The sequence below is a fragment of the Streptomyces piniterrae genome (assembly GCF_005048155.1).
Taxonomy (GTDB): domain Bacteria; phylum Actinomycetota; class Actinomycetes; order Streptomycetales; family Streptomycetaceae; genus Streptomyces; species Streptomyces piniterrae.
Genome location: NZ_SUMB01000004.1, coordinates 1 through 56,484 on the forward strand (window position 1 = coordinate 1; position 56,484 = coordinate 56,484).

General features: G+C 68.9%; 56 protein-coding genes and 2 pseudogenes (1 of these 58 only partly in view). 21 read left to right on the forward strand and 37 right to left on the reverse strand.

Annotated features, from left to right (window positions below):
* The 4 genes and pseudogenes from FCH28_RS12620 to FCH28_RS12635 form a co-directional block, all read left to right on the forward strand.
* On the forward strand, positions 1-242 hold a 242-nt coding region (locus tag FCH28_RS12620; RefSeq protein ID WP_136739979.1), incomplete at its 5' end, for a sensor histidine kinase.
* Between the two features lie 307 nt (positions 243-549).
* Entirely contained in the window at positions 550-1,050 is a 501-nt protein-coding gene (locus FCH28_RS12625; protein ID WP_136739980.1) for a GNAT family N-acetyltransferase, read from the forward strand.
* An 87-nt stretch (positions 1,051-1,137) separates the two neighbouring features.
* Positions 1,138-1,429: pseudogene (locus FCH28_RS12630) on the forward strand (transposase); the annotation flags it as partial.
* A gap of 154 nt (positions 1,430-1,583) precedes the next feature.
* A complete protein-coding gene (locus FCH28_RS12635; RefSeq protein WP_136739981.1) occupies positions 1,584-2,243 on the forward strand; it encodes a class I SAM-dependent methyltransferase in 660 nt (219 codons plus the stop codon).
* Between the two features lie 30 nt (positions 2,244-2,273).
* On the opposite strand, the gene efeU is transcribed toward FCH28_RS12635, so the two are convergent.
* The 3 genes from efeU to FCH28_RS12650 all read right to left on the reverse strand — a co-directional run bounded on the left by efeU (position 2,274) and on the right by FCH28_RS12650 (position 4,508).
* The gene (efeU, locus tag FCH28_RS12640; RefSeq protein ID WP_136739982.1) at positions 2,274-3,101 is read right to left on the reverse strand and encodes an iron uptake transporter permease EfeU; all 828 of its coding nucleotides are present in this window, start codon (positions 3,099-3,101) and stop codon (positions 2,274-2,276) included.
* A gap of 171 nt (positions 3,102-3,272) precedes the next feature.
* The gene (locus tag FCH28_RS12645) at positions 3,273-3,869 is read right to left on the reverse strand and encodes a hypothetical protein (RefSeq protein ID WP_136739983.1); all 597 of its coding nucleotides are present in this window, start codon (positions 3,867-3,869) and stop codon (positions 3,273-3,275) included.
* A 27-nt stretch (positions 3,870-3,896) separates the two neighbouring features.
* Positions 3,897-4,508, reverse strand: coding sequence for an iron transporter (locus tag FCH28_RS12650; protein WP_136739984.1), 612 nt, complete (start codon positions 4,506-4,508; stop codon positions 3,897-3,899).
* 281 nt (positions 4,509-4,789) lie between these two features.
* On the opposite strand from FCH28_RS12650, the gene FCH28_RS12655 reads away from it, so the two are divergent.
* Entirely contained in the window at positions 4,790-5,206 is a 417-nt protein-coding gene (locus FCH28_RS12655; RefSeq protein WP_136739985.1) for a cupredoxin domain-containing protein, read from the forward strand.
* A gap of 269 nt (positions 5,207-5,475) precedes the next feature.
* On the opposite strand, the gene FCH28_RS12660 is transcribed toward FCH28_RS12655, so the two are convergent.
* From FCH28_RS12660 to FCH28_RS38060, 9 genes are all read right to left on the reverse strand, one after another.
* Positions 5,476-7,005, reverse strand: coding sequence for a PepSY-associated TM helix domain-containing protein (locus tag FCH28_RS12660; protein ID WP_136739986.1), 1,530 nt, complete (start codon positions 7,003-7,005; stop codon positions 5,476-5,478).
* A 206-nt stretch (positions 7,006-7,211) separates the two neighbouring features.
* Entirely contained in the window at positions 7,212-7,880 is a 669-nt protein-coding gene (locus FCH28_RS12665) for a hypothetical protein (RefSeq protein ID WP_246102727.1), read from the reverse strand.
* Positions 7,881-7,998: 118 nt separating this feature from the next.
* Positions 7,999-9,615 carry a sodium/solute symporter gene (locus FCH28_RS12670; protein WP_136739987.1) on the reverse strand — a complete coding sequence of 539 codons (1,617 nt, stop codon included), beginning with the start codon at positions 9,613-9,615 and terminating at the stop codon, positions 7,999-8,001.
* Positions 9,612-10,109, reverse strand: a complete 498-nt coding sequence (locus tag FCH28_RS12675; RefSeq protein ID WP_136739988.1) for a DUF485 domain-containing protein — start codon at positions 10,107-10,109, stop codon at positions 9,612-9,614. Before FCH28_RS12675 ends, FCH28_RS12670 begins: the two co-directional genes overlap by 4 nt.
* Positions 10,110-10,230: 121 nt before the next feature.
* A complete protein-coding gene (locus FCH28_RS12680; protein ID WP_342781619.1) occupies positions 10,231-11,757 on the reverse strand; it encodes a long-chain-fatty-acid--CoA ligase in 1,527 nt (508 codons plus the stop codon).
* The gene (locus tag FCH28_RS12685; protein WP_136739989.1) at positions 11,750-12,028 is read right to left on the reverse strand and encodes a hypothetical protein; all 279 of its coding nucleotides are present in this window, start codon (positions 12,026-12,028) and stop codon (positions 11,750-11,752) included. Before FCH28_RS12685 ends, FCH28_RS12680 begins: the two co-directional genes overlap by 8 nt.
* Before the next feature lie 3 nt (positions 12,029-12,031).
* Complete coding sequence (locus tag FCH28_RS12690; RefSeq protein WP_136739990.1) at positions 12,032-12,688, reverse strand: HAD family hydrolase; 657 nt, start codon at positions 12,686-12,688, stop codon at positions 12,032-12,034.
* Positions 12,689-12,818: 130 nt separating this feature from the next.
* The gene (locus FCH28_RS12695; protein ID WP_222852412.1) at positions 12,819-13,571 is read right to left on the reverse strand and encodes an SDR family oxidoreductase; all 753 of its coding nucleotides are present in this window, start codon (positions 13,569-13,571) and stop codon (positions 12,819-12,821) included.
* Positions 13,572-13,639: 68 nt separating this feature from the next.
* Positions 13,640-13,789 (reverse strand): hypothetical protein, encoded by a 150-nt coding sequence (locus FCH28_RS38060; protein ID WP_169314133.1) that lies wholly within the window; start codon positions 13,787-13,789, stop codon positions 13,640-13,642.
* A 362-nt stretch (positions 13,790-14,151) separates the two neighbouring features.
* Between FCH28_RS38060 and FCH28_RS12700 the strand changes: the two genes are divergently transcribed.
* Both FCH28_RS12700 and FCH28_RS12705 read left to right on the forward strand, forming a co-directional pair.
* Entirely contained in the window at positions 14,152-15,183 is a 1,032-nt protein-coding gene (locus tag FCH28_RS12700; protein ID WP_136739992.1) for an NADP-dependent oxidoreductase, read from the forward strand.
* A gap of 106 nt (positions 15,184-15,289) precedes the next feature.
* Entirely contained in the window at positions 15,290-16,072 is a 783-nt protein-coding gene (locus tag FCH28_RS12705; protein ID WP_136739993.1) for an SDR family NAD(P)-dependent oxidoreductase, read from the forward strand.
* 198 nt (positions 16,073-16,270) lie between these two features.
* On the opposite strand, the gene FCH28_RS12710 is transcribed toward FCH28_RS12705, so the two are convergent.
* Complete coding sequence (locus tag FCH28_RS12710) at positions 16,271-16,723, reverse strand: iron chaperone (protein WP_136739994.1); 453 nt, start codon at positions 16,721-16,723, stop codon at positions 16,271-16,273.
* Between the two features lie 401 nt (positions 16,724-17,124).
* On the opposite strand from FCH28_RS12710, the gene FCH28_RS12715 reads away from it, so the two are divergent.
* Both FCH28_RS12715 and FCH28_RS12720 read left to right on the forward strand, forming a co-directional pair.
* Entirely contained in the window at positions 17,125-17,412 is a 288-nt protein-coding gene (locus tag FCH28_RS12715; protein WP_136739995.1) for a DUF3303 family protein, read from the forward strand.
* Positions 17,413-17,626: 214 nt separating this feature from the next.
* On the forward strand, positions 17,627-19,078 hold the full coding sequence (locus FCH28_RS12720) for a pentapeptide repeat-containing protein (protein WP_246102730.1): 1,452 nt from the start codon (positions 17,627-17,629) through the stop codon (positions 19,076-19,078).
* 192 nt (positions 19,079-19,270) lie between these two features.
* Here the strand turns inward: FCH28_RS12720 and FCH28_RS12725 are convergent, their stop codons facing one another.
* The 4 genes from FCH28_RS12725 to FCH28_RS12735 all read right to left on the reverse strand — a co-directional run bounded on the left by FCH28_RS12725 (position 19,271) and on the right by FCH28_RS12735 (position 23,695).
* Positions 19,271-21,679: a hypothetical protein gene (locus tag FCH28_RS12725; protein ID WP_136739997.1), complete on the reverse strand. Its 2,409-nt coding sequence runs from the start codon at positions 21,677-21,679 to the stop codon at positions 19,271-19,273.
* Positions 21,680-21,932: 253 nt separating this feature from the next.
* On the reverse strand, positions 21,933-22,598 hold the full coding sequence (locus tag FCH28_RS12730; protein ID WP_136739998.1) for a nitroreductase: 666 nt from the start codon (positions 22,596-22,598) through the stop codon (positions 21,933-21,935).
* Positions 22,599-22,744: 146 nt separating this feature from the next.
* Positions 22,745-22,879, reverse strand: coding sequence for a hypothetical protein (locus FCH28_RS39695; protein ID WP_281289699.1), 135 nt, complete (start codon positions 22,877-22,879; stop codon positions 22,745-22,747).
* Between the two features lie 99 nt (positions 22,880-22,978).
* The gene (locus tag FCH28_RS12735) at positions 22,979-23,695 is read right to left on the reverse strand and encodes a TetR/AcrR family transcriptional regulator (RefSeq protein WP_136739999.1); all 717 of its coding nucleotides are present in this window, start codon (positions 23,693-23,695) and stop codon (positions 22,979-22,981) included.
* Positions 23,696-23,812: 117 nt separating this feature from the next.
* Between FCH28_RS12735 and FCH28_RS12740 the strand changes: the two genes are divergently transcribed.
* The 4 genes from FCH28_RS12740 (at position 23,813) to FCH28_RS12755 (ending at position 29,540) form a co-directional block, all read left to right on the forward strand.
* Positions 23,813-25,024 carry an FAD-dependent monooxygenase gene (locus tag FCH28_RS12740; protein WP_136740000.1) on the forward strand — a complete coding sequence of 404 codons (1,212 nt, stop codon included), beginning with the start codon at positions 23,813-23,815 and terminating at the stop codon, positions 25,022-25,024.
* A 527-nt stretch (positions 25,025-25,551) separates the two neighbouring features.
* Entirely contained in the window at positions 25,552-25,956 is a 405-nt protein-coding gene (locus FCH28_RS12745) for a hypothetical protein (RefSeq protein WP_136740001.1), read from the forward strand.
* Positions 25,953-28,070 carry a bifunctional polysaccharide deacetylase/glycosyltransferase family 2 protein gene (locus FCH28_RS12750; protein ID WP_136740002.1) on the forward strand — a complete coding sequence of 706 codons (2,118 nt, stop codon included), beginning with the start codon at positions 25,953-25,955 and terminating at the stop codon, positions 28,068-28,070. Before FCH28_RS12745 ends, FCH28_RS12750 begins: the two co-directional genes overlap by 4 nt.
* Positions 28,071-28,148: 78 nt before the next feature.
* Positions 28,149-29,540: an LCP family protein gene (locus FCH28_RS12755; RefSeq protein ID WP_246102732.1), complete on the forward strand. Its 1,392-nt coding sequence runs from the start codon at positions 28,149-28,151 to the stop codon at positions 29,538-29,540.
* A 105-nt stretch (positions 29,541-29,645) separates the two neighbouring features.
* Here FCH28_RS12755 and FCH28_RS12760 read toward each other — a convergent pair whose 3' ends face one another.
* The 3 genes from FCH28_RS12760 to FCH28_RS12770 form a co-directional block, all read right to left on the reverse strand.
* The gene (locus FCH28_RS12760) at positions 29,646-30,833 is read right to left on the reverse strand and encodes a cytochrome P450 (RefSeq protein WP_136740003.1); all 1,188 of its coding nucleotides are present in this window, start codon (positions 30,831-30,833) and stop codon (positions 29,646-29,648) included.
* A complete protein-coding gene (locus tag FCH28_RS12765) occupies positions 30,830-31,543 on the reverse strand; it encodes a cyclodityrosine synthase (protein WP_136740004.1) in 714 nt (237 codons plus the stop codon). Before FCH28_RS12765 ends, FCH28_RS12760 begins: the two co-directional genes overlap by 4 nt.
* A 348-nt stretch (positions 31,544-31,891) precedes the next feature.
* Complete coding sequence (locus FCH28_RS12770; RefSeq protein ID WP_136740005.1) at positions 31,892-33,061, reverse strand: macrolide family glycosyltransferase; 1,170 nt, start codon at positions 33,059-33,061, stop codon at positions 31,892-31,894.
* Between the two features lie 37 nt (positions 33,062-33,098).
* On the opposite strand from FCH28_RS12770, the gene FCH28_RS12775 reads away from it, so the two are divergent.
* Entirely contained in the window at positions 33,099-33,554 is a 456-nt protein-coding gene (locus tag FCH28_RS12775; protein WP_246102734.1) for an arsenate reductase ArsC, read from the forward strand.
* 88 nt (positions 33,555-33,642) lie between these two features.
* On the opposite strand, the gene FCH28_RS12780 is transcribed toward FCH28_RS12775, so the two are convergent.
* Complete coding sequence (locus FCH28_RS12780) at positions 33,643-34,281, reverse strand: TetR/AcrR family transcriptional regulator (protein WP_136740006.1); 639 nt, start codon at positions 34,279-34,281, stop codon at positions 33,643-33,645.
* A 100-nt stretch (positions 34,282-34,381) separates the two neighbouring features.
* Here FCH28_RS12780 and FCH28_RS12785 point away from each other — a divergent pair, with 100 nt between their 5' ends.
* A complete protein-coding gene (locus tag FCH28_RS12785; RefSeq protein WP_187363826.1) occupies positions 34,382-35,101 on the forward strand; it encodes a hypothetical protein in 720 nt (239 codons plus the stop codon).
* A gap of 70 nt (positions 35,102-35,171) precedes the next feature.
* Here the strand turns inward: FCH28_RS12785 and FCH28_RS12790 are convergent, their stop codons facing one another.
* Positions 35,172-36,059, reverse strand: coding sequence for a LysR family transcriptional regulator (locus FCH28_RS12790; RefSeq protein WP_136740007.1), 888 nt, complete (start codon positions 36,057-36,059; stop codon positions 35,172-35,174).
* Between the two features lie 125 nt (positions 36,060-36,184).
* Between FCH28_RS12790 and FCH28_RS12795 the strand changes: the two genes are divergently transcribed.
* Together FCH28_RS12795 and FCH28_RS12800 are read left to right on the forward strand one after the other, a co-directional pair.
* On the forward strand, positions 36,185-36,586 hold the full coding sequence (locus tag FCH28_RS12795) for a carboxymuconolactone decarboxylase family protein (protein WP_136740008.1): 402 nt from the start codon (positions 36,185-36,187) through the stop codon (positions 36,584-36,586).
* Positions 36,587-37,065: 479 nt separating this feature from the next.
* Positions 37,066-37,953 (forward strand): GNAT family N-acetyltransferase, encoded by an 888-nt coding sequence (locus FCH28_RS12800; RefSeq protein WP_136740009.1) that lies wholly within the window; start codon positions 37,066-37,068, stop codon positions 37,951-37,953.
* A gap of 191 nt (positions 37,954-38,144) precedes the next feature.
* On the opposite strand, the gene tuf is transcribed toward FCH28_RS12800, so the two are convergent.
* On the reverse strand, positions 38,145-39,341 hold the full coding sequence (gene tuf / locus FCH28_RS12805) for an elongation factor Tu (protein ID WP_136740010.1): 1,197 nt from the start codon (positions 39,339-39,341) through the stop codon (positions 38,145-38,147).
* A gap of 713 nt (positions 39,342-40,054) precedes the next feature.
* Between tuf and FCH28_RS12810 the strand changes: the two genes are divergently transcribed.
* Positions 40,055-40,867, forward strand: coding sequence for a HalD/BesD family halogenase (locus FCH28_RS12810; RefSeq protein ID WP_136740011.1), 813 nt, complete (start codon positions 40,055-40,057; stop codon positions 40,865-40,867).
* A gap of 135 nt (positions 40,868-41,002) precedes the next feature.
* Here FCH28_RS12810 and FCH28_RS12815 read toward each other — a convergent pair whose 3' ends face one another.
* The 4 genes and pseudogenes from FCH28_RS12815 to FCH28_RS12835 all read right to left on the reverse strand — a co-directional run.
* Positions 41,003-42,745: a M28 family peptidase gene (locus tag FCH28_RS12815; RefSeq protein WP_425471934.1), complete on the reverse strand. Its 1,743-nt coding sequence runs from the start codon at positions 42,743-42,745 to the stop codon at positions 41,003-41,005.
* 476 nt (positions 42,746-43,221) lie between these two features.
* A complete protein-coding gene (locus FCH28_RS12825; protein WP_136740013.1) occupies positions 43,222-43,449 on the reverse strand; it encodes a hypothetical protein in 228 nt (75 codons plus the stop codon).
* Positions 43,446-43,682 (reverse strand): transposase, encoded by a 237-nt coding sequence (locus FCH28_RS38660; protein WP_136740014.1) that lies wholly within the window; start codon positions 43,680-43,682, stop codon positions 43,446-43,448. The genes FCH28_RS12825 and FCH28_RS38660 overlap by 4 nt, the downstream gene beginning before the upstream one ends.
* A 27-nt stretch (positions 43,683-43,709) precedes the next feature.
* A pseudogene (locus FCH28_RS12835) lies at positions 43,710-43,906 on the reverse strand (IS200/IS605 family transposase); the annotation flags it as partial.
* 79 nt (positions 43,907-43,985) lie between these two features.
* Between FCH28_RS12835 and FCH28_RS12840 the strand changes: the two are divergent.
* Positions 43,986-44,969 (forward strand): BtrH N-terminal domain-containing protein, encoded by a 984-nt coding sequence (locus FCH28_RS12840; RefSeq protein WP_136740579.1) that lies wholly within the window; start codon positions 43,986-43,988, stop codon positions 44,967-44,969.
* 9 nt (positions 44,970-44,978) lie between these two features.
* On the opposite strand, the gene FCH28_RS38070 is transcribed toward FCH28_RS12840, so the two are convergent.
* The 4 genes from FCH28_RS38070 to FCH28_RS38075 form a co-directional block, all read right to left on the reverse strand.
* Positions 44,979-45,149, reverse strand: coding sequence for a hypothetical protein (locus tag FCH28_RS38070; protein ID WP_169314135.1), 171 nt, complete (start codon positions 45,147-45,149; stop codon positions 44,979-44,981).
* Between the two features lie 27 nt (positions 45,150-45,176).
* Entirely contained in the window at positions 45,177-45,938 is a 762-nt protein-coding gene (locus FCH28_RS12845; protein WP_136740015.1) for a DUF6082 family protein, read from the reverse strand.
* A 204-nt stretch (positions 45,939-46,142) separates the two neighbouring features.
* On the reverse strand, positions 46,143-46,937 hold the full coding sequence (locus tag FCH28_RS12850) for an alpha/beta fold hydrolase (RefSeq protein WP_136740016.1): 795 nt from the start codon (positions 46,935-46,937) through the stop codon (positions 46,143-46,145).
* Between the two features lie 43 nt (positions 46,938-46,980).
* Entirely contained in the window at positions 46,981-47,256 is a 276-nt protein-coding gene (locus FCH28_RS38075) for a hypothetical protein (protein WP_169314136.1), read from the reverse strand.
* 474 nt (positions 47,257-47,730) lie between these two features.
* Here FCH28_RS38075 and FCH28_RS12860 point away from each other — a divergent pair, with 474 nt between their 5' ends.
* On the forward strand, positions 47,731-48,105 hold the full coding sequence (locus FCH28_RS12860; protein ID WP_136740018.1) for a MerR family transcriptional regulator: 375 nt from the start codon (positions 47,731-47,733) through the stop codon (positions 48,103-48,105).
* A gap of 243 nt (positions 48,106-48,348) precedes the next feature.
* Here the strand turns inward: FCH28_RS12860 and FCH28_RS12865 are convergent, their stop codons facing one another.
* The 4 genes from FCH28_RS12865 to FCH28_RS12880 form a co-directional block, all read right to left on the reverse strand.
* Positions 48,349-50,574 carry a HelD family protein gene (locus FCH28_RS12865; RefSeq protein WP_136740581.1) on the reverse strand — a complete coding sequence of 742 codons (2,226 nt, stop codon included), beginning with the start codon at positions 50,572-50,574 and terminating at the stop codon, positions 48,349-48,351.
* A gap of 179 nt (positions 50,575-50,753) precedes the next feature.
* Positions 50,754-51,662, reverse strand: coding sequence for a class A beta-lactamase (gene bla, locus FCH28_RS12870; RefSeq protein ID WP_425471935.1), 909 nt, complete (start codon positions 51,660-51,662; stop codon positions 50,754-50,756).
* 248 nt (positions 51,663-51,910) lie between these two features.
* Positions 51,911-52,852: a MerR family transcriptional regulator gene (locus tag FCH28_RS12875; RefSeq protein ID WP_136740020.1), complete on the reverse strand. Its 942-nt coding sequence runs from the start codon at positions 52,850-52,852 to the stop codon at positions 51,911-51,913.
* Between the two features lie 95 nt (positions 52,853-52,947).
* Positions 52,948-53,856, reverse strand: a complete 909-nt coding sequence (locus tag FCH28_RS12880) for a helix-turn-helix domain-containing protein (protein ID WP_136740021.1) — start codon at positions 53,854-53,856, stop codon at positions 52,948-52,950.
* A gap of 170 nt (positions 53,857-54,026) precedes the next feature.
* On the opposite strand from FCH28_RS12880, the gene FCH28_RS12885 reads away from it, so the two are divergent.
* Entirely contained in the window at positions 54,027-54,326 is a 300-nt protein-coding gene (locus FCH28_RS12885) for a putative quinol monooxygenase (protein ID WP_136740022.1), read from the forward strand.
* A 90-nt stretch (positions 54,327-54,416) separates the two neighbouring features.
* Here the strand turns inward: FCH28_RS12885 and FCH28_RS12890 are convergent, their stop codons facing one another.
* Positions 54,417-56,297, reverse strand: a complete 1,881-nt coding sequence (locus FCH28_RS12890) for a WD40 repeat domain-containing protein (RefSeq protein WP_136740023.1) — start codon at positions 56,295-56,297, stop codon at positions 54,417-54,419.
* A 177-nt stretch (positions 56,298-56,474) separates the two neighbouring features.
* Positions 56,475-56,484 carry the end of an SCO6745 family protein gene (locus FCH28_RS12895; protein ID WP_136740024.1) on the reverse strand. 842 nt of this gene lie beyond the right edge of the window, so 10 of the gene's 852 nt are visible here — the last part of the coding sequence; its start codon lies beyond the right edge, outside the window — the gene reads right to left on this strand; the stop codon is at positions 56,475-56,477.

The following is a 56,484-nucleotide window of genomic DNA, read 5'->3' on the forward strand; positions in this document are numbered from 1 at the left end:
AGGCACAACCGGGCTGCGCGGTACTGGTGGTCTCCAACACCGGACCGATGGTCCCGGCCTACGAGATCGAGAACCTCTTCGAGCCCTTCCGGCGGCTGCGCACCGAGCGCACCGGCAGCGACAAGGGTGTCGGCCTCGGCCTGTCCATCGTGCGGTCCGTGGTGCGCGCACACGACGGCACCATCACCGCCGAGCCCCGCGAAGGCGGCGGCCTGGTGGTGCGGGTCGTGCTTCCGCAGTAGGAGTGGGGCCCGGAAATCCCCTCCGGGCCCTTCGAGGGGCGTTATATGTTTTTGCCAGGCATATCTCCATGCTGACCTGCGAGCCTTCCCTGAGGTTTTCGCCACTCAGCGGATACAGGCATGTCCCCTTGCCCTTGGAGGCGAATCCGAGGGTTGTGAACCGGCGCCCGGTTGAATCGTCCATGTAGTTTCCGAGGTGCCCAATACTCCAGCCGTAGCTGGTTATGTGCCTTGGTCTTGGGGCTGTCTGCCGGTGGCGGAAACTCAGGTGACCTCAGCGCGCCATCCATCTGGGTACAGTCGGGCAGTGCCTGAGTTGAAGCGGCTGCATGCCGACGACGCCCCCGCGGTCCTGGCCTTCGAGCTGGCGAACCGCGCCTACTTCGCTGCCTCGGTCTCCGACCGCGGTGACGAGTTCTTCGACCAGTTCGCCGACCGGTACAGCGCCCTGCTGGCTGAGCAAGAGGCCGGCATCAGTGCCTTCTACGTGCTCGTCGCCGAGGATGGTTCGGTTCTGGGCCGGTTCAACCTGTACGACTTCGAGGACGGGACTGCTGAGCTCGGCTACAGGGTCGCGCAGCATGTTGCCGGCCGCGGTGTGGCGACCGCGACCGTCCGGGAGCTGTGCCGGCTGGCGTCGGCGCGGCACGGGCTGCGCACACTGCGGGCGGGCACCTCCCGCGGCAATGCCGCGTCCCAGAGGGTGCTTGCCAAGGCCGGGTTCGTTCCGGTTGGCCCGGCCGACCCGGTTGACCTCGGTGGTAAGGCCGGCATCTGGTACCAGCGCGACCTGGTGCTCCAGCCGTAGACCGTGATCTTGGTGGTGGAGTGGCCGCGGGCCACAGCGTGGACCCTGCCCGCTGGCAGGAGACGTTCGAGATCCTGATGGGCCGGGATAGCGGTCCGGTTCGCACGGGTCGAACTCCGATGCCGGGTGAGGGACTTGATACTGGGTCAGCTGTCGGATCTGCCACGTAAGAACTGCTGGAGCATCGCCGAGTGGGCCGGACAGGTCACGCCGGACGGCAATGCAGCATCTGCTCGGCCGGGCCAGGCGGGATACCTACGCCGTGCGCGACGACGTGCGCGAATACGTCCTGGAGCGCCTGCACGACGAGGATGTGGTGGTGGTCGACGAGACCGGGGACGTGAAGAGGGGTACGCACACCGTCGGTGTCCAGCGCCAGTGTTGATCACTCCGATTCGCCGGAGCACCCGCCCGCCCCCGGCAGGCGTACGGGCGGCGGCCAACCAGGTCACCGGGAAGCCGCAACGGCAGCGGCAGCGCAGTGCGTCCTGGTCGCTCCGGTGCCATGCTGGATATGAGACGCGGAGGTCGCTATGGGGTTCTATGCCGAGCGAGTCGTGCCGCGAATCGTCGACGTCGCCTGCGGGATGAAGGCTGCCGAGCCGCTACGACGCCGGGTCTGCGAGGGCCTGAGGGGCGAAATCGTCGAGATCGGATTCGGTTCGGGGCACAACGTTCCCTTCTATCCGGCGGCCGTCACCGGTGTGGCCGCGGTCGAGCCTTCGGATGTCGGATGGAGACTTGCCGGCGAACGCATCGGGGCGACAAGCATCCCGGTGCGGCGCGCCGGTCTGGACGGTCAGTCGCTGCCCTTCGAGGACAGCAGTTTTGACGCCGCGCTGTCCACCTGGACGCTGTGCACCATCCCCGATGCCGATGCCGCTCTGCGAGAGGTGCGGCGCGTCCTCAAGCCCGGCGGGACCCTGCATTTCCTCGAACACGGACTGGCCCCGGCGGAGGATGTGAACGTACGCCGCTGGCAACGACGCCTCGAACCGCTGAACAAGCGGCTCTTCGCCGGGTGCCACCTCACGCGGCCCATCGTCGACATGGTGAAGGCCGCCGGGTTCACCATCACGGACATCGACGTCTTCTACGAGAAGCGCGCACCGAAGCCCATGTGCGCCGACTCCCTCGGCGTCGCCCTGGCCGGGCGGCATGCGGCCGATCGGACGCCTCGCGCCGACGCCTGAGCGACACGGCCATGCAGCGATGGTGCAGTATCAGGCCGTTGCCGGTGTGGGGGTCGCCGGGTGGCGGGTTGGGCGCAGGAAGAGGAAGAGCACCGGTAGCAGGTACAGCACCCAGAAGATCGCCTGGAGCACGCTCGGGTTCGGCTGGAAGTTGAAGATGCCCTTGAGCAGAGCGCCGTACCAGCTGTCCGGCGGGATGGTCGCGCTGATGTCGAACAGGCGGTTGTCCAGTCCGGGCAGGATGCTCGCTTCCTGCAGGTCGTGGACGCCGTACGCGAGGACGCCGGCAGCGATGACCACGAGCACGGCGCCGGTCCAGGTGAAGAACTTCGCGAGGTTGATCCGCAGGGCACCGCGGTAGAACAGCCAGCCGAGCACAACGGCCGAGAGCAGGCCGAGGACTGCGCCGGCCAGCGGGCGGGCTCCGTCGTCCGTGGCCTGCGCCGCCGACCAGACGAAGAGAGCGGTCTCCAGCCCCTCGCGGCCCACGGCGAGAAAGGCGGTGGCCACCAGGGCGCCGGTGCCGATGGCCAGGGCCTCGTCCAGCTTTCCGTGCAGCTCGGCCTTCAGATGGCGGGCGGTGCGTCGCATCCAGAAGACCATGGTGGTCACCAGGCCCACGGCGACGATGGACAGGACGCCGCCGAGCGCCTCCTGGGCTTCGAACGTCAGCTGGGTGGAGCCGAATTGCAACACCGCGCCCACGGTGAGGCTGAGGGCGACGGCGATGCCCACGCCGAGCCAGATCGGCGGCAGCTTGCTCCGGTTGCCGGTCTTGACCAGGTAGGCGACGAGGATGCAGACGACGAGAGTCGCTTCGAGGCCCTCGCGCAGGCCAATCAGGTAGTTGGCGAACACACGGTCTCCTTAAGACGTGGTCGTCAGGTCGGCAGGTCGGACCCGGCGTTGTCGTCAGGCCTGGTCGTCAGGCCGGCAGGTCGGACCCGCCGTTGTTGTCAGGCCTGGTCGTCAGGCCGGCAGGTCGGACCCGCCGTTGTTGTCAGGTCGCGACCTGCTCTTGGCGTCGAGTCAGGACTGGCTGTTGAGGAAGCCGATGAGGCTGGCGCCCCACCAGCCGACCTGGCTGACGGAGGCGGCCACACCGGACTGGATGCGCAGGGGGCGCGGCACCCGGCCGTCCCGACACCCGTCGAGGCGCTGCCCGAGCCAATGGGCGTAGAGGCCGTTGAGGGTGATGGCCAGGACGAGTCCCAGCTTGAGCTGGGTCAGCGGTGATGCCAGGTCGGGGCGGAGGAACAGGCCGGTGACGACCAGTCCGGCCAGTCCGAGCCAGATCGGGACCTGGAGGGCGCAGGCGGTGCGCAGGACGTCGGACAGTCGGCGCCGTCCGAGCATCCACAGCACGGCGAACCAGTCGACGGCGAGTACGGAGCCCAGTCCGACGATGAGCGACACGAGATGCAGGAAGCGGGCCGCGAGTTGGACGGGCGGGTCGGCGTGAACGTGGTCGGCCGCCCAGCAGGCGGCCACCAGGGTGGCGGAGCTCAGGACTCCCAGGGCGGCGAGTGCCCAGGCCGGTGTCGGTGGACGGTCGCCGGGCCCGCCGTCGTCGCCAGGCGCGGCCCACCCCGGTACCCCGGCCTGCCGGGATACCGGAGCGACCATCGGCCTGTCGGAGGTCGGGACCACTGATCAGTTCTCCGACTTGAGTTCCACGTTGCGGAAGGTGGCGGTGGTCTTCTCGCTCAGCGCGGGCTTCTCACCGCTGGCGCCGTGCCGCAGGAAGGTCGGCCGCTGCAGCGTGGCGCGCAGGGTGTACTTGCCGTCCTTGGGGATGGAGAAGTTGTTGGCGTAGTGGAAGAACTCGGCGTAATAGAAGTTCAGGTCCTGGGCCTGGACGACCTTGCCCTTGCTGTCGACGACCTCAAGACGGATCGGCACATCCGGGACGATGCGGCCGGTCTTGGCTTCCATCGGGATGATCTCGATGTGGTGGGTCTCGTCCTTGGCCGGCTCACGGTGGACGAGCTTGCCGTGCTCGCCGTGCTCGCCGTGGAACCACGGCTCGGCCGCCTCGACGATGTAGCCGATGCGGTACTCGCCGGCCTTGGTCTCGCCGCCCTTTGCCTCGATCTCCGCCTCAAGGATGGTGTGCTGGTGCGCCACACCGGCCGGGGCGGTCTCCTTCGCCTGCCCCTTGGCGGGCGCCTTCTCCGCCTTGTCGGCATCTCCGCCGCCGCAGGCAGTCAGGGCGAGGGCGAGCGGCACGGCGAGAGCGAGCGAACGCAGCACGGTTCTAGGCATGGCTGAAAACCTTCGGTTGGGGAGTAAGGTAAGGCGAACCTAAAGTCGCACCATGCGCGAGTCAAGGCGTCTCGCGATGCGGACAGTAGTGATATATCGGGCGCTCGCGATCGGTTCCCCCTGGTCGTAGGGAAGTTGACGGGGCATCAACGAGCCGTCGAGGCCATAAAAGGCCCGTAAAGAGCCAGCGGGAGGATCACTATCTGGACAACCCAGCCGTCCCCGCACCTACACTGCGCCCGCTTCCCTCGCTCGTCTATCGCCCCAGGAGACCGACCGCTATGACCTCTCGGCCCACCCGCCTGACCCCGCCCGCCACCCTCGCCCTGCTCGCCGTCGGCCCCCTCGCCCTTCTGACCGCGTGCGCCGAAAAGGCCCCCGAGGCCGGCGGCGACGCGAAGTCGGGAGCCATCACCGTCCAGGCCACCGATGACGCCTGCAAGCTCTCCCGGACGTCGGCACCTGCCGGATCCATCGGCTTCAAGATCACAAACGGGGGCAACAAGATCACCGAGTTCTACCTCTTCAGCCCGGACAACAAGGTGGTCAGCGAGGTCGAGGGCATCGGGCCCGGCACGTCCCGCTCGATGACCGTGAAGGTCACGAAGGCCGGCTCGTACACCACGGCCTGCAAGCCGGGCATGGTCGGCGAAGGCATTCGCGGCAAGTTCACGGTGACAGCAAAGCGCCACGGATGAACGGCAAAGTGCCACGGTTGAACGGCAAAAGCACCATGGATGGCTGACACGGCTTGAGGTCGCGTCAAGCTCAGGTCCACACCGCACGCGTCAGCAGGGCCGCCTCGCCAATCGGAGAGGCGGCCCTGCTCGTCGGCACTCAATGGCCCGTGTGTTGGTGACCGATCCCGACGTACTCGTCTGCGACGAAGTCACCTCGCCCCGAGACGGCGGGACCGCTGCCGCCAGCGTTGACCCCACCGTCTCAGGGATGGTTGGCGTTACCTCGGTTACCTCGTCGAAGCGGTCATGTTGCGGCGACTGAGCCGGTAGCGCCGGATGAGGCCGACGGCGACGTCCGCAGCCAGGAAGCCGAGGAGGGTGACGCCGAGGACCGGCAAGGTCCACCCGATGGCCGCCACTGCCGGGGCACCGAGCAGAAGCACCGGCAGGGGCAGTTGGCGCCAGGCCCCGCGGACGGGCGGCTTGCCCAGCGGGGCATTGCGGTCGGCCCGGGTGGGGCGGCGCTGCCACCACATGCGGTAGCCCATGACGGTGATGAACAGCAGGCCAATGGCGGTGGCCGCGAGCAGGAGCTGATTGGCGAGGCCGAACAGCACACCCATGTGGGCTTGAATGCCGAGTTTGGTCAGCTTGGCCAACAACGGGTAGTCGGACCACCGGTTGGCGGCGGTGACCTCGCGCTTGTCAGCGTCGACGGCCACCTGGTCCAGGTGAACCGGCCACACCTTGTCGTTCTGCGCAACGGACCAGGCGCTGTGCTCGTCGGCCGGCGGGGTCAGCTTGACGGTGCCGGTGAGTCCGGCCTGCCGTGCGGTGGCCAGAACCGGGCCGATGTCGGATACGGGATCGACCGACTGCTTCGACGAGCCCGACCCGCCGTGGTGCCCGTGCTGGCCCTGGGTGCCTCCGGGAGCGGAGGCCAGGGAGGTGTTCAGCTCGGGAGTACGGGAGTGGACCTTGTCCAGCAGTGTCTCGAAGCGGGCGCCCGCGTAGTTGGACCACGTCAGGCCGGTGGCACTGAGGAAGAACAGGCCCAGGGCCACCCACACGCCGGTGGCGGCGTGCCAGCTGCGGGTGCGGCGCACGCCGCGGGCACTGCGGTCGGGAAGCAGCGCCCGCCGGATCCGCTTGGCCCGCCGGGCGCGGGCACGAGACAGCCACAGCACCAGTCCGGCGGCGGCGATCACCCACAGCCAGCTGGCGGCCGTCTCCGAGTACAGCCGGCCCGGCTCGCCGAGGTGCAGGTTGCGGTGCAGGTCGCCGAGCCACGTGGTCACGGGTGTGGAGTTGAACGACGTGGTCAGCGCACCCTTGACCTCGTTGGTGTACGGGTCCACGAACACGGTGCGCTGCTTCTCGCCCAGCTCCGGAACGGCCAGTACGACGCGGGTGGTCTCCTCCGGATCGGCAGGGGTGATGACCGAGTCGAGTGTCCCCTCCGGGTGGTCGGCGCGGGCGGCGGCGACCTGGTCCGCCAGCGGGTGGGGCCTGCCCTCGACCTTCTCGACGGTCAGCTGGTCGCTGTAGACAAGCTGGTCGAGCTGCGGGGCGAAGGCGTAGGCGAGTCCGGTGAGAGCCGCCAGGATCAGGAACGGCGCGACGAACACTCCCGCGTAGAAGTGCAGACGTGCCAGGAGGGCGCGAACTCCCTGCCGGGAACTGTTCGGCCGTGGGCTGTCGTTGTCGGAGGGGGGCGACGGTGCCGTTGCGGTTGCCGTGGCGACGCCCGTTTCGGATGGCTGGTCGGTCGGTTCGGCAGACGTTGTTTTGGGTGGGCCTTCGGGCGAAGTGGACATGCGGAACTCCAGGTGCGCGCGATCGGCGAGCCGAGGCGCTCAGGGGGAAGTCGGATGAGAGTGCCGCCGCTGTACAGCGACGTGGCGCAATACGCGACAGAAGTCGCGAAACCGACCTGACTCGCACACAAGGAAGGGCAGCATGCCGTACCCGCCCGCGGGCAACGGCGGCCGTGCGGGAGGGATGTGGGGGAAGCGGGCTGTCGTCAGGCCGGTCTCGGCGGCGGAGGGCCTCTGCGGGGCAGGGCACGAGCGAGCAGCACTCCGTACCTGGGGACCAGAACCCGCGGGCCGCCCGGCAACAGTTGCGGGGCGGCGGGCGGAAGTGGCGACAGCTGAAGGAAGCCGAGCCTCGGCCGGACCATTGCGGCCAGCCGTCGCACCAGCCGGTCTCCGTAGGCCAGACATACCGCCGTGATCAGGACCGCCGCGCCGTGCCCCAGCGTCATGGCCGCCGCTGTCGGATGGTGGCCGCCGCCGGAGACCGGGTCGACCACCATTCCGCCGTGATGGTGCGCAAGGCCTACGTGGTGGTGCATAGAGCCCGCGTGGTCGTGCATAGGGCCAGCGACATGGTGCAGGCTGCCTGACGGCATGGCCGCAGGCCCGGCCGCCGCCATCCCGGCCGCGTGGAACACGACATGCAGCACCAACTGGGCCGCACCCAGCACCAGCACCTGGACGTCGAAGCCCCGAGGCCTGCGGGCCAGCCCCACGCCCATGGCGGCGAGAAGCACGAACATGACGGAGAGCCACCCCGGCCCGGGAAGCCGCCCACCCGCTGAGACATGGCTCACACAGCCGAGCAGCAGACACAGCAGCGCGGTCGTCAGGCCACGTATGGCCTGTCTGCCGCTGCTTCCCGGTATCCGCACGGGGGCAACCTACATGGCCCCCATGCGTCATACGGCGCGGCGCCTTGACTTTCTCCCATCAGTACAACTTTGCGCCCCTAAAGCAGCGGTACGCCGTGAGCGGCCTCGGACACTGGAGTCAGTCGGCCGCCGCCAGCAGCCGTGCCTCGCCCTCCTCGTACCGTCGGCGGCTCTCCGTGCTCACCGCGGCGCGGTAGCGGCGGTCCAGTCGGCTGCCCAGCCAGCCGGCCAGATAGCCGACCGGGATGGAGATCAGCCCGGAGGTCTGCAGCGGGAACCACTGGAAGTCCATGTCCGGGAAGACGGCATCCGGCGATCCCGAAACCGCCTTGGAGAAGGCCATCACGAACAGGACGCTCGCGGTGCCGCCGTAGAGCGTGGCCAGCAGTCCGGTGCGGGTGTATCCCCGCCAGAACAGCGAGTAGGTGAGCGCGGGGGCCACCGCCGACGCTCCGACGCAGATGGCGGTCGTGGTCAGCACCCCCACGTTCCAGTCCTGCACCATCACGGCGAGCACGATGGCCAGCGTTCCCACGGCGACGCTGGCCCATCCCGCCACGTTCATCTCGGTGCGCGGTCGTGCCCGGCCGGCCCGTATCACCCCGGCGAACAGGTCGTGGGCGAGGGAGTTGGCCGCGGCCAGGGTCATCCCCGCCACGGATGACAGCAGGGTGATGAAGACGGTGCCCGCCACGGCCGCGTAGAGCAGGGTCTCACCGAGCGAGGACGAGGCGCCCAGCACCCTGGACAACAGCAGCACGGATGTCCTGCCCTGGGGGTCGGCGGCGGTGATCTCGCGTGCCCCGACCAGGGCTGCGGCCCCCGTACCGATGAAGATGACCAGCAGGCAGAAGGTGGTGACCGCGCCGACCGCCCAGGACATCGACCGCCGTACGGCCTTGGCGTTCCGTGCCGAGTAGAGGCGCATGGTGATGTGCGGCAGGCAGCCCACCCCGAGCAGGATGGTGATCTGGAGGCTGATGAAGTCCAGCTTGGCGCTGCCCGACTGGCCGAGCTGCACGCCCTGTTCGAGGTAGGCCGGGCCCGCTCCGCTGCCCCGCTGGGCGGTCTGGAGCAGGTCGTCGATGCTCCAGTCGAAGCGGTTCAGCACCAGGAAAGCCACGATCGCACTGGTGCCGAGCAGCAGCACAATCTTGATCATCTGGATGATGGCGGTTCCCCGCATTCCGCCGAGGGCCGCATAGATGATCATGAGGGTGCCGACGATGACGATACTCGCGGTCCTCGCACCGTCGAGCGGGATGTCCAGGATGAACGTCAGCAGCGATCCGGCGCCGGACAACTGGACGATCAGGAAGGGCACACTCGCGATGAGTGTGACGACGGACGACGCGATGCGCACCGACCGGCCGCTTCCGGGCACGGTGCGGCTGAGCACATCGCCCATCGTGTAGGTGCCGGCGTTGCGCAGTGGTTCGGCGAGCAGGAACATCAGCAACACCAGCGACAGCGCCGTGCTCATCGCCAGGAGGAAGCCGTCGTAGCCGGCCAGGGCGATGATGCCGGTGGTGCTCAGCACGGTCGCCGCCGAGATGTAGTCACCCGCGATCGCGAGGCCGTTCTTGAACGGGGTGAGCGAGAGATAGCCGGTGTAGAAGTTCGGCAGGTCGTCGCGGTCCGGTCCGCTGATCACGCAGATCAGCAGTGTCAGCGTGACCAGCACCGTGAAGATCACCAGGACGGTGGACTGCGTCCCGGAGTCGAAGTCGGTCACGCGCGCACCTCGCCGTTCGCTCTGTGCTTCCGTATGCGCGCCGCCAACGGGTCCACCGAACGCCGGGCGGTGCGCTCGTACCAGCGGACCGCGGCGTAGGTCAACACCAACTGGAATGGCCCCAGGGCCATGCCGAAGGTCACCTCACCGGCCACCCGGGCGCTCATCAGGTCCTTGGCGTAACAGGAAAGGATCACGCACAGGACGAAGTAGCCGAGGGCGGTGAGGGTGGAGACCCGGCGCAGGGTGCGATAGGCCGAGCGCAGGGAGGCCAGCTCGGCGGGGTGCCGTTGGGGTGCCGGGGGCCGTCGGGGTGCTGGGGGCCGTCGGGTTGGAGGCCGTCGGGGTGTCGGTTCCGTGCCCAGCTGAGGACCGGGCCGAGGACCGGGTGGAGGGCCAGGTCGAGGGATTGGTTGAGCCCCCGTCAGGTCGTACCGATGCGGCGGCATTGGGGGTGGTTCCGGGGGATACCAGCTTTCCCCGTAGTGCGTCATGGCTCGACCTTCCGTGCGGGCGGAACGCGAGGGGGGGCTCGCGCACCATACCGACTGGTTGGCATGAAGGGAAAGCCGTCTGACGCGCCATCTGTCGGGCGCTCACGAACTCGGGTGAGAGTCAGCCCCGGAGCCGGCGCTTGAGGATCTTGCCCGTGGAGCCCTTGGGCAGCTCGGGCAGCAGATGAATCTCGCGGGGGTACTTGTACGCCGCGAGCCGCTCCCGGCAGTACGCCGCCAACGCCTCGACATCTGCGTCGGCTCCGGGCTTCAGCGCGACATACGCCGCCACCTCCTCGCCGAGCCGGTCGTCGGGACGGCCGACCACCGCGGCTTCGGCGACCGCCGGGTGCCCGTAGAGCACCTCCTCGACCTCCCGGGGGTACACGTTGTAGCCGCCGCGGATCACCAGGTCCTTGAGCCGGTCGACCACGAAGAAGTAGCCGTCGTCATCGCGGTAGCCCAGGTCACCGGTGCGGAACCAGCCGTCGCGGATCGCCTCGGCGGTGGCCTCGGGCTTCTTGTAATAGCCCTTCATGATGTTGTGGCCGCGGACGACGATCTCACCGACATGGTCCTCGCCGGGCGGCAGGTCCCTGCCGTCGGCGCCGACCACCCGCACCTGCACACCCCAGATGGGCTTGCCGATCGAGAGCACCTTGCGCTGCTCGGCGCTGATGTTGAATGTCGCGGTGCTCGCGGTCTCCGAGAGGCCGTAGCCCTCAAGCACGATCACGCCCGGGAACTTCTCCTCGAAGGCCCGGATCACCTCACCGGGGATCGACGCCCCGCCGGAGACCGCCGCGCGCAGGCTGGACAGGTCGCGGCCCGTGACGTCCAGCTGAAGCAGGGCGAAGTACATCGTCGGCACGCCGGAGAAGATCGTGACGCCATGCCGCTCGACGGCGTCGAGCACCGCCTCGGGCTCGAACCGCGGGATCAGTACGAGGCTGCTGCCGAAGCGCACCGTGACATTGAGGACGCTGGAGAGCCCGAACACATGGAAGAGCGGCAACACCGCGGCCGAGATGTCGGCCGACGAGACGCCGAACACCTCGCCCGACGCCGTGCAGTTCATATAGAGCTGAAAGTGGGTCAGTTCGGCGCCCTTGGGCTTGCCGGTGGTGCCGCTCGTGTAGAGCAGTACCGCGGTGTCGTCCGACGACGTCGGGTGGATCTCACCGGAGTCCTCGGCCGCGATGAGCTCCTCGAAGTCGCGCGTTCCGTCCGGCAGGGCGCCGTACGCGACGGCGTATGTCGGCACTCCCCCGGCCTCGCGCGCGCCTTGGGTCGCGGCCGCGGCGAACTGCTCGAAGGTGATGAGCAGGCGCGCGTCGCTGTCGGTCAGGTGGTAGGCCACCTCGGGTGCGGTGAGCAGCGGGTTGAGCGGCACCACGACCAGGCCGGCCTTGAGGATGCCGAAGTAACCGAACAGGAACTGCGGCAGGTTGGGCAGCTGAATCGCCACCTTGTCGCCGGGCTCCAGGCCGAGGGCGAGCAGGCCGCTGGCGACCCGGCCGGAGATCTCGTCGACCTGGGCGTAGGTCAGGGAGTGTTCGCCGGCGTGGACGAGGGGCTTGTCCGGAGCCGTCTCGGCGGACTCACGCAGGATCGTCGCAAGATTGAAGGACATCGCGCTCTCACTCACTTCTCCTTGAGGACGCGCCGTGGCACGTCGATGAACAGGGTGTCGGCACGGTGTGGGGCGCGGTGTCGGGCGCGGTGTGGGGCGCGGAATCGGGCGCGGTGTCGGTCTCTCGCCGGGTGACGTCGAGGCCTACGGCGGCGGCCGTGAAGCCGTCGGCGGCGAGCCGCGGAGCCACATTGAGGGCAAGCCGCTCTGCCGGGTTGGCGCCGGTGCCCCGGGCCGAGCCCGTGACGATGGTGGTGCGGGAGGTGGTGCGGGAGATGGTGGTCACGGGTCACTCCTGCGGTGAGAGCGCCAGGTCCGGGATGAGGGCCGCGATGGAGGCGCGGGTGGTGGCGGCATCGGTGTGCAGCAGCGCCTGCATCCCGACGGCCCGGGCGCCGAGCACATTGGGCTCGGCGTCGTCGACGAACAGCACCCGGTCTGCGGACGGTGCGGACAGGCCGAGGCGTTTGAGCACAAGTTGGTAGATGGGGGCGAGCGGCTTGCGCAGCCCGACCTCGCCGGAGATGACGACCGGGTCGAAGAGCCCGTCGATCTGCTCGCGCGGGTAGCTGTTGCCCCAGCTGTTCGAGAGCAGCCCCACCCGGATGCCACGGTCAAGCAGATCCTCGACCAGCTTGAACATCGCCGGGTCGGGGCCCATACCGGCGAACAGCCGGTCGAGCACCCCGACCGGGTCGACCGGGCCACCGTGGACGGTGGTCAGCTCGGCGGCGAGCAGGGCGTCGAACTCCGCGACGGACAGCTCACCGGTCTCCAGCCGGTGGATCGGGGTCCCGTCCTGACTGGTGCGGGAGAGCCAGGCCTTGAGCGTGCGGGAGAAGGACGCCGGCTCGATGCCGTCGGCGGCCAGCCAGGCCGCGATCGAGTGGCGAACCGGGGTGGTCAGCACACCGCCGTAGTCGAAGACGACCGCCTCGACGCTCATCGCGTGACCACCCCCGGTGCGACGGTGACGCCGTCGACACAAGCTCGGTTGGCGTAGGCACGGTCGATGACGTGCCCGGCGCCGGTCACGACGGCGCCTCGGCCGTTCACGTTCACTCGGCCGTTCACGTTCACTCGACACCGCCGGTGAGGGTGACGCCGCCGTCGACGACCAGGAGCTGCCCGGTCATCCAGGCGGCATCGTCGGAGAGCAGGAAGGCGACGACGCTGCCGATGTCCTCAGGGACGCCGAGCCGTTTGAGCGGGTACGCCGCGGCGACCTCCGCCTCGCGGCCGTCGTACAGCGCGGTGGCGAATTGGGTCTTGACCACTGCCGGGGCGACCGCGTTGACGCGGATGTCCGGACCGAGCTCGACCGCGAGCTCCTGCGTGATGTGGGTGAGCATCGCCTTGCTGGCGCCGTAGAAGCCGATCCCCGGCGCGGGTCGGATGCCGGCCACCGACGAGACGTTGACGACCGCGCCGCCGTGCTCCTTCATCCAGGCATGGTGCGCCTGCTGCACCCACGACAGTGCGGCGAGGCAGTTGACCTCGACGATCTTGCGGGCCGCGGCCAGGTCCAGCTCGACCATCGGTCCGTAGGTCGGGTTGATGCCGGTGTTGTTCACCAGCAGGTCGGCGCTGCCGAAGGTGTCGATCGCGCGCTTGAGGACCTCGGCCTGGTGGTCCACGTCGTCGGCGTGGCCGGCCACGCCGATCGCGTGCTCGGGACCGCCCAGCTGGGCGACCGCCTCGTCGAGCGCCTCCTGCTTGCGGGCGGTGACGACGACCTTGGCGCCGTCGGCCACCAGCCGCTCGGCTACGGCCAGCCCGATCCCCCGGCTGGCTCCGGTCACGATCGCCGTACGTCCTGCGAACCTCATGTCCACCTCGTCGTCCTGCCTCTCATGCGCCCTGCCTCTCATCCACCCCGCCCTCATCCACCCCGCCCTCATCCGTCCTGACGCAGGGAGTTGATCAACGTGCTGGTGATGCGGGCGTCGGTCACGCCGATCGCGCGCTCGACCGCGATCGCGCAGCCGTCGACGTTGAGCGGGCAGTGGCGACGATGACCGGCCGCTTCCGGCATCGGCACCGGCATCGGCACTTCCTTCCACGTACTAAGCGGTTGCTCAGGGTGCGGGATGAGGTTCACCCTGCACCGGGCGGACGGAAGCGTCAACCAGCGGTCTCGTGAGACGACCGTCACACCGGCGGGGCCTAGGGGCGGGCGTGCAGAGGCTCACCCCTACGATCACCGGAGATCCACAACCAGCCCCACCCTTGCCCTGCGTCACCCCCTGGGACTAGCCTCACGACGTCCATACCGACCAGTCGGTGCGCCGAGCCCGAGCGAGGCCGACCGGTCCCCGCCACAGCAAGGCGGCCCTGCGACAGCCCACCGCCGCACGCACGGCACCGCCCCGCCCACGGGTCAGCGCCGACAGTTGAGGAGCCCTCCACATGAGCCGCACCAATCACCAGTACCGGCTTGCCGCGCGACCGGTCGGGCTGCCCAGGCCCACCGATTGGGAGTACGTCGAAGAGCCGGTCGGCGAGCCGGGCGAGGGCGAGCTGCTGATCGAGGTGATCCACCTGTCGCTGGACCCGGCCATGCGCGGCTGGATGAACGAGGGCAAGTCCTACATCCGCCCCGTGGAGATCGGGGAGGTCATGCGCGCGGGCGGCGTGGGCCGGGTGATCGCCTCCCACAACCCGCGCTTCGCCGTGGGCGACTACGTGTCGGGCACGCTCGGCGTGCAGGAGTACTGCCTGTCGGACGGCCGCGACCTGACCAAGGTCGATCCGGCGCTGGCACCACTGCCGGTGTACCTGGGCGTCCTGGGCATGACGGGCATGACCGCCTACTTCGGGCTGCTCGACATCGGACAGCCCGAGCCAGGGCAGACCGTCGTGGTTTCCGGTGCGGCCGGTGCGGTCGGCAGCGTGGTGGGCCAGATCGCCAAGATCAAGGGCTGCCGGGTCATCGGCATCGCCGGTGGTGAGCGCAAGTGCCGTCTGGTTGTGGAGGAGTTCGGGTTCGACGCCTGCATCGACTACAAGTCCCAGGACGTGCGGAAGGCTCTGCGCGAGGTGGCGCCCGAGGGCGTGGACGTCTACTTCGACAACGTCGGCGGTGACGTCCTCGACGCCGTGCTGACCCGTCTGGCGCGGGGCGCCCGTATCGTCATCTGCGGCGCGATCTCGCAGTACAACGCGACCGACCAGGTCAAGGGCCCGGCCAACTACATGTCGCTGCTGGTGAACCGCGCCTCCATGACCGGGATGGTGGTCTTCGACTACGCCGACCGGTACCCCGAGGCCACCGCCGAGCTTGCCCAGTGGCTGTCGGAAGGGAAGCTGCGGTCGCTGGAGGACGTGGTGGACGGTGGCGTGCGGGCGTTCCCTGACGCGCTGCTGCGGCTGTTCAAGGGCGATAACACCGGAAAGCTCGTTCTCAAGGTGGCGGACGAGGTCAAGGCGGCCGACGAGTGAGAGCCGCCCGCTCACCCCACGGGCCTGTGCGGGTTGTCCGCACCAGACCGCCCGCAGCCACGGCCACATTCAGGGCCACATTCACGGCCATAGGAGGGACACCGCCATGGAGCTGAAGGACGCCGCCGTCGTCGTCACCGGAGCCGGCTCGGGCATCGGTGCCGCCCTCGCCCGCCGGTTCGCCGCCGCGGGCGCCCGTCTGGTCGTGAACGACCTGGACGCGGCTGCCGTGGCGCGCGTGGCCGAGGAGATCGGCGCTACCGCCGTTCCCGGTGACGCCTCCGCCGAGCGGGACGTGGCCGCCCTGGTGACCGCCGCCCGCACCCACCTCGGCGAGATCGACCTGTTCTGCGCCAATGCCGGTATCGAGCCCGGGGGCGGGGCCGACGCGCCGGAGCAGGTCTGGGAGCGCGCCTGGCAGGTGAACGTGATGAGCCACATCCGGGCTTCCCAGCAGCTGCTCGGGCCATGGCTCGCGCGCGGGCGGGGCCACTTCCTGGCCACGGTCTCCTCCGCGGGCCTGCTCACCCACCCCGCCGCCGCGCCGTACGCGGTGAGCAAGCACGGGGCGCTCGCCTTCGCCGAATGGCTCGCGGCCACCTATGGCGACCGGGGCATCACCGTTCAGGCGCTGTGCCCGATGGGTGTGCGCACCGAGATGTACGAGCGCAGCGACCCCGCCGCGAAGGCAGCCCTGGACGGGGCGGTCCTCACCCCGGACGAGGTCGCCGACACCGTCGTGGAGGCACTGGCCGACGGGAAGTTCCTCATCCTCCCGCACCCCGAGGTACGCGATCACTACGCGCTGCGCGCCACCGACACCGACCGCTGGCTGACGGGCATGCAGCGGCTGCGGCGCCGGATGGAGGACATCCCCACCGAGGCGTAGGGCATAGCCGGGGGAACGGTGACGGTCCGGCGTCGCCGCTCCCCCAGCGGCCCGGTGCCGCGGTGCCCCGTGCCCCGGTACCCCGGTGCCGGCACGAGCGCGGCTCGGCCACCGAGCACGTACAGATGCCGCAGGCCCCAGCCCGCCCGCCGGGCGCGCGCCTCAGCTCACGTCACGGCTCACGTCACGGCTCACGCCTCAGCTCACCGCCTGTTTCACGAGCGCACCGATCCGCGCCTCCACCTCGGCCGTGACCTCGGTAAGAGCGAAAGCGGCCGCCCACATCGTGCCCTCGTCCAGCTTCGCCTGGTCGCTGAACCCGAGCGTCGCGTAGCGCGACTTGAACTTCCCTGCGCTCTGGAAGAAGCAGACAACCTTGCCGTCCCGCGCGTAGGCGGGCATCCCGTACCAGAGCTTCGGCGCGAGGGCCGGGGCGCTGGCCGTGATGACGGCATGGACGCGCTCGGCCATGATCCGGTCCGAGTCCTGCATCTCGGCGATCTTCGCGAGGACGTCCCGTTCCTCCTCCGCCGCCTTGTCCGCGCGCGAGCGGCGGCGCGCTGCCGTCTTCAGCTCTTGCGCGTGCTCCTTCATCGCGGCCCGCTCCTCGGCCGTGAATCCCTCGTGCGTACCGCCTTCGGTGCTGCTCATGGCAGATCTCCCCGTTGAGAATCTTGATGTCCAGGATCTTGAGGGGACCTTACGCCGGCCCACTGACACCGGGCCCACCGTCCAGTGCTCACCGTCCAGTGCTCTTCGTCCATCCGGCACAGCGACGGCGCGGCAAACACAACTCCGGGGCCTCTCCCAGCCATACCCCCAGCATGCGCCCGCTGCTCCCCGCCGCCTCGGGCTCACGCCTCGGCGGACGCGTCCTCTCCATCCGCCGCCGCGTCCGCGCGCGTGCCAACGTCACATCTCCCCTGACATCACGCGGGGCGTAGGAAATGTTGCGGACGGTGATCAACCGAGGTGAAGCTGAGCTGGATGCACCGGATCCCAGTAAGCGCGGACGAAACCGCGCAGGTCGCGGTGCGCGAGGAGAGCGCGCGATGCGGATGATGATGAAGGCTCGTATGGACACCCAGATGTCGAATGAGGTGACAAAGGGCGGAACGATGCCCGACTCGCTGAAGTCGACCATCGAGCGACTGAAGCCGGAGGCCGCCTACTTCACCCCCGAGGGCGGGCGCTCCATGATTCTCGTATTCGACATGCAGGACAGCTCGCAGTTGCCCTCCATCGCCGATCCGTTCTTCCAGGAGATGGGCGCGGAGGTCACGTTCGAGCCGGTCATGAACCTCGACGATTTGCAGAGGGGCCTTGCCGCCCTTAAGTAGGCCGAGCCGAACAAGCTCAGGAAAATCTACGGAACACATGCGGTACCGAGACCATGCCTGATGTCATCAGGGCATGGGCACGGCGACACCACCCCCGTGGCCGCATTGCGGCCACGGATCCTCGAGCGACGATCCTGTCGGATGCCGCGGCAGGAAGATTCGCAGCCACGCGGAATGTCTCCGGCACCTCCGTCCGGATCAGCGGGATGCCTTCGTGAGCGGGCTCCAGCCAGGGATGGACATTGATCTGCGCGGTACAGAGTTGAGCACAGCGCTTGTGGAGTCCCTGCTCACCTCTCTCCGGGACCCGGCGACCTGGCAGCCGCGTTTGGGAGACGCACTCTTTGCGGGTGCCGAGTTCGTGGGTCAGGCGCCCTTCAGACGAGTGGAGTTTCGACGTGCCTCGTTTGACGGTGCGGTGTTCCGCGATGGTGCCCACTTCACCGGAGCGGTCTTCGCAGGAGCGCCCGGGTCCGCACGGGCCCTTTCGTTCAAGGATGCGCGATTTCACGGCGACGCCAACTTCGCGGGCGCCGTCCTTGCCGACGGGGCCCTGTTCAGCGGAACGGCTTTCACGGGCAAGGCCAACTTCGACTATGCCGAATTCGGCGGGTCGGCCCTGTTCCACGGTGCGCGCTTCGCCGAGGGGCCGTGGTTCATGGAAGCCCGCGGCATCTCGTTTCTCGGCCTCACCGAAGCAGTGATCACGGAGCCCACCGTGTCCCAGATATCCGCCGAGCGCATCGACTGGACCGCAGCCCGATTCGAGGCCGCGGTGACGTTGAAGGTCGAGGCGGCACGCATGGATTTCAGCCGCGCCGTCTTCGCCGAACGGTGCACGATCGCTTCGATGGAACATCACGTCGCCGACGCGGGCATACCCGCCATCCCCAGCCAGCGCACGAGTTCGCTCCGGCCCAGCGTCATCTCGCTCGCCGGTGTCGACGCCTCCATGGTGCTGCTGTTCGACGTGGATCTCGCGGAGTGCAGCTTCGCCGGGGCACACAACCTGGACCAACTGCAGATCGAAGGTTCATGCACCTTCGCGTTCCCGCCGAGGAATCGACGCTGGGCGCGGCGAAACGTCATCGCCGAAGAGGCCCGATGGCGAGGATGGCAGACGAACGGGGCGCCGGCGAAACCAGCTGCGCTTGCGCACACGTACCGACAACTACGCAAGGCCCGCGAGGACGCGAAGGACGAGCCGGGCGCTGCGGACTTCTATTACGGCGAGATGGAGATGCGCCGGCAGAGCCAGGGCTGGAGCACGGGCGAACGCTGGCTGCTCCAGGCGTACTGGCTGCTGTCCGGCTACGGGCTACGGGCATCGCGTGCCCTGGGCTGGCTTGCTGCGGCCATGATGATGACCATCGTGTTGATGATGGGGTTCGGCATCCCTGATGAGCCGGGCCGCCCCTACCCGGCAAGCTCGGGCGTCATCGGCAAGCAGGACCCTCGCATCCAGCGGGAGTTCACGGACCGCTTCACCAGCGACCGCGCCGCAAAAGCCGCGGACATCGTCATCAACTCGGTCGTATTCCGCTCCAGCGGCCAAGGACTGACCACAATCGGCCGATACATCGAGATGGCGTCCCGCTTCACCGAACCCATCCTGCTCGGCCTCGCCGCCCTGGCGATCAGGGGCCGTGTCAAGCGCGGGGGTTGAGCAATCCGGTAGGCGGTCAGGCCTTCGCCCGTGTCCGCCCCGGCTGACGGCGGGTCATTTTCCGTAGCTGGTTCTCGCTCTGCATGATCGCCTTGACTCTGTTCGCCGAGTCCCCCGGGCTGCTGATGCTCGGCCTGCTCCTCCGGGGCGGACTGGGGGCGACGACCCGGCGCCGGAACTGCCCTCGGACGCCTACACCTGGGCCACCGCTCCGGCGGTGGATATCAGCTCGGTGAGGGTGCCGGCGAACGTCGGCAGCAGCTGGAGACAGACGGACCATGCCTCGACATTGCCGCCCAGGTGGCGGTCGGTGAGGGCGGTGACCTGGGACCGGAGGGCCTGGCGGTCAGCGGGCGGCAAGCTGCTGACGGCATGGTCGAGGTGGCTCAGGGCCGCCTGTGCGGGGGCGGCGTGGGTCAGGACCTCCTCGGGGGTGAGGGTGCCTTGTTCCAGCCCCGTGGTGACCCAGTGGTGGTTACGGCGTTGGTGATGGACCTCCGGCAGTGTGATGCTGGGCAACGCCTCCACCAGGATCTCGGGCGGGCAGCCCGGAAACTCCGTCAAGGTGCGCAGGGCGTTGTCCGGCAGACTCCCGGCCCGCAGCGCTTCGATCATCGCGGGCCAGGGAATCGCGATCTGGTCGCCGGCGAGCTTCTGCGGTGGGTGGCCGATCAGCTTCGCCGGCGCTTCCTGCTCAGCGAGCCGGTCGCGCAGCCGGTCCAGTCCGTCCGGGGTGTCCAGGAGCTTCTCGGTCTGACGGCGCAGGGTGGCCGGGAGGCGGTCCATGGCCAGGATCTCGCGGACGGCGTCCGGGCCGCCGCGCTCCCAGACGGCGACGAGCAGCCGCAGCCGTGTCGCCGGTATCTGGAGCCTGAGGCGGCCGACGATCTTACGGGCCACACCGAGATCGCCGGATTCCAGACCCGCCATCAGCCAGTGCCGGTAGTGACCGAGATTGACCTCGTCGAGTGCGTCGAGGAGTTCCTCGGGCACGGCCGTGCGCGTACCGCCGCCGCGTAGCCGCCCGGCGAGCAGCCGCTCCCGCTCTTTCTGGTCGATATGGCAGTGGGCGAACAGGTTGGCGTCGACGGCCGGTTCGTCGAGGTCGAAGAGGTAGTCGACGGTGGCGGCGGGCAGCTTGCGGCTGGACGCGTACGAGGCGAGGGCCGGTACACCGTGCGCGGCCACGATCGCCTCCCGGACGGCCGGGGAGGGATCGCCGTACACCAGGAAGTGCTGTACGGCGCGGGCGTCCAGATGCGGTACGACGGCGATCTGCGCCGCCTCCGGGGCGCAGCCGAGGACGTTCAGGAACACGGCGCGCGAATCCCTCGGCGCGGTGACGGGGAACACCGCGTCCAGGGGGCGGGGCCAGGTGGTGGTGCGCTTCTTCGGAGAGTCGACCGCGACGGCATCGGCGATCAACTCGGGGGCGGTGCCGTCGGTGCGTCCCATGCGCGCGTAGAACGTCAGCCAGTTGACCGGGTCCGTGCCCAGCGGGGCGAGGACAGCGGCGATGGCCTCGCGGGTCGGCTCATGGTGGGAGGGGAGGGCGTCCAGAACGTCCCGGGCCGGTGTCAGTTCGGTCAGAATGCGGTCGACATGCCCCATGAGGGCACCGCGCCTGACGATCTCGTCGCTGCGGCCCCTCTTTGCGTTCCACACCCTGACCAGTTCCTCGAAGGGCATCCGGGCGCCGGCGTCGAGGACTGCCCAGAAGTTGTCCGGAAGGCACTCCCCGATCAGCTCTTCCGGGCAGCCGTCCCAACCGACGATGCAGACCAGGGGGTCCATGTACCGGTTCTCGGGAGGAGTTCGCTTCCCGCCGAAGGGCCGCCGGTCGTGCTCGCGCAGGATGAGTTCCCAGCCGAGGCCGGCCGGTTGCTGGACGTCGCGTTCCCGGAGGCGCACCCGCAGCAGGGCGTGGGCATGCGCCGGGTCCGTCCACTCCTCGGCCGGCCGCTGCTCCTGGAGGAAGGCGGACGGGTCCGGGGCCGCGGCGGCGGTGTGCAGCAGCTCGGCCAGTCCCGGGTGGGCGAGCTCGTCGGCCGTCGCCTCGACGCGTTTGGCGAGTTCCCCGACACCGGCGGCTCCGGCCAGGTCGGCCAGATGGTGGCAGGCGTCGAGCACGACCGGCAGCGGCAGTTCCGGCCCCAGCTGCATGACGGCGTGTTCGACCAGTTCGGGGAAAGGGCCGTGCAAGGCCGGTTCGAGGGCGAGGTCGGCGGTCATTTCCAGGACCGCCGGAACGAGCCCGCCCGCCGCATACCAGCGCGGATCCGCGGGGTCGGCGGCGGCCAGGATCACCGCAAGGAGCTGGGGGCTGCGACGGTGCCGTTCGACGTAGAGCAGCCGGGCGACGTCCGGATCGCCCGACGCGACCGCGCGCCCCTGGAACCCCGCGACATCATCGGTCATGGCGCGCCACAGCCCCTGCTCCTCCCAGGCCGTCAGAGGCTCGACCGCCGCCGTCGGCACACGGTGTCGTTCGGCCACCGCGGCCACGAGCTGCGGACCCAGCCGCTCGATGAGCGCGTCCGTGGTGTCCGGGCCGGCGAGTTGCACGGCGAGACGGAGGGCGGTGGACCAGCTGACGGTCACTTGGCGTTCCCTTCACGGAGCGGGAGGAGGCGGTCGTCGGTACGCAAACGCTGCGGTCCTCGGTACGCAAACGCTGCGGTGGTCGGTACGCAAACGATCGTGCCACGGACCACTGACAACGCCGCTGCGGGAGCCTCGGAGGGAGAGCCTCGACCGGGCGGGATCGGAGGGGCAGGAGCGGACGGACTCCTCGAGATCGCGGGCCGAACTGGTGGGATACGCCAGGGGCTTGGCCGGAACCCCCTCCTCGGCTTCACACGCCGACGAAGCTCACTGTTTCTGTCATGTCCGCCCGCCCGGTGCGCAGCCGTGGCACGCCTTCCTCCTCGAATCCCACCGAGACACCGCAGAACAGTGTGAGCCCGTCGTCGGCTCCGACTATCCGGCCGACGGTCTCGCGATACATCGTCCACATCACCTGAGGGCAGCTGTGCAGCCCTTCCGCCCTCAGCAACAGCATGACCGTCTGCAGGTACATCCCCGCGTCCCCCCACTGACCGGGCCCCATCGTCCGGTCGAGGTAGCAGAACAGTACGACCGGCGCCCCGAACGCCTCCGAGTTCAAGGCGGCGATCTTCATGGGCCTCTCGGGGTCGTCGCGCTCGATTCCCAGCGCTTCGTACCGCTGAGCGGCCGCGGCGGAAAAGCGGTCCAGATACGGCGAGGGCAGTTCGGCCGGATACATCGGATACTCCCGCTCGTCACCCGGGTCCCCCGCCAGTGCCCTGGCCGTCGCACGCCTCTTCAGTTCGGCCAAGGGCTCGCCGGTCACGACATACACATGCCACGGCTGGAGATTGCCGCTCGACGGAGCCCGCGTCGCCGCAGCCAGCACTCTCTCAAGTACCTCTTTGGATACCGGCTCATCGCTGAACGCCCGCACGGCCCGGCGACTGTCCACGGCCTCATACACATCCACGCCTTCTCGTCCTCTCGCTCAACGAACAACCACCTCTTCACCGTCTTCAGCATGCACACGAGGCAGCGAGATGATCCGCCCGTGAGGGAGGACCAATGAGGGAGGGCCGACGGTTCCCGGCCCTCCCCCACGCCCGTCACAGGGCATCAGCGAAGCTGCAGCGCCTTGCGGATGGTGGTGAAGAGGTCGGTCTGGTTCGTGATGCCCAGGGCGCGGCAGGAGCAGGTGAACACCGCATGGCGTACCGGTTGCGCGCTACCCGGGCAGACGACGACGCCCACGCAGCCTTCCTCGGCTTCGCGGCCTCTGCCTGGCGGCAGCTCGTCGCAGGTGAAGTTGAGCAGCTACCCAGCGGCGACACGGCACGATGCGCACCGTGGTCATCGAGCGCGCTGGTCGATGAGTGCGGCCAAGCCGTCCAAGATGCGTTGTAGGCCGAACTCCCATGCCTGATCCTGCCCGCCGGATCGGGCTGCCGAGGAGAGGGCCGAGGTGAGCGCGGGGAATCGCTCGCCGTGTGCCTGCATCAGCTCGCCGAGGATGGCCCCGAGCTGTGCCTCGGGGTTTCCCCCGGAGCCGGCTGCGCGGGCCTGCTGGGTGATGCCGCGCACGTGACCGACCAGCAGGACAGCCGAGTCCATCCGCTCGGCACCGCTCAGCCCCGTACCGTCCAGTGCGGAGACGGCACGCTCCAGCCAGGACAACTCCCCGGGCCCCATGACCCGCGGGCCGATGGTGGCCTCCAGTACCCATGGGTGTTGGCGGAAGAGGGCGATCAGCCGGCGGGCCCATTCCTCCAACTGTTCCCGCCAGCCACCACGCGCCCTCTTCGCTGTCGGGTAGGGGCCGATCGCAGCGTCGACCATCAGCGCGACCAGTTCGGCTTTGCCCGGCACGTACCGGTACAGCGCCATCTTGGTGACGCCGAGTTGCGCGGCGACCCGCTGCATGGAGACATCGGACAACCCGTCCGCGTCGGCGATCTCGATGCCGGCGCGCGCGATGCGGTCCAGGTCGAGTTTCGGCCTGGGGCCCCGCGCGGGCTTGGGGTGCGGCCCCCATAGGAGCCGCACCGTCTCGGCGTGCTCGTCGGCCACGCTCCCCTCCTTGCCTGCCTTGTCGAACTACCTGCCTTGTCGAACCCATCCAACTGTGTCTATGGTACACAGTAATTATTAGTGTCCAGTGGACACAGTTTATGGAAAGAGGAGCCCGTGAACAGGAACGTCGTCAGGAACGTCCTCATCTCCGGCGCGAGCGTCGCCGGCCCGGCACTGGCCTACTGGCTGGGACGCCACGGCTTCAACCCCACCGTCGTCGAACTGGCCCCGGCCCTGCGCGAGGGCGGTCAGGCCGTCGACTTCCGCGGCGAGACACACCTGACCGTCCTGGAACGCATGGGCCTGCTTCCTGAACTGCGCCGCATCCAGACCGGCGGCAGCCCGATGCGCTTCGTCGACAAACGCGACCGAACCCTGCTGCACCTGCCGGCCGAGTTCGCCGGCGGCGACATAGAGGTCCTCCGCGGAGACCTGGCCCGGATGCTGTACGAGCACAGCGCCCCCTACGCCGAGTACGTCTTCGGCGACTCGATCACCGGCCTCACCGAGACCTCCTCCGGCGTGCGGGTCGACTTCCAAAGCGGCGCCGCACGCGACTTCGACCTTGTGATCGGAGCGGACGGGCTGCACTCCAACGTCCGCCGTCTCGCCTTCGGTCCGGAGGAGAACTACGTCAGCCACCTCGGCTACTACGCCGCCACATGGCAGTTGCCCAACGACAACTACGCGGGTGTCGAAAAAGGCTCGGCCGGCTACAACGTGCCGGGACGGTTCGCCTCCATCGGCGCCGACCACCGGGACTCGGCACGGGCAGGGGCGTTCTTCGTCTTCGCCGCACCCGAGTTGTCGTATGACCGGCATGACCCCGAACAGCAGAAGAAGTTGATCGTCGACGCCTTCTCCGGTCTCGGCTGGGAGGTGCCCCGCCTGCTCGCCTCCCTTCACCAGGCGCCCGACCTGTACTTCGATTCGATCAGCCGGGCGGACGTGGACAGCTGGTCCACAGGGCGAGTGTGCCTCGTCGGCGATGCCGCCTGCGGGGCCACCATCGGCGGTATGGGCACGGGAACCGCGATGGTTGCCGCTTACGTGCTGGCCGGCGAGCTCGCACGAGCTCAGGGCGAGTATCGGACGGCCTTCACCCGGTACGAGAACAGACTCCGGAAGTACGCCGAGGGCTGCCAGGCAGGCGGTGACCGTACCGGGAAGTTCCTCGCCCCCGGCACCGCCACCGGCATACGCTTCCGCAACACCCTGCTGTCCCGCCCCCTGTTCCTGAAGGGAATGCTCAAGCTGGGCGAGAAAGTCAGCAGCATCGCGGCTCTGCCTGACTATCCCGCCAACTCCAGCCGCGCCAGTGGGTGACCGGCACGATCTTCCGCAAGGGCGGCCACGCCACGACGTGGAGATCGGGCGCCGGGCAAGGGCGGAGCGCCTCTCGACATCGCGCGTGATCGTGATTTCGACGTCGTAGGTGTCGTTCATCACGATGTCGAAGGTCAGGACGGCCTGTTGCCGTGCCACCCGGGTGCCCGAGTAGGGTCGGGGGCTGCGTGTTGGCTGACGGCTGCACCCTGGCCTTCCGGCCCTTGTGAGGGCACATGCGTGAGTGGTCTTCCCGGCCCCACCCGGGAAGGGCGCATGGCATGCGCAAGTACGGGAACCCTCCGTAGGCGCCGGGCACCGGGATGCGGCTCCGAGGTCTCACGGGCAGTACGGCGGACCCCCGGGTCCGTCCCCCCACACACAAAGAGTCGCGCGTGCGCGGCCGCAGATCAGGAGCACCAGTGCAGGGCATCCCCCACATAGCCAGCACACCGGACGACGGGCGATCGTCGTCGCCACCCCCTGCCCGCAGGGAGGAGTACCCGGCGCAGCCCACGGGGCGGGACATGACACAGCGCATGCCGCACCGGGTCGCTGCGCCTCACGTGACCCAGGCGGCACGGCATCCCCAGGACGCCGACCCCCAACTCCCTGTCTTCATCGATGAGTCGGGCTGGCGCAGGCGGGCGCTGCAAGGCATGGCGCTGGCCGTGGGCTGCGCCTGCCTCGGGTATCTGCTGTTCGTCGGAACGCTGGTCAGCGGACTCCGGCAGCCCGTCGGCACGCAGCCGCCGAGTTTGAGCGGACCGGTGCCTTCCGGGCCGGTCACCGGCAAGTCGCAGCATGGCTACGCCGCACCGGGCCGAGCCGAGGCGCACCGGCCGCCGGCCAGGACCCAAGCGGACCGCGGCGACCACCGCCCGCCGTCCGGCAGATCCGCCCCGCCGCCGGCCGGAGGCCTGAAGCAGTGAGTCGGCGTACCGCTGTCCGCCGCCCGCCGCGCGGACACTGGATCGTCCTCCTGCTGGTCCTTCTGGTGGTCGCCGTCGCCCTCCTCTTCGAGGGCTGGACGACCCACCAGGTCGACGCCGCGCGCACCAAACCGCCGTGCACCCGGCCGATTCCGCGCGACGTGGACGACGGGAAGCCGCTGCTGCGGTTCGGCCCGAAGGGGGTCACCACCGCGGCCATGCCGCCGGGGACCGTCGCGCTCACCTTCGACGGCGGGTTCGACCCGGTGTGGACGCCGCGCCTGCTCGACCTGCTGCACAGGCACCACGCGCGGGCCACCTTCTTCGTCTACGGGAAGGACGCGGCCGAGCACCCGAAGCTGATGAAGCGGATCCTGTACGAGGGCCACGAGATCGGCTCGTACACCTACAGCGGCGGCGACCTCGGTGCCGCCTCCTCGCTGCGTGCGCACCTTGAACTGTCGCTCACCCAGACCGCTTTCGCGGGCGCGGCCGGCCTCAACACCACCCTGCTGCGGCTGCCGCACACCACGGCCGCGGACACGCTCTGCGGACCCGAGTGGCCGGCGGCGAAGCGTGCGGCGGCGCAGGGGTATCTGGTGGTCGCCTCGGACCACAAGGACCGCAAGCCGTGGCGGGGGCTCGTGACGCAGCACAGCCAGACCGACCTCGGCTACCACGAGGCCGAGGATCTGCTGCAGGACCGCAGCGTGAAACGATTCACCACGATCAGCGGCGGCCTCGGCCGCCCTTCCTTCCTCAACGAGGTCCCGGTTGCCCAGGAGATCAAGGGCGAAGGCCTGATCTTGTCGCAGCGGCTCGGGCACGCCTTCCTCACCGTGATGGTGTGGACGCTGACCCTCACGGGCGTCCTCGGCGTGCTGCGGATGCTCCTGTTCGCGGTGTTCGCCCGGCTCCACGTGCGCAGACTGCACCGGTACCGGCCCGGCGCACCACGGCTGCGCGCGGTGCGGGACCCGGTGACGGTCCTGGTGCCCGCGTACAACGAGGAGGCCGGCATCGCCTCCACCGTGTACTCGTTGCTCGTTTCCACCCACCCGCAGTTGCAGATCATCGTGATCGACGACGGCTCGACCGACGCCACCGCCGACATCGCCGAGCAGATCGACGACCCGCGGGTGACGGTGATCCGGCAGCCCAACGGCGGCAAGCCCAGCGCCCTCAACACCGGCCTGGCGCATGCCCGGCACGACATCGTCGTCATGGTCGACGCGGACACCATCTTCGAGCCCGAGGCGCTGGCCCGGCTGGTCCAGCCGCTCGCCCATCCGGCGGTCGGTGCGGTCAGCGGCAACACCAAGGTCGGCAACCGGCGCCGCCTGCTGGGCAAATGGCAGCATCTGGAGTACGTCCTCGGCTTCAACCTCGACCGGCGGATGTTCGAGGTCCTGGAGTGCATGCCGACGGTGCCGGGGGCGATCGGCGCGTTCCGCAGGGACGCACTGATGGGCGTCGGCGGCGTCAGCGACGAGACCCTGGCCGAGGACACCGACCTCACGATGGCGCTCTGGCAGGCCGGCTGGCGTGTCGTCTACGAGGAGTCGGCGGTCGCCTGGACCGAAGTGCCCAGCACCGTGCGGCAGTTGTGGCGCCAGCGCTACCGCTGGTGCTACGGCACCCTCCAGTCGATGTGGAAGCACCGTCACGCGGTGACGGAGGTCGGCCCCGCCGGACGCTTCGGCCGTCGTGTGCTGCTCTACGTCACGCTGTTCCAGATCGTGCTGCCGCTGTGCGCACCGGTCGTGGACATGTTCGCCCTGTTCGGGGCGCTGTTCCGGGACCCATTGGAGGCGGCCCTCGTCTGGTTCGGGTTCCTCTCCGTCCAGCTGGTCACCGCCGCGTACGCGCTGCGGCTCGACCGCGAACGGCTGCGCGTGCTGTGGGTGCTGCCGCTCCAGCAGTTCGTCTACCGGCAGTTGATGTACCTGGTGGTCATCCACTCCGTGACCACGGCGCTGCTCGGCACCCGCCTGAAGTGGCACAGCATGAAGCGCACCGGAACCGCCGACCCGTATCTGCTCGAAGCGCCGCCCGCGGAGACATCCGGAGATCCGCTCGACGAGCCGCTTCCGCGGCGGAGCCTGCCGTCGTAGTGAGGGGGCGGAGGGGAGGGAGGGAACCGGCGAGCTGCCGCGCGAGTCGGACCTGGGACGTGACCAAGGGAGTTGACCATGACAGACCCGCTTGACCAGCGGGCCGGACGCACCACACCCACGGGGGAACAGGGCTGGAACGACGACGCCGGGAGCCGTCCCGTGCACCAGGGGCCGGTGCAGGTGACGGGCGATCTGTGGCGCCCGGAGCCGGGCGGCGGCCGGGGGCCGCACGTCGGCCCTGTGCTGTACGCGGATCCGGATCCGTACGCCGATCCTGATCCGTACCCCGGCCAGCGCTCGTACGCGGCCCCGGAAGACGGCTCCGACGCGCGTGAGCGGTTCGCCGATCGCCCCAGCTCGCGCTACGGGCCCCGGCGCGCCCACGCCCGGCAGCCGAAGAAGCGCAGGAGGCTGCGGCGGGCGGTGCTCGTCCTGCTGGGCGTTGTGGTCGTCGCGGCGGGCGGCACGTACGGCTGGGCCGAGACCCGGCTCCAACGTGACGTCGACCTCAGCGCGTACGGGGACCGTCCGCCGCCCGGCGAAGGCACCAACTACCTCATCGTGGGCTCGGACAGCCGCGACGGGCTCTCCGAGGGCGACGTGAAGGACCTGCACGCCGGCGGGGGCGGCGGGCGGCGCACCGACTCGATGATGCTGCTGCACACCGGGGCCCACGGGACCAGCATGGTCAGCCTGCCGCGTGACTCCTGGGTCACCCTGCCCGGCCGTCTCGACACGCTGACGGGCAAGACCAAGCGGCCCGAAGGGGACAAGCTGAACGCCGCCTTCTCCTACGGCGGCCCCGAACTGCTGGTGCACACCGTCGAGAAGAACACCGGGCTGCGCATCGACCACTATGCGGAGATCGGGTTCGCGGGGTTCGTGAACATCGTCGACGCCATCGGCGGCGTTCGGATGTGCCTGGACCGGGACATCAAGGACGAGAAGTCGGGCGCCGATCTGCGCAAGGGCTGTCACACCCTGAGCGGCAAGCAGGCGCTCGCCTTCGTCCGCCAGCGGCACCAGGAGAAGGAGGGCGACCTGGGCCGGTCGAAGAACCAGCAGAAGTTCCTGTCGACCCTCGCCCACCAGGCCGCCCGGCCCGACACCCTCTTCGACCCGATGGAGATCGGCCCGGCCGTGGAGGCCGGGCTCGACACGCTCATCGTCGACGAGGACATGAGCCTGCAGGATCTCACCAGGATCTTCCGCGCCGTGCAGAACGTCACGGGCGGACACGGCAAGCAGATCAACGTGCCCGTGTCCGGCATCGGCGTCCCGACCTCCAAGGGCAACGTACTGAAGTGGGACGCCAGGAGGTCGGCCCGGCTCTTCGACGACCTGCGGCACGACCGGCCGGTGAAGGAGACGGGGAAGACATCCCGGCACCGGGGCGGTGCCGCCAGCCGCGCGCCGAAGCGTGGTGGCCGCCCACAGCAGCAGGAACAGCAGCGGGCCGGACGGTGAAATCGATGGTCCCGGCCTCTCTCAGGTCGGGACCATCGTGCTGTCGGGTCGTGTCGTGTCGGATCGCGTTGTGTTGGGCGCCGACTCACGCCGGCATTGCGGTTCCTACCAGGCGACCGGCAGGCGCTCGGGGATGCGCTTCATAAAGCGGGTGCGCCATACGAGTTGGTCGACGGGGACGGCCAGATGCAGGCCGGGTATACGGGTGGTGAGTGCCTCGATCGCTATCTCGATGTGCTTCTTGCCGAGCGGTACGGCTGGGCAGTAGTGCCCGCCGTAGCCGAACGAGAGGTGAGCGGCCGCGTTGGGCCGGTCGATGTCGATGGTGTGCGGGTCGGGGAACACGCTCTCGTCGGTGTTGGCGGCCTCGACCAGGACGAGGACGAGTTCACCCTTCTTGATCTCCGTGTCGCCGAGCTGCATGTCTTCCATGGCCAGGCGGGGCAGTCCGTCGGCGATGGACAGGTTCACACGCAGCAGTTCATCTACGGCGGCCGGTATCTTGCCGGGCTCCGCGCACAGCTGCTCCCACACATCGGGGTTCTGAAGGAGCGTGAACACCGCCATGGTCAAGGCTCCCATGGTGGAGATGACTCCGGCACCGAACATGGTGACGCCGACGGTGGCAAGCATCTCGTCGGTGAGGTGCGCATAGTCGGGGTCCCCACGGAGGGCGGCGAGTTCGGCCATGAGCCCGTCGGTGGCGGGGTCGTTGAGCCGCCCGGTCATGTAGGCGATGTCCCGATCCCAGTTCAGGCGCGCCCCGGTGATGGGGCATGCCGAGTTCATGAACGCGATGTCGAGACTGGACGCCAACAGCGGTGCGTCATCGCGGGGTATGCCGAGGATGTGGCAGTGCAGGTGCTCGGCGTAGGGGTTGGCGAACTGTCCGCGCAGGTCGACCGGCGGGCCGTAGCCGAGGATCCCGTCGACCAGGTGGGCGGCGTGGTCGGTCATCCACTCCGGCAGGCCACCGACCCTGGGGTTGATCGCCTTGAGTACGGCCTTCCGCAGTCCGGCGCCGGTGATGTTGCCCATGTTGTTGACCACCTCGGGCGGGATGGTCAGCGCGTACTGCCGGGGGACGCCTGGGGCGGACGTGTCCTTGAGGCTGAAGCGTGGGTCTTCGAGCACCTGTCTGCAGAGCTCGTAGGAGGAGACGAGCCACGCCTCGTCCCCGGCGATGGTGCGCACCCGCGTGACCGGGGTGGCGCGAAGCTGCTCGATCTCCTGGGGCAGGCGGTCGCCGCGCGCGGAGAACGGGAAGTCGATCAGGCTCGGGGCGGTCGTCACTGGTCGTTTCCTTCGGTGAGATTGCCGGCGGGGGTGATCACGGCGTGGCCCTGGTTGCGTGTGGCGCGCAGGCCATGCCCGCGTGAGTAGAGGAGATCGGCCATCGGCAGTGCCTGGTGGTAGCAGTTGAGCGACGAGGGGACGCCCATGATTGCGGGGGTGTCGATGAACAGCGGCGCTTCGGCACAGATGTAGTCGAGGCAGACCTGACGCTGACGGTCCGTGGGCTGCTGCCCGTGGAGAACCTTGCTGGTGAGGAACTGGACCACGAGCTGTTCACAGACCTCGCGGAACGCCGGGTCGGTGGACAGCCGATCGTCGAGGCTCTCGCGTATGACCCGATAGGCGGGGATGTCCAGCAGCGCGGACATGGGGCGGCCGCGGAGCCGGGAGCCGTCCGGATCCAGCGCGGCAACGGCGGCGGTCACCTTGGCCCGTACACCGCGCAGGTTCTTCACGGCCTTGCGCTGGGCGTCGATGGCCGGATAGCCGAGCGCCTCATACATGTCGGCGACATGCAGATCCGTATAGATGAGATCGACCTGACGGAAGGTCTCCAATCCCCAGGCGGCGAGGCTGAGGACTCGCTGATGGGTGAAGTAGGAGTTCCCCGGAGAGATGCCGATGACGGCGTGATCACCTTCGTCGGTGATGACTTGGCAGTGCGGGGTGTACGGACGGACGTGAAAAGTTTCGGTCGCTGTCGTCAAGAGACGATGTCCCTACGTGCCGCTAGTCCCTGGGAACCCCGTGTTCCCGGTGTGGCGGCGACACCGGAAACCTACCTGACTGTCGGTTCTGAATGATGTAGAACCAGGCAGTAACTCGCAGGTCAGACCGCATAGTTGAGTTCATATCGCGTTCACAAGCACGGCCTGACAATGGCGAACGAGCTCGCCGCCAAGCCGCTCAGGCCGAACCCGCCGGGCGGGGAACGCGCACCGTTCCCCGCCATCCCCCGTCATTCCCCGCCTGTCCGCGCCTGTCCACGGCTGTCCGCGGCTGTCCGCGGCTGTCCGCGGCTGTCCGCGCCGGGGGCTCCGCCCCCCGACTGTCGATCAGCCCACCGGCTCCTCCACAAGCTGCTCCTCGATCAGATCCACGGCCCGACGCGTACCGCCCTCGGTGCGCACCTCGGCCCACAGCCATGCCGAGCGTGCGGCGACCTGTGAATCGCCGATGAGTTCCATCAGGGCGGTGCGCAGCGCCGCCGCCGTGACGTCCGCGGTGTCGATCCGACGGGCGACACCCAGTTCGACGAGCCGGTCGGCGTAGAGGCACTGGTCGGCCCCGTGCGGTACCGCGATCATCGGCACACCGGCGTACAGGCCCTCACTACTGCTCCCCATCCCGGTGTGCGTCACCCATGCGTCCACCTGTTCAAGGATCGTCAACGGCGGCACCCACGGCAGCACTTCGAAGTTGGGAGGAATCCGTTCCCCCTTCTTGGCCGGATCGCTGCCACCGCCGGTCTGGAGCACCACATGCCAGCCCGGAAGATCCGCGAAGGCCGCCACACACTGCCCGTAGATCTCCCGCTGCCCGGGATAGGCCGAGCCGCCCAGCGACACCAGCAGCACTTTCTCCGCACCGGCCGGCCGCTTCCAGCCGCTCTGCTTTTCACCGGTGCCGCAGCACGGGCCGACGAACGTCACCGCCTCGGTGTCGACCCGGTCCGCATGTGGCTGCATGGCGCGCGGGATCAGGGCCAGCACCCGCGGCGGCCGACCTGTGAACTCCTCCACGTTCGTGGTCACCGCACCGCACCGGGCCAGCCAGGCCGCGAACCGCTCTCGGTGGGCGGGACCTCCGGGCAGCCCCGCAAACGCCGCACCCATCTCCTCCTGGGCCCCCTCCCAGGCCACATGCGTCGGCGACAGCTGGACGAGGCCGCGGCCCTGCGCCTCAGCCAGCGCGCGGCCCGCGTACGCGCCGATGTCGTAGAGGTAGAGGTCGGCGGGGCTCTCGTCGTACGCGGCGTGCAGCTGTGGCAGTACGGCCATCGCCTCATCGAGGAAGAGGGAGGCGGCGGCGATGGGATCCTGCGGCCAGTCGCCGGCGGCGGCCGGCAGAGTGGAGGTCAAGCGGACCAGCTCCGCACCGGTGTCGGTAACCAGCTCGGCGACGTGGTCGGCGTTGGCGTACGTCACGCGATGGCCGCGGGCCACCAGCTCACGGATGATCTCCAGGCTGGGCAGCACATGGTCGACCATAGGCGTGCCGATCATAGCGATATGGGCTGGAAGAGGCATATCGGAAACTTCCTTGGATAGAGGTCTACGGCAGGTAAACGCCGAGGGCGCGAATGGGCAACGCGGCAGTACGCAACACGGCGACGCGGCGCGCAGCGGCCGGGACGCTGGGAAGGCACGCGCTCGGCAGCTCGCGGGCGACCGCGTCGAGGTCCGCTCCGCCGGCTCGGTCCCCGCCGACCAGGTCAACCCGGCCGCCGTCGAGGCGATGCGGGAGCTCGGCATCGACATCTCCGAGCAGGAGCCGAAGGTCCTCACCACCGAGGCCGTCCAGGCATCCGACTACGTCATCACCATGGGCTGCGGCGACGCCTGCCCGATCTTCCCCGGCAAGAAGTACCTCGACTGGGCACTGGAGGACCCGGCGGGCAAGGGCGTCGAGTCCGTCCGCCCTATCCGTGACGAGATCAAGACGCGCATCGAGGCCCTGATCACCGAAATCGACGCCAAGCACGAGGACCGAGACTGAGTCCTGCGTGGACCGGCGTGCCGTGAGGCAGCGGACGCGTATGCGTACGTGCATGTGTATGTGTACGTGTATGTGTGTGGCCGAGGCCTCACTTGACGCTGTCGTCCCTCGTCAGGGTCTCGAATGCTGTGCACAGGAGCCTGACGCTTCGCTGGAACTTCTCGTCCTGGCTCAGGCGGGGCATCTGCTCCATGACGAGCGGGAAGCGGGCGCGTAGCTCGCCGTAGGTCTCCGCGGTGACGGTCGGCGTCTGGGGCTCGGCCTGCTCCTGGAGTACGAAGCCTGTGACGTGGCTCAGGAGGGTGTCGGCCGCGATGCCGCAGTGCTCGGCGGGGACACCGGCGTCGAGAAGGGTTTCGAGGAGGCGTTCCATCAGGGACAGGCCACCAGTGCTCAGCGTTCCGGGGCTGTCAGCGAGCAAGAGTGCGCCGCCCGGGTGCTGTTGGATGCTCCGACGCAGTTCTGCGGCTTGAACCTCGATCTTTTCCTGCCATGTCACGTCGGGCGGGAGCGCGGCCAGGGCGGTGCCGGCGGCGTCGTACGCATGCCGGCTGACACGGTCGGCCATCAGCGCGAGCAGTTCGTCCTTGCTGCGTACGTGGTAGTAGAGGCTGCCCGCGTGGGCGCCGAGCCGCTCGGCCACTTGGCGCATGGACAGGCCGTGGTACCCGGTCTCGGCGAACGTGGCCATGCCGGCGTCGACGATTCGCTCCTTGGTGAGCTTCATGGGTCCACCGTAGCAACTTTTTGAACACTGTTTGAAAAGCTGTGCTAGCGTCGCGGCCGACCGATTTCGAACACTGTTGGATCAGAGGGGTACGGGGGACATGGACGGACTGCTCTTCAACGCGACCACGGCCGCATTGATGGTGATGATGATCAATAGCGGGCTCGGCGCAGTGGGGCGCGACTCGCTGCGTGGGCGGCCTGTTCCGTGGGTCGCGGTCGGCCTGACCGTGGTGGCGGTGGCCGGCGTCATCCTCCAGCTGTGCTGGGCGGGGGCGATGGCCGCCCTCGACAACGATCCCACCCGGACGGGCTGGTGGCGGGTGTTCACCTCGGTCTTCATGCAGAACGGCGGCGTCGCCGGCGCGGCCTGGAACATCGCCACCCTCGCCTTCGTGGCGGCGCTCGCACAGTGGCTTTGGGGTGGTCCCCTGACGGCGCTCCTCTTCGTCGCCGGCATCCTTCTGCCGGAACAGATCGACGCCCTGTTCGGCCTGGGCGGCGGGCCCAGCACCGACCCCCGCAACTTCGCGGGCAGTTCCGGCGCCACCTACTTCCTGGGAGCGACCCTCGCCGCGTTCCTCCTGACGCGCACCCGGGCCAGGAAAGAGCAGGCCCTCGCAGCCGGCGTCCCGGCGCTCGGGCTGCTGATGTGGTTCGCGCAGGACAACGGCCACGGCCTCGTCGCCGTATACGGCTTCGTGCTCGGCACTCTCATCTGGGCGGCACTCCGCTGGACGTCACATTCGGGGGTGCAACAGCCCGCGGCGGAGACCCGATCCCCCAGCGCGCACCGGCTCAAGCGCTCATCCGCCAAGTGAACGTCAGCGACATCGACCAATTCTCTACCGATTCTCGACCGCTACTCGACCGATTCCCGGCCGGCAACGCTCACGCACGGCTCAGCGCATCGGTAAGGAGAGTGCGCATCCGTTCCACGAGCGGGTTGGCGTCGTCGGCCCGCCAGACCAGGTGCAGGGTGGTCGAGGTATCGGCCAGTGGCCGCGGGGTCACGCCGATGCGGCGCAGCGCACGGTGCGAGTCGGCGAGCACCGCGGCGCCGAACTTGGCCGCGACCAGGGCCAGTAGCGTCTGCACACTGCGGCCCTCGGCGCCGATCTTCGGTACGACTCCGGCGCTGTGGCAGAGCGCGATGATCTCGTCGTAGGAGCGGGGAGAGACGTCCCTGGGCCACATGACCAGGGGAATCTGGCCCAGGGCCGCGAGCGGGGCGGGTTCGGAGGGGTAGGCCAGTGGGTGGCCGGCGGGCAGGAACAGAGTCAGCGGTTCTCGCCACCAGACCTGGGTGGAGAGTCGGGCATCGCGCATCGGGAGGCGCTGGACCGCGAGGTCGAAGCGGCCTTCCAGTACGCCGGTCGACATCTCGGCATCGTTGAAACTCTCCGCCAACTGCAGGTCGACCCGGGGTAGTTCACGCCGCACCCGGCTCAGCGCGCCACCGAGCGGTCCGTTGATACCCGAACCGGCGAAGGTCACGGTCAGTCGTCCGGTCATGCCCTGTGCGGCCAGTCGTACGTCCTCCAGCACGGCATCCGCCTCGGCGAGCAGGGTGATCGCACGCCGTACCAGGACCTGCCCGGCCGGCGTCGGCGTAAGTCCGCGCCCCTCCCTGGAGAACAGTTTTGTGCCCAACTGCCTTTCCATTTCGCGCAGTTGGCGGCTGAGTGTGGGCTGTGTCAGATGCAGCCGCCGCGCCGCGCCACTGATACTGCCCTCTTCCGCGATCGCGACCGCATAGCCGAGTAGCCGTAGCTCCATCCATACCTCCCAGGCATGGGAACTATAGCCAGTAATGCCTGCAGAGCAGATCTGGGCGCCTTTCGGGCCAGGGTGGAGACATCGCACCGGACGGCCCGGGGCGGATACCTGACCTGGGGAGAACCATGAACCGCGAAGAGCGCTACGGGTACGGCATGAAGGTGCTGGAGCGGGTGGACGGTGAAGCGGGGCAGCGGATCGTCGACTCCCTCGCCGACACCTCGCCGGAGCTGGGCCACCAGGTGGTGGCGTGGGCATTCGGCGACATGTACGACCGCCCCGAACTTCCACCGCGTGACCGGCAGTTGGTCACCCTGGGTGTGCTATCGGCGCTCGGCGGCTGCGAGATCCAGCTCGAAGTGCACATCAACGCCGCGCTCAACGTCGGCCTGACCGCCACCGAGATCGCCGAGGCGCTGCTGCACTCGGCCGTGTACTGCGGAATGCCGCGTTCGATCAACGCCACGCTCGTCGCCAAGAAGGTCTTCGCCGAACGTGGACTGCTCCCCATCACCAATCTCGGCTGACCGCAAATGGCCATGAGCGGACGGCCGTGGCTGTTCGCCTGCCGAGCGCGCGGCAGCGGCGGGTCGAAGGGGCCCGCATCGCGCTCCATGGGGAGGCCCTGCGGGATGGGAACCGTTTGACTCATCGGAGTTCCTCTCGTGGCGGTCGTTGCGGCCACGATCGCGCCGACGGACCAGACATACACTGACACCGCTCGGAGACCGCTCTCGAACGGCTCTGACGCGGCTCAGCCAGGGCGTGTCTGTGAGTGTCCGCCTCTGCTGCCGCGCCGGGCTGAAGCAGCCTCGATAAACCCTTTGCTGCCTCTGGGCGGAAGCGGCTACCTTCTGCGGGCCGTCGGCCGCCCAGGCCGGCGCCATCACCATCGCCGTCGCCATCATCGCCGCCGTCGCCAAGGAGGTGTGCAGCACATGCGCACGACCGGTCAGCAGTCGACCTCAGGTCCTGGCAACTTCCCCCTCTCAACGACGGAGACACCTTGTCCGTTCGCATCACCGCGCTGACCGACCCCGACACCAACCCGGCCGGCCGCCGCCTGGCGTGGCTGGCATCCGACGCCGACGGGATCCCCGTCGGGTCTGCGTTCCTGCGTCTCTACACCAAGGCCGGGCAGGAGCACCTCGCCGCTCTGGAACTCCACGTCCACCCGGCCGAGCGGCGAAACCGCATCGGCACCCGGCTCCTGGACGCGGCCGTGGCCGCTGCACACCAGGACGGCCGACGCTGCATCATCACCCAGGCCGAGGCCGGCTCTCACGGCGACCGGTTCCTCCCGGCCCGCGGCTTCCGCAAGGTCCTGACCCTGATCTACACCCGGCTCTCGCTGGCCGAGGCGGACCTCACCACTCTCACCGAGATCACCGAACGGCCGCATCCCGGCTACCGACTGACGTCGTGGGAGGGCACAGTCCCCGACGACCTCGCCGAGACGTTCGTCACCTCGCGTCATGCCATGGACGACATGCCGATGGGCGGCACCGACTTCGGCACGGTGGTGTGGGATCTGGACCGGGTCCGGGCCGCAGCGGCGGCCGTTGAACAGCGTGGCGACCTGCTGCACACCGTCGTTGCCATCGATGAGTCGGACGGCTCGATCGCCGGCTTCACCGAACTGGTCGTCCCTGGCGACGGCAAGGGCGATGGCCAGCACTACGGCACCGGCGTCCTGCCCGAGCACCGCGGGCACGGCCTCGGACGCTGGATGAAGGCCGCCTCGATTCTGCAAGCTCGTGAGCGGCACCCGTCCCTCGGCGGCCTGCTGACCGACACCGCCGGCAACAACCCGCACATGAGGCATATCAACGACGCGCTGGGCTACGCACCGATCCACACGGCATTTGAGTATCAGCTCGATCTCCAGGGCTGACGGGGCCCGGGTGACCATGTAGGCGACCGCGCCCACCGGCTTTCGATCAGGTCGCCGGTCTCGGCGATCTCCTCACCCGAGGGCCACCACCTCCCTCGCCAGCTTGGCCACCACCGCGGCAGCCGGCGTCTCGCCGGCTGCCGCGGTGTGCCGTCCGCAGCGTGCCGGGGTGCTGCACGAGGTGTGGGCGCCTACGCGAGGATCTTGGTCACCCGGCCTACGCCGATGGTCTTGCCGCCCTCGCGGATGGCGAACGACTGGGCCCGCTCCATCTCGATGGGCGCCATGAGTGCGACGGAGAGGTCGCAGCGGTCGCCCGGCATGACCATGTTGTCGTCCCCGTCAGTCCTGAGCTTCATCTCCCCGGTCACATCCATGGTCCGGAAGTAGAACTGCGGCCGGTAGCCGTTGAAGAACGGCTTGGGCCGCCCGCCCTCGTCCTTGGAGAGCATGTAGATCTTCGCCTCGAACAGCGTGTGGGGAGTCACCGTGTTGGGCGCGGCGACAACCTGCCCGCGCTCGATCTGGCCCTTTTGGATGCCGCGCAGCAGCAGACCGACGGTCCGCCCCGCCTCGGCCTTGTCCAACTGCTTCTTGAACTCCTCGATGCCCGTCACCGTGCTCTTCTGCGTCTCCCTCAGGCCGACGATGTCAACCGCGTCGCCGGGCTTGATGACCCCGGTCTCCACTCGCCCGGTGGCCACCACTCCCCGCCCTCCAAGGTCGAACACCTCGTCGACGGCCAGCAGGAACGGCTTGTCGACTGCCCGCTTGGGGATCGGGATGGCGGAGTCGACCTCGTTCATCAGGTTGAGCACCGCTGTGGTCTGGTCTTTCTGCCCGTCGAGGGCTCTCAGCGCCGAGACGCGGCGGACGGGGACCGTGTCTCCTTCGAAGCCGACGTCGGAGAGCATCTCGCGGACCTCCGTCTCGACCAGCTCCAGCACCTCATCGCTGTCGACCAGGTCGCACTTGCTCAGCGCGACGACGAGCGATTCGACGCCCACGCTCCGGGCCAGCACCGCGTCCTCCCTGGTCTGCTTCTGCGGTCCGTCGGCGGCGGAGACGACCAGAATCGCGCCGTCCATCTGCGAAGCCCCGCTGATCATGTTCTTGACGTAGTGGATATCGCCGGGGCAGTCGGAGTGTGCGTAGTGCCGCTTCTCCGTCTGGTACTCGACATGCGTCGTGCAGACCGACTGACCGCTGCGCCTCTCCTCCTGCCGCTTGTCGATTTCCGCGACCGAGACCGCCTTGTTGAGACTCGGGAACTTGTCGGCCAGCACCTTGGTGATCGCCGCGGTCAGTGTCGTCTTGCCGTGGCCCCTGTGGCCCAGGGTCCCGATGTTGATGTGAGGCTTGGACTTCGTGGCTTGCGTCGTGGCCATGATGATCCCTTCCCGCGCAGGCCCCCGAGTGGCGCTCACCATGCTCCTCGTGCCTCCGCACGGCCGCGTACCGCCCGGTAGAGCCATACCGCCATTCGGGTGACGGTGGAACGTGGAGTCACCCCTGGTGCACGGAGAGCACGCAGGTCATCGCCATGGTCACCAGCGTTGGTCCGCCCGGCAATCCGACCCTCGGCTGCCGCGCGATGTACGCCTTCACGCTCGACCTCGTAGTCAGCAGCGCTTCGATTCGGCGTCGGCCCCAGATGAACTGCCCTGATAGGCGAGGACTGCAACTCCTCCTATCCAACATCGACAGGACAACGACAGGATCCGGTCGGCTTCCGCGACCGGATCGCCGGTACGACGCACCGGGTTCCGGTGGCGCGGCTGCGCTCCCTCGTGGAACTCACCGCTGTCGATGAGCTCGACCCGGGGGAACGCAACCCCGAGTTCAAGCATGCGCACGGCCGCGATCTGGTGGCGCTGTTCTCCCGTTCCCGGGGGGGCTGCTGAGTGCTGCCGCAGCGACGGGCCGCGTCCGGGTTCTGGGTCCCGACGCCCGCTGAAACCGATGCATTGCGGCCAGGCGGATGACCGGCTCCCCCGTTGGCCGTCTGCCGCGGCGCGCGGTGCTCACCTATCGTCGGCGCCGCTGGCGCAAGGTCGTGGACGCAAGAGGAGGACGGGAGGGCGGGGCCGTGAAGTACCCGATGTCTGAGCTGGTGGACCTGGAGACATATCCCGTCGACGCCCTGGACGGCGAGCCGGGGCAGGCGCTGCTGAACAGGGCCCGTGCGGAGTTCAACCGGACCAGCCTGACGGTGCTGGGCGGGTTCCTCGTTCCGCAGGCCGTCGCGCGGGTGGTGACGCGGGTGCGGGAGGACGCCGGGACCCTGGGCTATCGGTTCCGGGGCGCGAACAATGTGTTCCTCGGGACGGCCGCAGAGGCCGGTGGGGCAGCCGGCGATGCAGACGGGGCAGCCGGTTCCGCGCAACTGGGCCGGACGCATACCAAGAGCACGCTGGCCTACGACCGTATCGATCCCGGCTCCCCGCTCAGGGCCCTCTACCACTGGGAGCCGTTGTTGAAGTTCGTCTCCGCGGTTGTCGGCCGGCCGGTGTTCCGCTCGGCCGACCCGCTCGGGGCCATGACGATCCATGTCCACCACGAACGCGATGAACAGGACTGGCACTTCGATGTGTCGGAGTACACGATCGTTTTGCATCTCCTCGCGCCCGAGAAGGGCGGGGTCCTGGAGTATGTGCCGCGTTCGCGGGCCGCGGTGGAACAGGACCGCGACGCCTTGCGCGCCATCGCCGCCGGAGAGCGGCATTCGCTGACCCGCGACCTGGTCACCACACCCGGCACGCTGGTCCTGCACTCGGGCCGGGTCTCCCTCCACCGGGTCACCCCGGTATCGGGCCCCACCCCGCGCATCAGCGCCACTCTGTCGTACAACTCCGTTCCTGGTGGGCTGCTCAACTCCTATACCCGCAGCCTGTACTTCGGAAGGACCGGGTGACCACCGCCCCGCTCCTCTACACGGCCGGAGGCGGTGGGAAATGTTGCTCGCCGACCCGCCCGGGTCAGCGGCCGGTGTGCGCCGGAGGGGCAGGCGGCGGTGTGCAGGTGCCGTGCCCCTCCGGGTGGTTGGGGGTCAGCCGGTCTGCAGGGCTGCGTCGTCGATGACGAAGCTGGTCTGGAGGCTGGCGTCTTCGGTGGCGGTGAAGGTCAGGGTGATCTGCTGTCCGATGTAGGGGGTCAGGTCCAGGGTGCGCTGGGTGTATCCGGTCGCGGCGTCGGTGTTGGAGAGGGTTGTCAGGGTGGTGTTGCCCACCTTGACCCTGAAGGTGTCGTAGGCGACGCGGTCGGTCTCGTCGGTGTCGATGTGCAGCCAGTAGGTCAGGGTGGCCTTGGCGCACCCGGAGGGCACGGTCACCGACTGGCTGAGGGAGTCGGTGGCGGAGGAGCCGTAGCCGCCGAGCCAGGCGAACCGGCTGCCGCTGTGGGCGGACCGGCCCGAGTGGGCACCGATCGCGCCGGTGTCACCCGTCCAGGGTGCGGTGCCGTTCTCGAACCCTCCGTTGGCGAGGAGCTGTTGGCCGGTGCAGCTGCCGGTCCCCTTGACCGTCAGGGTGAAGGTCGTGCTGTGGGCGACGGATCCGGTGCCGGTGAGGGTGAGGGGGTAGGTGCCGGGGGCCGTGCTCGACGCCGTGGCGACGGTCATGGTGGAGCTGCCGCCCGAGGTCACCGAGGCGGGGTTGAAGGAGACGGTGACGCCTGCCGGGGCGCCGGATGCCGACAGCTTCACGGTCTGAGCGGAGCCCTTGGTGGTCGCCGTCGAGACCGTGCTGGTGGCCGTGCCGCCCGGGTCGACGCTGCCCGTGGTGGGGGCGACGGCCAGGGAGAAGTCGTTCGCGGGGGTGGAGTTGGCGACGGCGAGCTTCCAGAGGGTGTAGGCGATGCCGTCCACGCTGCGGTTCAGTCCGGTGCTGTTGATGTTGCCGGTGGTGTCGCAGGACTGGTGGTAGCAGGGGTCGTAGGAGCGATTGGCCGTGCCGCCCCATTTGGCCGCCTGCGCGGAGGTCTTCCTCGCGCCGGCTCCCATCGCGTACCCGGAAGTCGCGATGCCCGCCTGCTCGAAGGAGTAGTCGTCGGAGCGGCCGGCGCCCTCGGTGTTCTCCTCCGGCTGGAGGTTGAGGGAGTCCCAGTACGCCTTCATCGGCTGGGCGGCGCCGGAGTTGACGTGGTTGATGAAGTAGCCGCCGTTGGTCGAGGCGATCATGTCGAAGTTGTAGTACGCCTTGATCTTTGAGCGCTCGGTGCCGGACAGGGAACTGACGTAGAAGTCGGAGCCGTTGAGGCCCTGTTCCTCGTCCGTCCACCAGCCGAAGCGGACCCGGGCCGCCATGGCGGGGTTCTGCTGCGCGAGGGTGAGAGCCGTTTCCAGCAGTGCGGCCGAGCCGGAGCCGTTGTCGTTGATGCCGGGTCCGGCCCCGACGCTGTCGAGGTGGGAGCCGAACATGTACACCGTGCCGGCGTCGCCCTGGGGCCATTCGGCTATCAGGTTGGGTCCGGCGCCGCTGGAGCAACCGGAGGTGCAGGGCTGCTCGGTGACCGTGTAGCCGGCCGCCTGGAGCTTGTTCTTGACGTAGGCGACGGAGTCCCGGTAGCCCTGACCGCTGGATTTACGGGTGCCGCCGTTGCGGGTCGCGATGGCGTTCAGCTCGGTGAGATGTGCCTGGACCTTGGCCACGTCGATGTCCGGGGCGTCGCCGACCGCGGCCCCGCCGACGACGGATGGGGTGGTGGCCGGTTGCGCGTGCGGTGCGGCCGATGCCGTGGGTGCTGCGGTCAGCACCGCCGTTCCGAGGGTGATGGCGAGCGATACACCGGCCACCGCGAGTCTTCGTAACACCATGGCTCCTTGAGGGGGTAGCGAGTTCTCCGACGGAGGTTCTGGTGGAACGCCGGGTCGGGGCAGCGTCCTGTCGTCGTCCTGCTGTCTCCGACGAGGTGGGGCTGGACACGGCAGGCGGACGACATACCGATGACCGAGGACGACATGTCCATGACCGGGCGGCCGTACCATCACATCGAGACAGGCTCGGCGTCAACGGAAGTTCCATCGCGGAGCGGTGTTTGTCGGAAAATGGCAGGTGGCGCCCGATATCCGGGCACTCGCCGGTGGGCGCCGGCCGGTCGGGGCGGCTGCTGCGACGCTCCGATACTTCGAGGGCCCGCGACGCATCCACTGCGTCTAGGGTCTTTCCGAGCCCGACCCATCGGACTTTCTGCGTCGGTGGCTAGGCCTCCGCGCAGAGGACCGGCCCGACCCTGTGCAGGACGTTTAAGGCGCCCACTACGTCTGCGTTCTCAACGAAGCCGCAGGAGAAACATTCGAACTTTGCGAAAGGTGTTGCGGGCGTCTACCGGGATCACTCGGCGAGCGGCACTCTCAGCCTTCTGCGCCAGGATTCCGAAGAACATCCCCCAACCCGCATCCAGGATGCTGCGGTTCGGCCCAGCCTTCGCAGCAGGGCCGTTCGGGAGGAACGCGCCGGCATTGTCGCGGTCGGGCTTGGGTGCAGGCGCCTTCGTCATGCCCGCTGGTTCAGCCGCTCGTACCCGATCACATCATGCTCGCGGATCAGCGCGTTCGCGGTCTTGTGGTGGTGGTCGAGATGTTGACGCCGGATCTCGGCGTGCAGCTTCGCGACCTTACGTGCTGCTGCGCCCTGCTTCCTCGACCACCTGCGGGTGCGTTTGGGGAAACGTCGCCAGCACACGCTGGGCCTCGGCCAGCTCCTCGCCCAAACGCTCCAGGAAGCACGCATTCTCGACGTACTCACCGTTGGACGTGGTCAGAAAGTGCACGGTGCCGATGTCGATACCGCCTCCTTCTTCCAGGAGCGCTCCCACTGCGTGTCTATACACGCTGCACCGTGTCAGCCGAGACAGCGCCGACCGAGGCCGCGAAGTATGACGACGACCACAAGGTGGGGAGCAGTGTCTTCAGTTGTGGGAACTCCTCCAGCACCACGCGGGAGGTGAAGCCCTTGCCGGCGGATCATGACTGGGACGCAGTGGTCTGGCACGCCCATCTAGGCGTCCTCTGGTGCGGGAGGAGAATGCGCGGCATGACCATGGTGAAAGACATCGATGTCCGCGGAATGCAGCACTGCGAGACGACGGCGCTGGGCGTGCTGCTGCGGCATGAGGGACTCGACTTGTCCGAGCCCATGCTGTTCGGGCTTGGCTCCGGGCTGTCCTTCATCTACTGGGACAGCAAAGGCATGGGCTTTCCCTTCCTGGGAGGCCGGGTCAAGCCGTTTGAGCTCACCAGGAACCTGGCCGCCGCACTCGGACTTGAGCTGCTGGTCGGGGAGACCACCTCCCCGCGCAAGGCGTGGCAGAACGTGGCGGGCCCCATCGACGCCGGTCGACCGGTCGGCCTTCAGCTCGACAGCTGCCACCTGGACTACTTCAGCACCAAGGTGCACTTCGGCGGGCACGTCGTGGCCATGTATGGCTACGACGAACAGGACGCCTACCTTGTGGACACCAGCCCGCAGGGCGGAGCCGTCTCGACCAGCCTCGCCAGCCTGGCCAGGGCCAGAGCCGAGCGCGGCCCCATGACCGCCAAACACCGCTCCTTCACCATCACAGCGCCCAGCAACCCGACGTCACCGCAGGACCGGATCACCCCCGCGATCAAGACTTGCGCCGAAGCCTTCCTGAACCCGCCCATCGCGAACCTGGGCCACCGGGGCATCGAGAAGACCGCCAGGCAAGTGACGAAATGGCTGCAGCGCAGCGACAATCCGCAGGAGGACCTACCACGGGCCGCCGTCCTCATGGAGAAGGCCGGCACCGGTGGCGCCCTGTTCCGCAATCTCTACCGGGACTTCCTCGCCGAGTGTGCCCAGCTGATCGACAGCAGCCACCTGCGCACTGGCCACAGCCTGTATACCGAGGCCGCCGCCCTCTGGACAGAGGTGGCCGCACTCATCGCTACAGCAGGCCAATCCGGCGACGCGAAGAACCTCATGCAGGCCGGCTCCCTCCTCCACGAGCTCTCGCGCATCGAACGCGATGCGATGCAGGCGCTCGGCATGCTCTAGAAGTATTGATCAGGACTCGCCAGCCTGAACAACGCTCGTGATCTCCCTGGGGTTGGCCTCGTGGTGCGCAGGGGTCCCGTCGGTGAAGTACATCTTCTCCAGCAGACCAGGGAGGCCGCCGAGAACGTGCGGCATCGTGTGACCTGCCATGCCGTTGCCGGCGCTCACGTCGATGGGCACGGGCGTGATGCCACTGAGTCTGAACTTCTAGGTACGAGGACGCGACTGTCGTCGTCCGAGGAGGGCATGCGCTGTGCGGGGTGACGGCAGCGGGCGGGGCCGTGCCCTGGACACATGACGGGGATCTGCGTCGTTGCGTCGCGCGGCCGGTGACGGGAGGAAGACATCCGCAGCAGGTGGGCCGGCGGATACGGCCGCCGCATAGCGCTCCTGCGTCAGGCGGACGAAGGCCGAGTCCCGCCTGTCCCCCGCTTTCATGGTGCGCAGCCAACTTGAGCCATCGCGCTGCCACTGCTCGCGTGCGATCTCATGACGAAAATGCGAGTCGAGCTTCACTGTCAGCTTGGCGGTGGAAAGGTGCCCGATGCGGAACCGGTGCAGAAGCTCGCCCAGCGCCAGCGAGGAAACAATGTGCTGTTGATGGCGCAGCAGGGTGACCGGCTCGGCAGGCGGCGACCAGGCCCGCAGCAGTTCCGGGTCGTCGAAGACAAGAGAGGTGAGCTGGAGGTGGCTGTCTCTGACGGCTTGCTCGTCGCTCGTGCGGGCCTGGCGGAGCTGGAACACAAGCGACAGGACGACTCCCGCCAAGGCCGCACTTGAAATCAGAATCGACACCGCCGCATAGACCTGGCTGATGTCACTGAGTTTGTTCCAGTCGTAGCCGGCCGGCGCAATGGCGGACAGGGCGAAGGGCGTTGCCACCAGCAGGCCCAGCATGCCGGCCAGGGCAACGACGGCCCAGAGCACGACCGAGGACACCCGCCACCCGCTGTTGCGCCTGCCGAACATGAGACTCCCGACTCCTCGATACCCAGCAGGATAGTAAGCCCGACCAAGCCACTGCAGGAGGCGTTTTCGCAGGTCCGAGGGGTCGGGGTGTTACACAACCGTTTGCCACCGTACGCCGGAGTGGGGCTGCCGGCGGCGTCGCCGAGGAGGCCGCCGACAGCCCTGTTGGGTAAGGCTGTTGCCCGTGGTGTCCGTTACCTGCCGTCAGATGCGGTTGTCGCGGAGGAAGTCGCAAATGAGGGTGGCCCATTCCTCCGGCTGCTCGACGAAGGGGAGATGCCCGGTGGCCAGTTCGGCGTAGCGCGCGCCGGGGATGGCGTCGGCGAGCTGTCGGTGGTGGTGTGGGGTGACGAGCTGATCGAGCGTGGTGGAGACGACCAGGGTCGGCACGGCGAGCGCGGCGAGGTCGGCCCGGACGTCGATGTGGTCGATGAGCAGGTCGAGGTGCTCCGGCGTACCGGGCGGGATGGTGGCCGCGGTGGTCTTGAGGGCGGTGTCGAGGTCGTCCTGGGCGATGGCGTCCAGGGCCGGGGCGCTGAGGCCGATCAGGGACACGAGGGCGGCCAGGTGCTCCAGGTCGCCCGCGCGGAGCATGTCGCGCCACAGTCGGGCCGCCAGCAGGAACCGCGGGTTGGGGTGGGCGAAGCCGGCGGTGAGGACCAGGGCGGTGACACGCTCGGGGTGACGGGTCGCGGCCCGGATGGCGACCGGGGTGCCCAGCGAGTATCCGGCGATGGCGAAGGTGTTCAGGCCCTCTTCGACGGCGGTGGCGACCAGTTCGTCGGCCAGGGCGTCAAGGGCGAGCGGTGCCTTGGCGCGCGGGGTGCGGCCGGTGCCGGGGTAATCCGGGCCGACGACGGTGTGCTGTGCGGCCAACGTGTCCAGGATGGGGCCGTAGTTGGCGTCGATGCCGCCGCCGGCGCCGTGGGCGAGCAGCAGGCCGGGGCCGGTGCCGCGCACCACGCGGCCGAGGTTGGAGGTGGGCAGAGCAATAGTCATGTTTCTTGTCTCCTTCGGGTTCCGGCAGTGGTTGAGTAGTTGGTCACTGCTGGTTGGTGCGGTGTTGGGGGGCGGTTGCAGTCGCAGTTGCCGTAGTTGTGGCTGCGGTTGCGGTTGCGGTTGCGGTTGCGGTTGCGAGGAGGACGGCGCCGGGGGCGAGCAGGGCGCCGATCCAGGGCAGATCGGTCAGGGTGAGGCCGAAGGTGAGGGCCTGTCGGCCGAGTTGGGAACCGCCGGCGACGCCGAGGTTGAACGCGGAGGCGCTGATCGCGGTGACCAGGGTGGGCGCGGCGGGCGCAGCGGCCAGAGCCCGGCCCACGGGGTGCGGTCGGCCAGGCGGCCGCCGAGGATGTTGCCCGCGACCGCGCCGAGCCCGTCCCCGGAGCCGGTGTGCGGCGTGGACGGCCGGACGAACACGGCCACGGCCACGGCGCACAGGATGACAACAACGAGCGCGGCGATTGCCGTACGCGACGCCGCGTCAGACGCAGCATCATGACCGTCACCAGCGGCCCGGCGACCGTGACCACGAGGGCGTACCAGGTCACCAGAGATCCGGTGATCGGCAGCGGCTGGTGCAGATCGGCGGACAGCTGCGGCAGCCCGACCATGACCCACTCGGCGGTGCCCACGGCGAACACGCTCGCGGTGAGCACCGCCAGGGCGGTACTCCGGCGCAGCGCAGACGGGACGGGGCTGGTCACGGCCGTGGAGGACGCTGTGCTGGTGGTCATGACCGGCACGCTAAAGTCTCACATCACTGTGAGAGTCAACGTGGTGAGGTGCAGATCACGTGCGCATCGGGGAGATGGTCCGCCGTACGGGAGTGAGCGAGCGGCTGCTGCGCTACTACGAGGAACAGGGCTTGCTCGCGCCGACGCGGCTGCCGAGCGGCTACCGGGTCTACGACGACGCGGACGTGGACACGGTCCGGCGCATCCGCACCCTGCTCGCAGCGGGCCTTCCGACCGCCACCATCGTCCAGGTCCTGCCGTGCGTCCGCGACGACGGCCCGAACCTCGTGCCGGTGTGCTCCGACCTGGTGGCCGAGCTGCGCCGGGAGCGCGAGCGCATCACCCACGCGATCAATGACCTCCAGGCGTCACGGGGGATGCTCGACGCGGTCATCGCGGCCGGCCCGGCTGACGCCGAAGCAATGGTCCAGTAGCCACGGTCAGGAGGCTGCCGAGTAGCCGCAGTCAGGAGGCTGCTGCCGACCGAGACCCGGCGGCACCGGCCGCCCGCCGTTGCCCCGGAACGCCGGCCGCCGGCCGCCGCCGCTGTAGTGGGTCACCGGGAGACTCAGCGCACCGGTGACCCACCGAGGAATTGGCTACCCACGCGGGCATCGGCCCCCGTGCGCTCCGGGCCCGCCCTGCACCATCGGACCGGCCCCATCGGACAGGCGGCCCTATCGGTCTCCCGCCTCCTCCAATCCCCCGAGCTCCTCGGGGAGATCGCCGGTGTGCAGCACCCCGAGGTGCTGGGTGGCGCGGGTCAGCGCGACGTACAGATCACTCACGCCGTACTCGGCCGGTTCCACGATCAGCACCGTGTCGAACTCCAGCCCCTTCGCCTGCCGTACGTCCAGCAGCACCACGTCCCGGGTGAGGTCGGGCGCGGGCCCGTGACCCACGTCCGGCAGCTCCGCGAGGAGTGCCGCGTGCAGCGCCGTCGGGGCGATGACCGCGACCCGTCCCCCGCCGCGGGCCGCCGCGGTCTCCCGTGCCACGGCGGCGGCGAGGCCGCCCGCGGCGACTCGCAGCGCCCAGGGCCGCACCCCGGTCGACCGCACCGAGCCGGGCGGCTCGAACGACGGGTCGTGCGCCCGCAGGAATCCGGCCGCCACCTCCATGATCTCGGCGGGCGTACGGTAGTTGACCCCCAGCCGTACATGCTCCCAGCGGTCGTCCACGTACGGCTCCAGGATGCGTTCCCAGGAGCCGAGCCCGGCCAACTCGGCGGTCTGCGCCGGGTCTCCGACCAGCGTCATGGAGCGTGTCGGAATGCGCCGCATCAGCAGCCGCCAGGCCATCGCCGAGAGCTCCTGCGCCTCGTCGACGACGATGTGGCCGAACGCCCAGGTCCGGTCGGCCGCCGCCCGCTCGGCAGCGCTGCGGTGGTCGGCCTCCTCATGCCGTTCGGCCATCCGCTCGGCGTCGATGATGTCGTGTGCCGCGAGGACTTCGGACTCCTCGTCCTCGAACTCGTATGTCTCCGAGCCGGCGGACAGGTCCAACACGCCCTGTGCGTAGGCGATCCGCTCCTGGCGCTCGGCCTCGGCCGCGGCGCGGGCCGCGCTGTCGTCCTCGCCCAGCAGTTCGGCGGCCTCGTCGAGGAGCGGAACGTCGGCCTGGGTCCACGCCCCGCCCTGCCGCTGGATCAGCTCGGCCGACTCGGCGTCGAGGTGGACCGGCTCGGCGAGGAAGTCCGCGACGAACTGCTGCGGGGTGAGCTGCGGCCACAGCTCGTCGATGGCCGCGTGGACCTCCCGGCTTGTCGCGATCTCCTTGCCCATCTGGGCGATGTCGTCGGGCCCCAGCAGATTGGGCCCGCCGAACGGGTCGGCGCCGATCCGCTCGGCCAGTTGCGCGGTGAGCGCGTCGATGACGTGGAATGCGAAGACGGGCCTGGCCAGGTTGTGGGGCAGCCCGCTCTCACGCGCCTGCCAGCGCGCGTCCTCGGCCATGGCCCGCTCCAGTTGGAGTGTCCCGTATCCGTCGTGGTCGATCTCCGTCGCCCACTCGGGCACCGTCTGCCGGTCCCGCAGCGCCTTCGCCAGCACGCCGGCCATCGCGGCACGCCCCTTGACCTCGGCGGCGGCCGGACTGTCGGTGCCGGTGGCGCGTACACCGGGGAAGAGTTCGCCGATGGTGGCCAGCAGCACCCCGGTCTCTCCCAGGGACGGCAGCACGTCGCCGATGTAGCTCAGGAAGGCCGGATTCGGGCCGACGATCAGCACTGCGCGACGGGCCAGCAGTTCCCGGTGTTCGTACAGCAGATAGGCCGCCCGGTGCAGCGCGACGACGGTCTTCCCGGTGCCGGGGCCGCCCTCGACGACCATGACGCCCTGGTGGGGCGCCCGGATGATGCGGTCCTGCTCGGCCTGGATGGTCCGGACGATGTCGTGCATCCGCCCCGTGCGGGCCGTGTCCAGCGCGGCCAGCAGGACCTCGTCGGCGTCCGCGCCCTCGTGCCCTGTGCGGGTCGGGTCCCTGAGGTCCATCAGCTCGTCGTGGAGCGCGGTGACGGTGCGCCCCTCGGTGGTGATGTGCCGCCTGCGCCGGAGGCCCATCGGGGAATGACCGGTGGCGAGATAGAAGGGGCGGGCCATGTCGGCCCGCCAGTCGAGCACCAAGGGCGTACGGGACGGGTCGTCCTGCCGAATTCCGATGCGCCCGATGTGGTAAGTACGGCCGTCCCGGAAGTCGAGGCGTCCGAAACAGAGCCCGTTCTCCCCCGCCTGGATAGCACTGAGCAGCCCGGACTGCTCCGCCACCAGCACATCCCGCTCAAGCCTGGCCTGGAAACCGCTTCCGACCTGTACGAGCGCGCCGCGCACCGACTCCTCGGCCTGCTCCCTGAGTTGATCGAGCCGAGTGTAGAGGCCGGTGATGAATTGCTGTTCCTGCCGCATTTCCTCGGTTGACAATTCCACTCCTGACGCGATATGCTCTGCTTCGCAGAAGACTTTTCTTCATGCCTATTTCGCGAAGGCATGAAGGATTAAATATACGCGGGAACAAGCCCCGGATGTCAATTCATCCGGGGCTTGCTTCTTTTGGGGAATCGCTCCCGGGAGAAGGTGGGCTGGAACTAGGTGAGAGCGGAGATGATCTGCTTTGCCGTTTCGGCGATCAGGGAGTCCTTGGGCGGGGTGTGGTACCCGGGCCGGTCGGACATGATGGCCAGCACGAGCGGAGTGCCATGGGGCGGCCATGCGACGGCGATGTCGTTGGCCCTGCCGTAGTCGCCGGTTCCGGTCTTGTCGGCCACCGTCCATCCCTTGGGCAGCCCGGCCCGGATGCGCTTGGCTCCGGTGATGTTGCGTTCGAGCCAGTCTTTGAGCAGGGCCCGTTTATCGGTGCTCAGCGCGTCGCCCAGTACGAGTTTGCGGTAGTCGGCTGCGATAGCCCGGGGAGTGGTGGTGTCGCGGGGATCTTGCGGGCGGACTCTGTTCAGCTCGGGCTCGTAGTGGTCCATGCGGCTGACGCTGTCTCCGAGTCCGCGTAGATAGGCGGTTAACCGCGTCGGACCGCCGATGTCGCGCATCAGCAGGTTGCCGGCCGTGCCATCGCTGTAGCGGATGGCGGCATCACACAACTGCCTGATCGTCATTCCCGTCGCAATGTGATCCTTGGTGATCGGCGATATGGAGTTGACGTCGGCCTCGGTGTAGGTGACGCGTTTGTCCAGGTGGCCGAGTGGGTTTCGGTGCAGGACCGCAGCCGCGGCGAGTGTCTTGAAGGTGGAACAGAACGCAAAACGCTCGTCCGCACGGTAGGCCACCGTGGCGCCCGTTCCGGTTGCCAGGGCGTACACGCCCAGACGGGCACCATGCTTGCGTTCGAGCGCCGCGAACTGCGGGTCCCTTGCGTCGGCAGAGCGGCGACTCGACGCCGAGGGGGACCCGGAGGCCGGGCGATCGCCGCCGCCGCACCCTGTCAGTGGCAGGAGAGCTGCTGCCAGCAGCAGAGCACGGCGGGATGGGCCGGGCTGCTCAATGTGCATGTGTACTGCCTGCTTTCACCTCATGGCGCCCATTGTGACGAAGCACCTCGCGGATGACCTCGACATCCCGATCCCGCCGGATGGGCCTGCGGCCGTCCGGCGACAGTGTCCAGCAGCTCTCATACCTCCTCCGCCACCACCAGGTCGGGTGCTTCCAAGGGGACCATGTGGCCGCCGCCTTCGGCTCACAGGTGTCGCCCTGGGCTGGGGGTGGCACTTGTTCCGGCCGGCGCCACACCCGCCTATCGCTGCATCCGGGCGCGCAGCGCCTGCACGGTCCAGGTGAGCACCGGCGCCAGGCTCTCCCGGGCCGGCCAGCCATTGATGACGGCGAGCAGCTCGAAGTACCGGTCACTGCGGGGGTCGTTCATGGTCTCCAGGCGGGCCACCAGGCGTCGGCGGAGCTCGGCGTCGGCAGGGCGGTCGAGGATGTGTGCGTAGTGCGTGGTGAGCGCCTCGATGATCGGATCGGCCTGGGGCGAGGCAGAGTTGATGCCGGCTGCCAGCATCGGTTCGACCTGGGCACGGACGGCTTCGGCAAGGATGGGAGGCAGGCCCATGCTGTCGTCCCGGGCCCGGTCGGTCGCCAGGTCCTGGACCATCCGGTGCAGAGTGGAGCGGAAATCCGGGTCCTGGAACAGTTCGGCCAGTTCCACCCACGCCGTGACCTGCTCCGCCTCGGGATCGTCGGGCAGTTGGGGGGTCATGGAGCGGATGACCGCCGCGAATGCGGGGTGGTCGTGCAGCCCGTCGAAGACGGTGCCGAGAAAGTCGTCGATCAGACGCTGTCGTTCGTCCTCGGACAGCTTGGCCAGCTTGTGCATGAGATCCAACTCCTCAGGGCCGGAGCCGCGTCGGGCCACCGCTGTCAGCACCGCGCGCCGTAGGCGCAGGGTGCGGATCTGCGCTTCCAGGGCTTCGGCGTGCGCCGCAGCGACCTGCGGTAGCGAGATCTCCCGGTCCACGACCTTCCTGATCGTGGGCAGGTCCAGGCCCAGGTCGCGCAGGGTGCGCACGAGGTCCAGGCGTGCGACGGCGTCGATGCCGTAGCGGCGGTAGCCGGCGGGGCTGCGTTCGGTCGGCGGCACGATCCCGGAGTCGGAGTAGAACCGAATGGCCTTGACCGTCAGGCCGGTCCGCCGGGCCAGATCCCCGATCGAGTAGAGCGTGCCGTCGTCGTTCATGCCCCCACCCTCCCGTCTCCCCTTACCGGAGACTCAAGCACGGCCGCTGAGCCTGTGTTTCATGATCTGGCACGGTGATGGGGGCGGGAGAGAAGTCACCGCTCGGCGACGTTGTCCTCAGCGGTGACCGGCTCGACCGGCTCACGTGACCATGACGAAGGATCGGGAAGTGGCGGTGTGGTGAGGCCGGCCAGGAGCTGGAGGGTGGCAGCGGCCTCGGATCCGGATGGTGCGCTGTAGATCATCATGGTCATGTCGGGGTCGTCGGGGGCTCGCATGGCGACATAGTCGAGGGCGAGTTCGCCGAGTTGGGGGTGGGCGAACCGTTTGCGGCCGCGGGTCCTGCCGCGAACGTTGTGGTCGGCCCACAGGCGGCGGAAGTCGGCGCTTCCCAACGAGAGTTCACCGACCAAGGTGGCCAGCTGCGGATCGTCGGCGTGGCGGCCGGCATCGAGACGGAGGTTGGAGACGGTGTCGCGGGCCTTGGTCTCCCAGTCGGGGTAGAGATCTTTGGACGCGTGGTCGAGGAAGACCAGGCGGGCCATGTTCCGCTCGGCCGCGGGCAGGGCCGGGAAGTCGGCGATCAACGCCCGAGCCAGCTCGTTCCAGGCCAGGACGTCCAGACGGCGTCCGATGATGTAGGCGGGAACGGAGGAGAGGGCCTCCAGTGCCTGGCGCATCTCACGGCCGACCCGCTGTGGGCGGCCGGTGGGCTTGCGGGTGCCGGTGGGCTTGGCGAGGTTGTGCAGGTGGGCGCGCTCATCGGTGTCGAGGCGGAGAGCCTGGGCGACGGCGTCCAGAATGGCGGGGGACACGTTGCGGGCCCGGCCTTGTTCCAGGCGGGTGTAGTAGTCGACGCTCACCCCGGCCAGCAGTGCCAGTTCCTCGCGGCGCAGACCCGGCACGCGCCGTTGGCTGCCGAAGTCGCTCACGCCCACGTCGTCGGGACGGAGGCGGGCTCGCCGGGCCTTGAGGAACTCGCTGAGCTGTTGTGCACGGTCCATGGCCCCAAGTGTCGGTCACGGATGCTCGGTTCTGCCTGGTCCTGGCAGAACCAGGCAGGGTGGACCCGGGCCGAGGAGAGCTCTGGGTGGCCCTGGACCGGGCCCGCAGGGTGGACGTCGTTCACCAGTGAGCATCGGCTCAAGTTGCGCCAGCAGACCAGGAGTTTCCCATGCCCAACGCCCTGACGATCGTCGCCGCCTTCACCGCCAAGCCGGGCGAGGAGCAGCGTCTGCGCGATGAGTTGAACGCGATGATCGCGCCGTCCTTGGCAGAGGAAGGCTGCCTCGGCTACCAGCCGTTCGTTGACCCGAACCGCGCCGACCGCGTGATCATCGTTGAGGAGTGGGCCAGCAGCGCGGCCCTGGAGCACCACTTCTCACTGCCGCACTTCAAGCACGTCGCCCAGGTCCTGGACGAGATCCTCGCCGAGCCGTTCACCCTGCGCCGCCTGACCGACGCCCCCGCCTGAGACATCCCGCCCCAACGGGTGCCCCGGCGAACCGCCCGAAGGACTGTCCTCCCCACCACCCAACCACCGGTGAACCTCCGGCTCAGGTCATCACAGCGTGTCCCAGTAACTACGCAGCCACTCGCCGTCCGGTGCGTCCCCGAGAGCCTTTCCCGCGCTCCTGGGGTCCGGTACGACATCGAGCTCGCCCCAGCGCACCGGCCAGGCCAGACGCTCGTCCACTGTCCAGGCGAGGACCGCCTCCAACGACTCCCTTCCCCGACCGTCCGGGGCGATGACCACCCCCTCCTCGAACAGCGCGCACCATGCCGCGTCATCCGGCGCGAAGTGCCTCTTTTCGAAGAACCAGTAGTTGTTGCCCAGCGGCTTTGGGAGCCGCGGTTTGTGGAGGAAGGTGAAGTCGCCGAGGATCTCGCCGGATCCGGCCTGGAGGAACCGCAGGGAGGTGGGGCTCATCGCGACCAGGACATCGTCGGCGCCCCACACCAGCACAGCGGCCTCGGGCGGGACGTCCAGGGTGCGCAGCCGCTGCGGCTCGTCCCCGTTCAGCGCCCACACCTCTGCCCGCCCGTCGGCCGTGAGCCAGGCTCCCGCGTCGCCGGACGGGGCCCAGGCCCAGGAATCGGCGTAGACCATGCCCTCTTCCACGGGCGTGACGTCGAGGCGGTAGCGGAACCGGTCCTCGTCATAGATGAGGACACCCGGCTGTGTGCCGGAGGCGTTGCCCTCGCCCACCAGGGCCGCCAGCCGCGGCACATCGCCCCGCGTGCCCCATTGCAACGCCGAAACGCCCTGGTGCCCGGTCTCCTTCCCGTTCGGCTTGCCGGTCACCGCGTCGAGGAAGCGCAGCCCCTCGTCGTAGTGCACCAGCAACCGGTCATCCGGGCTCCACACGGCGAGCTCGCCGATCCGGGCCAGCCAGCTCACCTGCCCCGACGCGACGTCGATGACGAATGCCTCGGCCTGTCCCCTGCTCTCGCCCCGCGCCTGCAACCGGGTGCCGTCCCGCGACCAGCGGACCCAGCCGTCGGCCTGGAGCGTGACGCCGTCGTGCGCGTCCATCTCCTCGGTGCGCAGATCCTCCCGGAGCCGTTCGGCCAGCAGGAACGGGTGCGCGGGCGTGGCGTCCCGGGACGTCCAGGTCAGCTCGCCGCTGTCCAAAGGGACGATGCAGCCACCCACCTCGCACGGAGACCCGGAATTCACGAAGACCCGTCTCCCGTCGGGCGCCAGCGCCCAGGGCACCGGCCGGGGCGCGCCGTCCGTGATCATGCACTCGGCGAGAGTGACGGACCCGAGATAGGGGCTGAACGGATCGAAGGCACCGAGGAGGTGGGTGTTGTACGCGAGGCCGATGCGGCGGCTGTCGGCCGACCATTGAATACTGCGCTCGTAGCCGGGCCGGCCGATGCCGCCCTGAATACCGATGACATTGACGCAGCGTCCGGTGGCCATTTCCCAGATCTGCAAGGCGCCGCCATAGTCGTCGCCGGTCACGGTGCCGGTGGCCAGATAGCGGCCGCAGGGGCTGAGCGCGTAGTCGTTGATCTCCGCCTTATGGCCGTACGGATGACGCAGGATTGCCCCGTGTTCCTCGCGGACCTCTCGCGTGGCGGCGCGATGCTCCTCGGTGATGCCCTGCTCGCGCTCCAGCTTGAGCAGCCGCGTCCGCAGGGCCACCAGATCCCAAACCGCACCGGCCTGAGGCTCGCCGCGGTGGTCGGATTCGTCCTCATCGGCGAGCAGGGCCCGCAGCGCCTTGTCGTCGAATATCGGGAGGTTGCGCCTCCGTGCCTCCTGGAGCTTCCTTCCCTCGTTGTAGCGGGGACTGTCCACGAAGACCAGTTGCGTCCGGCTGGTCACCGAACCCGTCACCCGGGCGCCCAGCTCCTCCAGCCGTCGCTGCGCCTCGTCCTGGCGGAAGCCCTCGAAGCGGCCGATGAGCACGATCGTCTTCCCTCGTACGTCCATGCCGCAGACCGTAGCGGCAGCCACTGACAACGGCCTTGCCGCGCTGTTCAACCACCTCGCGGGAGAGGGGAGTTGAGGTAGGCGAGGACACCGAAGACCTCGTCGGCCGTTACGTCCCCAGCCGCCGCGGCCTACTGGGGACCCGGCTCGTTCGCCACCGCGGCGCTCCGGCCGGTTTCAGAAGGGC

Bases quoted from the DNA above. Each gene is read 5' to 3' on its own strand.
- FCH28_RS12660 (WP_136739986.1), bottom strand. From the start codon at position 7,005: ATGTCCACTTCGCCCGAAGGCCCACCCAAAACAACGTCTGCCGAACCG.
- tuf (WP_136740010.1), bottom strand. From the start codon at position 39,341: ATGGCCACGACGCAAGCCACGAAGTCCAAGCCTCACATCAACATCGGG.
- FCH28_RS12875 (WP_136740020.1), bottom strand. From the start codon at position 52,852: ATGAACGACGACGGCACGCTCTACTCGATCGGGGATCTGGCCCGGCGG.
- FCH28_RS12690 (WP_136739990.1), bottom strand. From the start codon at position 12,688: ATGAGCGTCGAGGCGGTCGTCTTCGACTACGGCGGTGTGCTGACCACC.
- FCH28_RS12695 (WP_222852412.1), bottom strand. From the start codon at position 13,571: ATGAGGTTCGCAGGACGTACGGCGATCGTGACCGGAGCCAGCCGGGGG.
- FCH28_RS12880 (WP_136740021.1), bottom strand. From the start codon at position 53,856: ATGGACCGTGCACAACAGCTCAGCGAGTTCCTCAAGGCCCGGCGAGCC.
- FCH28_RS12845 (WP_136740015.1), bottom strand. From the start codon at position 45,938: ATGTTCGGCAGGCGCAACAGCGGGTGGCGGGTGTCCTCGGTCGTGCTC.
- FCH28_RS12785 (WP_187363826.1), top strand. From the start codon at position 34,382: ATGGACGGACTGCTCTTCAACGCGACCACGGCCGCATTGATGGTGATG.
- FCH28_RS38060 (WP_169314133.1), bottom strand. From the start codon at position 13,789: ATGCCGGTGCCGATGCCGGAAGCGGCCGGTCATCGTCGCCACTGCCCG.
- FCH28_RS12780 (WP_136740006.1), bottom strand. From the start codon at position 34,281: ATGAAGCTCACCAAGGAGCGAATCGTCGACGCCGGCATGGCCACGTTC.
- FCH28_RS12700 (WP_136739992.1), top strand. From the start codon at position 14,152: ATGAGCCGCACCAATCACCAGTACCGGCTTGCCGCGCGACCGGTCGGG.
- FCH28_RS12770 (WP_136740005.1), bottom strand. From the start codon at position 33,061: ATGATCGGCACGCCTATGGTCGACCATGTGCTGCCCAGCCTGGAGATC.
- FCH28_RS12710 (WP_136739994.1), bottom strand. From the start codon at position 16,723: ATGAGCAGCACCGAAGGCGGTACGCACGAGGGATTCACGGCCGAGGAG.
- FCH28_RS12705 (WP_136739993.1), top strand. From the start codon at position 15,290: ATGGAGCTGAAGGACGCCGCCGTCGTCGTCACCGGAGCCGGCTCGGGC.
- FCH28_RS12675 (WP_136739988.1), bottom strand. From the start codon at position 10,109: ATGACGCACTACGGGGAAAGCTGGTATCCCCCGGAACCACCCCCAATG.
- FCH28_RS12790 (WP_136740007.1), bottom strand. From the start codon at position 36,059: ATGGAGCTACGGCTACTCGGCTATGCGGTCGCGATCGCGGAAGAGGGC.
- FCH28_RS12810 (WP_136740011.1), top strand. From the start codon at position 40,055: ATGTCTGAGCTGGTGGACCTGGAGACATATCCCGTCGACGCCCTGGAC.
- FCH28_RS12890 (WP_136740023.1), bottom strand. From the start codon at position 56,297: ATGGACGTACGAGGGAAGACGATCGTGCTCATCGGCCGCTTCGAGGGC.
- FCH28_RS12795 (WP_136740008.1), top strand. From the start codon at position 36,185: ATGAACCGCGAAGAGCGCTACGGGTACGGCATGAAGGTGCTGGAGCGG.
- FCH28_RS12645 (WP_136739983.1), bottom strand. From the start codon at position 3,869: ATGGTCGCTCCGGTATCCCGGCAGGCCGGGGTACCGGGGTGGGCCGCG.
- FCH28_RS38660 (WP_136740014.1), bottom strand. From the start codon at position 43,682: ATGCGTGCTTCCTGGAGCGTTTGGGCGAGGAGCTGGCCGAGGCCCAGC.
- FCH28_RS12745 (WP_136740001.1), top strand. From the start codon at position 25,552: ATGACACAGCGCATGCCGCACCGGGTCGCTGCGCCTCACGTGACCCAG.
- FCH28_RS12655 (WP_136739985.1), top strand. From the start codon at position 4,790: ATGACCTCTCGGCCCACCCGCCTGACCCCGCCCGCCACCCTCGCCCTG.
- FCH28_RS12635 (WP_136739981.1), top strand. From the start codon at position 1,584: ATGGGGTTCTATGCCGAGCGAGTCGTGCCGCGAATCGTCGACGTCGCC.
- FCH28_RS12865 (WP_136740581.1), bottom strand. From the start codon at position 50,574: ATGCGGCAGGAACAGCAATTCATCACCGGCCTCTACACTCGGCTCGAT.
- FCH28_RS12650 (WP_136739984.1), bottom strand. From the start codon at position 4,508: ATGCCTAGAACCGTGCTGCGTTCGCTCGCTCTCGCCGTGCCGCTCGCC.
- FCH28_RS12885 (WP_136740022.1), top strand. From the start codon at position 54,027: ATGCCCAACGCCCTGACGATCGTCGCCGCCTTCACCGCCAAGCCGGGC.
- FCH28_RS12715 (WP_136739995.1), top strand. From the start codon at position 17,125: ATGCGGATGATGATGAAGGCTCGTATGGACACCCAGATGTCGAATGAG.
- FCH28_RS12850 (WP_136740016.1), bottom strand. From the start codon at position 46,937: ATGACTATTGCTCTGCCCACCTCCAACCTCGGCCGCGTGGTGCGCGGC.
- FCH28_RS12755 (WP_246102732.1), top strand. From the start codon at position 28,149: ATGACAGACCCGCTTGACCAGCGGGCCGGACGCACCACACCCACGGGG.
- FCH28_RS12840 (WP_136740579.1), top strand. From the start codon at position 43,986: ATGACCATGGTGAAAGACATCGATGTCCGCGGAATGCAGCACTGCGAG.
- FCH28_RS12825 (WP_136740013.1), bottom strand. From the start codon at position 43,449: ATGACGAAGGCGCCTGCACCCAAGCCCGACCGCGACAATGCCGGCGCG.